This is a genomic window from Streptomyces sp. 4N124 (assembly GCF_052245395.1).
Taxonomy (GTDB): Bacteria; Actinomycetota; Actinomycetes; order Streptomycetales; family Streptomycetaceae; genus Streptomyces.
This window is the reverse complement of record NZ_JBQQBS010000043.1, coordinates 1-55,742: the sequence shown is the minus strand read 5'-3', so window position 1 is coordinate 55,742 and position 55,742 is coordinate 1. Positions and strand designations below refer to the sequence as shown.

Below are 55,742 nucleotides of genomic sequence, written 5' to 3'. Positions count from 1 at the left end.
CGGTCAACATGTCTGCCGCATCGCTGATCATCTGTCGTCCGTCCTTCGTCGTACAGTGCGGCGAAGGTACGGCTGGACCAGTGGTGCTACCCGAACTGAGAGTTCGGGTGAACGGTGAGTTCGGGATCAGATGAGCTGGAGGCGTTGAACGAGTTCGTCGACCTGGCGGCGGAAGGTGGGGCGGACCCGTTTCTGAAGGTCGAGGATCATGTCGCGGGCGAGCGGACTGTGCGCGAGGTCCTCGGAGCAACGTCTTCCAAGTCCAGCAGATGGACGAGGACGGCTGCATCCTCGCGTCGCAGGTCGTGGCACCTGGCCAGCTCGAGACCAAAGGTGAACTGCCGCTCACGGCTGGGCAGTCCTTGCGTGCTGATCTGGTCGGCGACGCGAAGCCCCTCAGAGGCTTCGCCGGCGAGCATTTCGATGCTCATGGCGTGCATCGCGACATTGGTCGGCCCGAAGACGGTCCACTGGACGTTGCCCTCTCCCACCTGTTGGGCGAGCGGAGCAGCACGCTGTTCAAGCCGATGACGCGCCTCCCACCATCGGCGGCAGCGGGCATCGGAGACCACCGCGACCAGTTCGAGGGCGCCTTCAACTGCCTTGGCTCCTTCGGTTGCTGGCGCTTGATGCAGCTGCTGGATGGCCTGGAGAGCAACCTCCTTGGCTTCCTCGACGGCGCTCGGCTCGCTGTGTGAGAGCAGCACGTGGCCGAGGTTCCACTGTGCTGCTGCCATGCGCACAGGGTCGTCGGCATCCTCAGCCGCCCGGATCGCTCGATCGGCGACCAGCAGGGAGAGGTCCAGGCGTCCGGCCCGGCGGCAGTAGGACCGCAGTAGTCCGTACAAGTCCGCTGCTACGCACAGGACTTCGCGCCGCGCTTCGATGTCGGTCCCGGCGCGGTGCACCCGCAGGGCATGCTCGACGTCTGCGATGAGATCGGGAAGGACGATGGCTACTGCCGTGAACCGATCCTTCGACGATTGCCAGGTTCGCCACGCCTGTTCCACTCGTTCCCGAAGTTCCGCGGGTGCCGCAGGGGCGGAGCTGCCCGGGCGGTCGTAGCCCATGAGAGCGCGAGCTACGCCGGGCGCGGCAGCGAGAGGGACGGCCAACTCTTCGACACCGTCTTCGACCAGCAGGGCGGCCAGTGGCACTCCCAATTCGGCGGCGATCCGAGCGAGAACATCAGCCGATGGCACCTTCTGCCCAGCCTCGATCTGCTGGAGGTAACGTTCAGTGATGCCGCACAGCCCAGCGATGGCCGCCTGGGTCCGGATACCGTTCTTGCGCCGGTAGTGCTTGACCTTCTGGCCCACGGGCAGCTTCGGTGAGATCACCGTTCCGGCCCCTTCCCCAGTCACGTCTCGTACCGTCAGCGTAGGGCGCAGAGTGCTAACGCGTGCGCGGTCAGCACACGTTCGCGCAACACGAAATACCCCAGTGATGGGTGGGTAGTTGGGAGAGGCAATGGCGCGGCTGGTCCTGTGGGACATCGACCACACACTGATCGACACACGGGGGGTGGGTCGCGAGCTGTCGGCGGCAGCCTTCCTGCAGACCACAGGGCAGGCGATGCGGGAGCAGGCCAAGATCGACGGGATCACGGAACCCGTCATCTTCCGCGAGACCGCGAAGCTGCACGGACTGACCACCGACCGTGCCGACTTCGAGCGCTTCGCCCGTGCGCTGACGGCGGAGCACCTGAAACAAGCCGCGGAACTGCGGGAGCGTGGCCACGCCCTGCCCGGTGCGGCGGCCGCCGTCGCCGCGCTCGACGCTGTCGGCATCCGGCAAACCGTGGTGTCGGGGAACATCCGCCCCGTGTCGGAGATCAAGCTCCAGGTTTTCGGGCTCGACCGGCACATCCTGTGGGAGCTCGGGGCGTACGGCGAGGACAACGACGTGCGGGCCGAGCTTGTGAAGTTGTCCCTCCGCCGTGCGGGTGCTGCACCTGAGGAGGCCGTGCTCGTCGGTGACACTCCGGCAGACGTGCAAGGAGCCCATGCGAACGGTGTGCGGGTGATCGCTGTCGCGTCAGGACGCAGCGACGAGGGTGTATTGCGAGACGTCGGTGCGGAAGTCGTCTTGTCAGATCTGCGCGACACGGAGTTGCTGGTGAAACTCGTGCGTGGTGACAGTCAGTAGGCCGGCCCCAACAACTGCGTCAAACCCCAGGCGAGTCGGACTATCGAGCACCGTGCGCCGGCGATTCGGGCATTGCAGGTCAAGATTGCGAGTCGAGCGGGACCCTTCAAGGGCCAGGCCATGGCGGGCTCACTGATCGATTTACGCGAGTGCGAACAGCCTGGACAGCCTAGTGCCGAACCCTGGACGCGGGACGGTCGCACTGAATTGCCGGGATGGTTGGTTGTGCCATCCCGGCGTCCCACGCGCTTGAGGGCGGCAACCCAGGATCCGCTTGGGTAAAGAATCGGTCAACATGCCGATCCGACCTTGGTGTTAGATCGTGTTCGCACCTTGCAGTAGGAACGAAACGCGGCGGTAAATGTGGAGCCCTGCCTGTCCAGTGCAACGCAGGTCAGCGGCGGGGTAGCACGCCCAGGAGGGTTGCGGTCAGGGCCAGCTTCAAGGAGTCCTTCAGCTCCAAATGGAAGCGGGCCAGGTCGGGCTCGGCCTGGTAGGCCGCCTGCAGGCTGGGTGGGGGTGTGCTGTACGCCGACAGCGCGCCGGCCATGACCACGGTTTGCAGGCTGAACTGTGTTGCGTTCTCGCCCAGCTCCGGCAGGTACTTCAGGATCAGGGCGGTCATGGTTGTCAGGCGGACCAGGGAGGCGCGCTTGTAGCGTGCTACGACCTCGACGGAGACGTTGTGTTCCAGGACGCTGCCCTGTGCGCCGAAGAGGTCGCACAGCACCACTCGGCCGGAGAGCGAGCGGCTGAGGATCTCGGCCACCGCTGCCGCCCGCTCGGCCATGGGTAGATTTTCGTCGATGCCGGCCGCCAACTCGCCTGCCAGTTCCGTCAGCCACTCCTGCAGGAAGCGGTCCAGCAGTTCCAGCAGCACCGCCTCGCGAGACTCGAAGTAGCGCAGCACGTTGGGCTTCGCCAGGCCTACCCGGCGGCTGAGCTCGTTCAGGGTGACCGCGGCCACAGGCATCTCGTCGAGCATCGCCGACGCCGTGTCGAGGATTGCCCGTCGGCGGATCTCCCGCTGCTCTTCGGTTCGCGCCCGCTGGAAAGTCACGATCACCAGCCTAACTTAGGTACCTGCGGTACGTTGACAGCGTACCGAAAGTACTTTAACGTCGTCGGTGCAAGATACCTTCGGTACGTTAGTTAGTGGGGAGCCTGGCATGAGCGAGAAGTGGACGACGGCGAACATTCCGGACCAGCGCGGGCGGGTGGCGGTGGTGACCGGGGCCAACACCGGACTGGGGTACGAGACCGCCAAGGCGCTCGCCGAGCGCGGGGCGTCCGTGGTGCTCGCCGTGCGCAACGTCGAGAAGGGCGAGCAGGCCGCGGCCCGCATGACCGGCGACGTGACCGTGCAGGCCCTGGACCTGACCTCGCTCGACTCCGTCCGGACCGCGGCGGCGGCGCTGCGGTCCCGGCTCGACCGGATCGACCTGCTGATCAACAACGCCGGCGTGATGTATACCCCGAAGCAGACCACCCGGGACGGCTTCGAGATGCAGTTCGGCACCAACCACCTCGGCCACTTCGCGCTCACCGGGCTGTTGCTGGACCTGATGCTGCCGGTGCCCGGCTCGCGCGTGGTGACGGTCAGCAGCACCGGCCACCGCATCCGGGCCGCGATCCACTTCGACGACCTGCAGTGGGAGCGGTCGTACAGCCGGGCCGCCGCCTATGGTCAGTCCAAGCTGGCCAACCTGATGTTCACGTACGAACTGCAGCGCCGGCTCGCCACGCACGGCACCACCGTCGCGGTGGCCGCGCACCCCGGCATGTCCAGCACCGAGCTCGCCCGCAACACGCCCGCGGCCCTCCGGCTTCCGCTCACGTGGCTCGCGCCGCTGATCACCCAGACGCCGGCGATGGGCGCGCTGCCGACCCTGCGCGCCGCCACGGACCCCGCCGCGCTCGGAGGCCAGTACTACGGTCCCGGCGGACGCAACGAGGTCAAGGGCCACCCCCGGCTGGTCACCTCCAGCCCCCAGTCGTACGAGGTAGCCGTCCAGCAGCGGCTGTGGGCCGTCTCCGAAGACCTCACCGGGGTGAAGTTCCCCGTCGTTCAGTCCAGGCAGAACCCGTTTCCCTCCGGATCGGCCATCACGATGTAGCCCGCCCTGGTAGGAGGCGCCGGCTCGTCGCGGCGCAAGCGGGTGGCGCCGAGACCGACGAGGGGCTCGCACTCCGCTTCGAGGGCGGCCATCCGCTCGTCTCCGCGCAGGCCGGGTGCGGCGCGTGCGTCCAGGTGCAGGCGGTTCGGCGGCTATTTGATCGTGGACGTGCCTTCGGACGCTGCCACCCGCACTTCAGTCATTCCGCAGGTTCCCATAGCCGTACTTACCGGTGGCTGGCGGCTCGGGGGTCGTTCTGGGGGCAGGGGTATGCGCGCGGAGGGCACGGCACACGACCAGGTCGTGGTGGGCGGGAATGTATCCGGCAGGGGCTTGGTTGTACGAAGCGGTCGCAGTTTTATGTGTGTGTTTGTCTCAGTCGCAGGCTCGCAGAGAACGATGTTGCGGGCGCGAAGCTTGCCTTCAGGTTGCTGGAGGAGCCGCGTCGTGAACCGGCCAGGGATCTCGCACAGTGCGAGTTCCCTCACCCAGCCCCTGTAAGGAGCAGCAAATGACTCAGGGAACCGTGAAGTGGTTCAACGCCGAGAAGGGCTTCGGCTTCATCGCCCAGGCCGACGGCGGTCCGGACGTCTTCGTGCACTACTCGGAGATCGACAGCTCGGGCTTCCGTAGCCTCGAGGAGAACCAGCAGGTGGAGTTCGACATCGTGCAGGGCCCCAAGGGCCCGCAGGCGTCGCGCGTCCGCCCGCTGTAATCACGCATCACCCGGCAGGCCTGACCTGCCGCAGTTGATCTCATGAAGAGGGCCGGCACCAGCAGGTGCCGGCCCTCTTCGTATCCCGCACAGCCGTCCTGGCCGCGGTCAGCCCCCGGACGCCGTGACGACGGGCTCTTCCCACGCCCGGTCGACCACCCGTACGAGCCCCCTGTCTGTCAGCTTGATCCGGGGCGACACCGGCAGGGTCATCGTGGACAGACTCATGAAGGCGTTGCGGTGCCGCCAGCCCCACGCGTGCAGTGCCTCCCGGACGTCCGCCGCGCCCGCGGCGACCTCGGACGCGGGCGCGGGGGACATCACGCCGCCCACGGGAAGCGGGAGATGGACGGCGGGCCATCCGGCCACGGCCACACAGATCCCGCCGCACGAGCCGATGACGCGGTTCGCCGCCCGGCGCAGCATGCCCGCGTCGGTGGCGACCACAGTGAGGTTGTGGCTGTCGTGCGCGTACGTGGTGGCCGCCGCGCCCTCGGCCAGGTCGAAGCCCACCACCGGGGCCATCGCTCGGCGGCCGGTGCCGTGGTGACGCTCGTACACCGCGAGCAGAGCCGTTCTGCCCTCCCAGCGCACGACGCCATTCCGTACGGGCAGAACGACCTCGGCCGGTTCGGTGTAGGTGTCCACGGGGTTGACCCGCAGGGCCCGGAAGGTGTGGTCGCCGTCGGGGAGTTCGGCGTGCCAGAGGCAGTCGTCCTCCTCGAGCGGGGCGAGGCGGACCGAGTCGGCGAAAGGATTGTCCGGCTGAGCGAAGGGGTCGTCCGGTTGTGGCTCCGGCGCCCGCGTTCGGCTCCGTGCCCCGTCCGCCGTACGGCCGTCATGCTCCGGCACGACCTCGCCCCCGCAGACCACCGTCACGGGCGTCGGGTCGTCGAGAGCGCGCAGCAGCACGAGGTCCGCCCGCTTGCCCGGGGCCACCACGCCCCGGTCGTCGAGGCCGAGCCGGCGGGCCGGATGCAGGGTCAGGGCGCGCAGGACGGTCAGCGGACTCATCCCCGCGTCCAGCGCGACGCGGGCGATGTGGTCCAGGTGCCCGTGCTCGAGTATGGCGTCGGCCGCCAGGTCGTCGGTGACGAGGCAGAAGTCGGGCAGCACGGGCAGTGCGTCGAGTCGGCGTACGAGTTCGGGGCTGAGGGACTTCTCCTGAAGCATCAGCAGCATGCCGAGCCGCGCCTTCTCGACGGCCACCTCGGGGGAGTTCTTGGTGTGGTCGGAGTCGATTCCGGCCCACAGGTACTCCCCGAGGTCGTCGCCGGACAGGCCCGGACAGTGGCCGTCGAGACGTACGCCCTTGCGCCGCGCCGCCTCGACGATCGAGCGCATGCGCGGCAGGCCGGCCACGACGGCGCGGTAGTCCATCACCTCGCCGAGTGTGGTGACGCCGTCCCAGTCGAGCATCTCGGCGATGTCCTCGGCGGTCAGCCGGCTGCCGGCCGTCTCGAAACCCTCCAGGGCGGGCACGCAGGAGGGCACCGCCCACAGCATGGTCTGCGCGGCCCCGCGGCCCTGCTCGATCATCCACGCCATGGCCGCGCGCCCCGCCACGTTGACGATCTCGTGCGGATCGGCGAGGACCGTCGTCGTACCCCGCGGGACGGTGACCCGCGCGAACTCCGCGGGGGTGAGCAGCGAGCTCTCGATGTGCATGTGCGCGTCGATGTAGCCGGGCGCGACGAGCAGCCCGTCGGCGTCCAGGACGCGGTCGGCCTCGATCCGTACGCCGGGCGTGGCGACGGCGCGGATGAGGTCACCGGTCACCACCACGTCGGCCGGCAGGAGCTCGCCGGTGTGTACCGAAACCACCTCGGCACCACGGATGAGGAGGTCGCAGCGGCTGGGCATCGGCATGGGTCTCCCGCTCATTTCCTGCGCTGGTCGGTCAGAAGGTCTGGGTCTGGGTTTCTGGGTTCGACGCGTGCCCGCCGTCCGGGTGCGCGCCGTAGCGGTCCAGAAGCCGCGTCATGAGGAACGTCCGGAACGCCTGCGCGTCCACGCCGGTCGCCACACGCGCATTGGGCGGCAGCCCGGTGCGCCCGTGCACGTCGGCGACCAGGGCGCCACGGGTGAACTCGCCCGCGCACTCCACGGTCACCCACGCGTCCGTCCACTCCAGAAGGTCCGGGCGGACGGCGGCGGCCACGGCGAGCGCGTCGTGCACGGCACAGGCACGCACCTTGTGGCGGCGGGCGTAGCGCTCGACGAGGTGGCGCAGCATCCGCCCGGCGGCCGAGGTCACCGGTGCGCCGTCCGCGATGAGCACGTCGGCGTCGGTGAGCGGGGTGAGGGCCTTGCGGGTGACGTCGAGCCCGACGATGCGAAGGGGGACGCCGGACTCGGTGACGTAGCGGGCGGCCTCCGGATCGGCGTGGAAGTTGAACTCGGCGGCGGGGGTGGCGTTGCCCGGGGCGAAGGCTGCCCCGCCCATGACCACGATCTCTTTGAGCCGCTCGCGGGTGTCGGGGTGGGTGTGCAGGAGCGCGGCGATATTGGTGAGCGGCGCGGTCGCGATGACGGTGATCTCGCCCGGACCGCTGTCGTACACCTGGTCCGCGATCCAGTCGACGGCGTGGCCGGGGTGGACGGGCCGTACGGCCTCGGGGAGTTGGACGCCTCCCAGGCCGTAGGCGCCGTGCACCGGCTCGTCGGGCTGCCGCAGCGCGCGGGCCAGCGGCCCGGCGTGACCTCGGAGCACCGGCGCGGTCGCCGCGGGCCCGCCGATCAGGTCGCACAGCCGAAGGGCGTTGTCGACGACCTGGTCGAGGCCGACGTTGCCCGCGACGGTGGTCACGCCCGCGACGTCGAGCTCCGGCGACGCGTACGCCAGGAACAGCGCGATCGCGTCGTCGATGCCCGGGTCGCAGTCGATGACGACCCGCGCGGGGGCCCGGCTCATCCGGAGACCTCGCGCTGGAAGCGGTCCACCCACTCGTCGTTGTGCTCGACGGAGTAGGCCAGGTCGGGGGAGGTGAATCCGGCGGCGGACGGATCGGTCGCGGCCTTGCCGGCCACCTCGCTGATGGTCGCGGGGACCTCGGCGTCCTGGTTGACCGGCTTGTCGTTGAAGGAGGCGGCCGCCTTCTCCTGGACGTCGGCGGAGAGCAGGTAGTCGATGAACTTCTCGGCGCCCGCCTTGTTCTTGCCGCCCTTGACGATCTGAGCGGTGTTGGCGGCGACGTAGCGGCCCTTGTCGAACGGGGCCCAGCCGATGGGCTTGCCCGCCTTGGCCGGGTCCACGGCGAACAGGTCGAGGCCGGGTGCCATCTCGACCTCGCCGCGGTCGAGGAGACTGACCAGTTCGGTGCTGCGGCTGAAGAACTTCAGGACGTTCGGCTTGAGGTCGGACAGCTTCTTGAACCCGGTGTCGGTGTCCTTGGGGCCCGAGCCGTACGTCGCGGAGGCGGCCTGGAGGAACGGGGCGCCGGCGCTGGTGGACATGTCGGGGACGGCGACCTTGCCCTTGTGCTTGGCATCCCACAGGTCCTGGAGCGTCGGCGGCTGCTCGAACTTGTCGGTGCGGTAGAGCATGCCGAGCAGCTGGTAGGTGTACGCCGGGCCGTAGCCGTCCTTGCTCCGCGCGAAGTCGTAGGTCTTCGCCATGTTCGGGACCTTGGCGGGGTCGACCTTGTCGAACAGGCCCTGCTTCTGACCCATGGCGGCGAAGAGGTCGGAGATCATCACGACGTCGACGGTGGGGTCGGTTTTGTTGACGCGCAGCTTGGTCAGCCGGTCGGCGTTCGCCCCGGTCTCCACGGTGACGTCGATGCCCGTCTTCTTCTCGAAGGGCTTGACCACCGTCTCCTCGAAACGGTCCGCTCCGAAGCCGAAGGTGCTGACCGTCAGCTTCTTCGGGTCCGCCGCGGCGGATTCGGCGCAGCCGGAGAGGGCGAAGGCGACGAGGGACGCGACGGTGACGCCGGTCGTGAGTCTGGTGGTGCGGATCATGCGGGGAGCTCCTGACGGTCGGAGTCGGAGAGATCGCGCCGAGCGTCGCCGTCGTCGCCGGGCAGGGGGATGGCCTGTGCGTGGGGCAGGTGCAGCCGTATCGGTGCGCCCGCGCGCAGGGTGTCGTCGGTGGTGACGGCGTGCAGGGTGCGGTCGCCGGCGCTGGCGGTGACCGCGACGTCCGTGCCGCGGAATCGGACCGCCGTGACGGTCGCGTCGATCACCTCGCCGCCCGCGGGCGGTTCCCGGTCGGGGCCGAGGACGCCGATGTGCTCGGGCCGGATGGTGACCGGGCCGCGCCCGGGCAGGTCGAGGAAGTTCTCGTAGCCCAGGAACTCCGCCACGAAGCGGGTGGCCGGAGTCCGGAACACCTCGCGTGGAGGCCCTTGTTGGACGATCCGCCCGCGGTCGAGGATCACCATGGAGTCGGCGAGTTCGAGCGCCTCCTCCTGGTCGTGGGTGACCAGAATGGCCGTCAGCCCGGTTTCGCGCTGGACGCGCAGCAGTTCCTGGCGCATCTGGACGCGTAGCCGGGCGTCCAGGTTGGACAGCGGTTCGTCGAGCAGCAGCACCGAAGGGCGGATGGCCACCGCGCGGGCCAGCGCGACCCGCTGCTGCTGCCCGCCGGACAACTGCCGCGGCTTGCGCCCGGCCAGGTGGGCGAGGCCGACCAGGTCGAGGACCTCTGCCACCCTGGTGCGGATCTCGGCGGCGGGCACACCGCGCATCCGCAGCCCGAAGGCGACGTTCTTCTCGACGGTCAGGTGCGGGAAGAGCGCGTACGACTGGAACACCATGCCGATGTTGCGGTGCTCGGGCGGCAGGGTGGTGGCGTCCTTGCCGTCGAGCAGGATCGTGCCGCCGGTGGGCTCCAGGAACCCGGCGATCATCCGCAGCGTGGTCGTCTTGCCGCAGCCGCTGGGGCCGAGCAGCGCGGTGAACTCGCCGCGCGGCACGGTCAGATCGATGGAGTCGACGGCCACCGTGCCCGAGAACTCCCGGGTGATGGACTGGAGTTGGACCACTGGTGTCGTCATGGTGGGGGACATCCCTACTTGCCGAAGACCTTGTTGAAGCCGACGAGCCGCTCGGTGGTCAGGGCGACCAGCACGGTGGCTGCCAGCAGCAGCGTGCTCACCGCCGCGACGACCGGGTCGAAGGAGAACTCGACGTACTGGAGCATCTGGACCGGGAGGGTGGACACGCCGGGACCGTTGAGGAGCAGCGAAAGCGGCACGTTGTTGAAGGAGGTGAGGAAGGACAGCACGGCCGCGGAGACGATTCCGGGCGTCATCACCGGCAGGGTGATGTGGAGGAAGGTCCGCAGTGGGCCCGCGCCCAGGCCCCGCCCCGCCTCCTCGAGCGCGGGATCGGCCATGGCCAGCGATGCTCCGGTCACGCGCACCGCGTACGGCAGCAGGAGCACGGTGTGCCCGATCAGCAGTGCCCCGAGCGCGGTGATGCGCAGGGTGACCATCAGCTGCTGGAACAGGGCGAAGCCGAGGACGAGTTCGGGCACGATCGCCGGGGACAGGAACATGGCTTCGGCGGCCTTCCGGCCGCGGAAGCGACGGCGCTGGATCGCCAGCGCGGCAGGGATGCCGACGAGAAGCGCCAGCAGCGTCGCTCCGGCCGCCACCAGGGCGCTGGTGGCGAGTGACTCCTGGAAGGGCTGGTACGACAGCGCCTTGGTGAACCACCTGCCCGACAGGCCCGGCGGCGGGAACTCCACCGTGTCGCCGGAGGAGAAGGCGACGGCGACGACCAGCAGGATCGGTCCGAGGAGGAAGACCAGGGCCAGCGCGGCCACGGCGGAGAGGACGGGGCGCCCGCGCATCACACCGCCCCCACTCTGGACAGGCGCCCGGAGACCCAGCTCGCGGCGAGCACCAGCGCGGTCATGATGAGGGCCACCGCACTGGCGGCGCCCCAGTCGAGCTTCACGTTCGCGTAGTCGTACAGGAGGGTGGCCAGGGTGCGGTTGCGGGTCCCGCCCAGCAGCAGTGGCGTGGTGAACGCGGTGACCGCGCCGGCGAACACCAACGTCGCGCCCACCAGCACGCCGGGCAGCGCGATCGGCAGCACCACACGCCGGAAGGCGCGCCCGGAGCTGGCCCCGAGACCGCGGGCGGCTTCCTCCAGCTTGATGTCGACGTGGGACAGCGAACTGTACGAGGTGAGGATCATGATCGGGGTGAAGAGCTGGGTGAGCCCGGCGACCAGGGCGAACTCCGTGTAGAGCAGCTGGGTGCCGTCGTCGGCCAGGCCCAGTCCGGCCACCAGGTCGCTGATCAGGCCGTTGCGGCCGAGGAGGACCAGCCAGGAGAAGGTCCGTACGACGGTGCTGAGCAGCAGCGGGAAGACGGCCAGGGCGAGCAGCAGCCCCTGGCGGCGCTTGGGCGCCCGGGAGATCAGGTATGCCACGGGGAAGCCGAGCAGCAGGCAGACCGTTGTCGTGAGGACGGCGACCCGGATGGTGCGGGCCGCGACACCCAGGACGTAAGTGTCGCCGAGCATCCCCCCGAGCTTGCCGAGGACGTCGGGGTCGTCGGCGGCGGGCGGCGCGAACAGCGTGACGCCGAAGGGATAGAGGAAGCCGAACGCGAGAAGTGCCGCGCCCGGCAGGAGCAAGAGGCCTGATGCGGCTCTGCGCGACACGATCGGGGCCTTCCTGGAGTAGTTCTGAAGCGATGTGCTGCAACCGGTTGCAGCAACCGATTGCAGCAACCGATTGCAGGCAAGCTACGCTGGAGCCCGCGAGCCGGTCAACAACTGCTCGTAAAAAGCGTGTAACCAGCACTCGATCGAGACGTGCGACCAGCACCCGATCAGAATCAGCACTGGATCAAGAGAAGGCAGGAACGGATGGCTCGGCTGGCAGACGTCGCGCGCGCCGCGGGCGTGTCCACCTCCACGGCGTCTCGGGCCCTGAGCAGGCCCGAGATGGTGGCGCCGGAAACCCGCGAGCGGGTGGCGCGGGCGGCGGCCGAGATGGGCTTCACGCTCAACGCCACGGCGCGCGCCCTGACCACCGGCCGCACCGGCCTGGTCGGCGTCATCGTCCCCACCCTCGCCAACCCGTTCTTCCCGCCGATCGTCACCGGCGTCCAGGAGGCACTGACCGAGGCGGGAGGCAACGTCCTGCTCGGCGTGTCCGACCGCTCGGAGACCCGCGAACGCGAGCTGGCGGCGCAGCTGGGCTCCCGCGTCGACGGGCTTGTCCTCGTCGCCCCGGTCAGCGCGGACGCCGCGCTGCGCGAGCTCGCCGAGCGGCTCCCGACGGTGACGGTGGACCGCACGGTCCGGGGCCTGCCCGGGGTGGTCGTCGACACTCCCGGCGGCGTACGGGAGTTGATGGCCCACCTGACCGGCCTCGGCCACCGGCGCATCGCCTACCTCGGCGGCCCGCCTGGGTCCTGGATGGACCAGCAGCGCCGGAAGGCCGCCCGAACGGCAGTGGCCGACGGGGGAGGCGAACTGATCGTGCTGGACCCGGTACCGCCCCAGGTCGACGCGGGCCTGGCCGCGGCCGAGGATCTGGTGCGCCGGGACGAGGGCGTCACCGCGGTGCTGGTCTACAGCAGCTATGTCCTGCTCGGGCTCCTGATGGGACTGCGCGCCGCCGGGCTGCGCGTGCCCGAGGACATCAGCCTCGCCGCCTCGGACGACCTGACCGTCATCGGGATGACCCAGCCGGGCAGCACCGCACTGCACGTGCCCCTGGAGGAAGCGGGCAGCGCCGCATGTCGCCTCCTCCAGGGCACTCCGCTCCCTGGCGGGCGCCCGCAGCGCGTCCGGATCCCCACACGTCTCGACGTACGCGACTCCACTGCCGCGCCGCCCCAAACGGCCGAGGTGTCCTGAAGGCAGGGGCTCGCCCGGCCCGCTGCGCAGCGCCGGCCGTCGAACGGTGGCGAGTACGCTGCTCCCGTGGGGATCACCCTCGATCTCAGGAGCGCCCAGGCGGCCGATGTCCATGTCGGGCGTTTGCCGCTCGCCGAGCTGCTGACCGTGCTGCACATCCTGGCGGAACCGGATCACCATCCCGAGGCCCAGCGCTGGACGCGCAGGCTGCTGGACGCGCACCTCGACGAGGCGCTCAGGGACGAGATGAGTGCCCTGTCGCCCCTGTGGGCGAGGCTCCGCTGCCGGCTGTTGTTCCCGCTGGCGGCACCGCTGGACGGATCCTTCGAGGATGAGCTGGGGCATCTGGAGAAACTGTCCCTGGAGGAGTTCGTGGGGCTGTGCGCCCAGGGTGCGCTCGGCTTCCTGGAGGACGTTCCGCCGGCCCGGATGCTGCTCCACGACCCGGTGGCCGCTCAGGCGTACGTCACGCAGTGCGAGCGGCGGTCGTTCCGGCGCGGGGCGCTGGCGTACGACCTGGTGACGTCGCCGGAGCGCGTGCGCGCCCGGCTGATCGGCTTCCTGCGGGAGTGCTCCGCCGCGTTCTTCGCCTCCGAGTGGCGGCTGCTGCACGACCGGCTGGAACCGGCCGTGGCGCAGCTGCGCACCGACGTCCGGCGGCGCGACCTGGCCGAGGTGCTGGCCGGTCTCAGCCCGACCGCCGTCGTCTCCAAGGACGGAGCGAAGGTCCGCTACGACAAGCTGGCGATCGCCGACATCCCCGTCGGGCCGCGCCCGCTCTTCATCGTCCCCTCGGTGCACGGCTGGCCGCACCTGACCGTGAAGGACGAGGAACCCTTCCCGATCGTGGTGCAGTTCGCCGCACTCGCGGGCCGGGCCGCCGAGCAGCTGACACTGCGTCAGCTCCATGAGCGGCTGTCCGTGCTGGCCTCCCCGGGCCGGATGGAGCTGTGCCGGCATCTGCTGGGCGAGCCCATCACCACCTCGGAGCTCGCCCAGCGGCTCGGGCTCGCCGACACTCAGGTCTCCCGCAGCATCCGGCAGTTGCGCGAGGCCGGACTGATCGAGTCCGAGCGTGAGGGCCGGTACGTCTACCACCGGCTGGCCACCAGCACCCTGCTCCGACTGGGACAGGACGCGCTCGCGACCATCATGCGCTGAGCACCCGACCGACGGTCACTGGTCGGGCCGTACCCACAGCAGAACGGCGGACGGATGCGCGGCATCCATGTGAACCCGGTTCGTCGCCACCACCTTGCGCCGGGTGAGAGCCTCCGGCTCACCGGTGTTGGAATTGACGTCGAAGCGTGGGAAGTCGCTGGAGGAGATGTCCACCCGCAGCCGGTGCCCGGCCTCGAAACGGTTCGCCGTGTCCGGCGCCGGGATCCGGATCTCGTAGACCTCTCCGGGCGACAGCGGCTCGGGATGCTCGAAGGACTTGTGGAAGCGGCACCGGAAGATGCCCTCGGTGAGGTTCATCGCGAAGCCGTGCGGATAGTCCTCGTTGGGCGGGTGCACATCGATCAGTTTCACCGTGAAGTCGGTGTCCGGAGCGCTGGAGGAGATGAACAGCCGGGCGGTGACGGGGCCGGTCACGGTGAGCGGCTCGGTCAGCGGCGGTGTGGTCAGCGAGATGACGTCCGGTCGTGAGTTGAGCGGCAAGTACGGCTCGCGCGCCCCATGGAACCGGACGTCCGGCACCTGGTCGAAAGCGCCCCCGACCATGACGGGCTCGCCCGAGGTGACCTGACCGCCCAGCGTGGGAACGGGGTCGTCCGGATCGAAGTCGTACTCCACCCACGCCTCACGCGCGTCCTGCGGCAGGGTGGTCAACTCGCCGGAGGTGTGCAGGTAGAACGCCGTCTCGCGGGCGGCCGTCGGAGGCCACTGGCTGTCGGTCCGCCACCGGCCGCCGTGTCGCATGCGCCCAGCCTCGTCGCGGCGTCCGTCCCCGCCGCCCATGAGGAAGTACCGCACCCGGGGCAGCGCGCCCGGATCACCGCCGCGGCCGAGCACCGCGTCGAACCACCGGCGCCGGAAGGCGAGATACGACGCGTCGAGGTTGTCGCTGAGCGTGGCGTCGGGGCCGAAGTCGACGTCACCGGCGTACGTGACACAGCGTTGGCCGTGCGTCCAGGGGCCCATCACGAGATAGGCGGGGGAGTCCTTGAGCCGGTCCAGGGCGGTGAAGTTCTCGATGGTGGAGCGCACGTACGGGTCGTACCAGCTCGCCATGTGCAGGCTCGGGACGTCGGGGAAGCGGGCGTAGGAGCCGCGTCCGTAGATCGCGGGCTGCCGCCAATACGCCCCGAAGGCGTCTTGGCGCCACTGCTCCAGCAGGTACTCCTCGTAGTCGGCGACCTGCCGCAGCGGGGACGTGCCCGCCCGCCACGGCATCGCGCTGAACCAGTCCCGCAGGTCGGTGCGGGCGAACGCGGCGCGGATCAGCGGGTCGCGCTCGGCCTCGGGGCTCTCCTCGCCGTGCCGGAAGGCCCAGGTGACCTGCTTCAGCTCGAAGGCGCCGCCCATCCGCATACCGGCGTCGTAGGCGCTGGAGAACCCTCCGGAGTCCAGGAACATCGCGGCCAGGTGCCCGGGGGCCTCCGCGGCGGCCGCGGTCTGGGCGTGCGCCGAGTAGGACACCCCCATCATCGCCACCTGTCCGTCGCACCAGGGCTGGGCGGCGATCCATTCGACGGTGTCCGCGCCGTCGGGCCCTTCGTTGAGGTACTTCACGAAAGTGCCCTGCGAGTCACCCCGCCCCCGGCAGTCCTGCCGTACGACGTGGTATCCGGCCCGCACGAAGTAGGCGGACGTCTGCTCCGGGCTCGGCACCGGCTCGTCGTGCCGGCTCTGGTCGGATTCGCGGGGCGCGCGGCGGCCGTAGGGAGTGCGTTCCAGGATGACCGGGCGCGGGGACGGGTCGGCCCCCTCCGCGTACAGATCGGCGGCGAGGAGGATCCCGTCGCGCACGGGGATGTGCAGTACCTGCCGCCAGACCTGCTGGTCGGCGATGTGCTCGGGGGACTCGACCGGTGGTGCCTGTGTCATGGAGCCGGTCACCCGCTCTGGGACTGCCGGGAGCCGTTGACCGTGATCTTTTCTTTCTCCACGGTGGACAGGGGGAGGTCCCACTTGTCGAAGAGCTTGTTGTAGGTGCCGTTGTCGTACAGCTTTTGCAGGGCCTCGGCGAGGACCGGCGCGAGGCCCGAGTCCTTCTTCGACACGATGCCGTAGATCGCCGTGGCGGCGGGCAGATCGAGCATGTCCTTGATCTCGACGGTCTTGAAGCGGCCGCCCGAGGTCTCGCTAGCGGCCGTGTTGGAGGCGCTGGGTGCGGCCACGGCGTCGATCCGGCTGCTCTGCAGGGCCAGGGCCGCCGACGGCAGATCGTTGAACACCTGGTCCTGCACGGCGGACTTGCCGTCCTTCTCGCACCGCTCGGTCAGCGCCGCGATGACGTTCTGCGTGCCCGCGCCCTTCTCGACGCCGACCTTGCGACCGCACAGGTCGCTGCCCGCCTTGGGGAGGAAGGACTTCTGGCTGTTCACCATCACGGTCACGTTGCTCTGCGCGAAGTCGGTCAGGTCGACCTCCGTCTGGCGCTCCACGAAGTCCCCGACGGGCGCGCTGAGATCGATGCGGCCGGACTTGATGCCGGGGATGGTGGCGTCGAAGGTCGTCTTCCGCTCGGTGATCTTCAGCCCGAGCATCGAGGAGAGCTGCTTGTCGAGATCGGGGACGAGACCGGTGATGTCGCCGCCGGAGCCGAACGTGACGTAGGGCGCGTACTCGCTGATGCCCATCACCACCTCCTTGCCGGCGTACTGCTTCGGCACCTTCGCCTGCAGGGCGGCATCGGGCGACGCCAGGGCGATGGCGGCGGACGCGCCCGGCTTCGGCTTTCTGCTGCTGTCGGACGCGGCGCCCACGGAGGAGTCGTCGACCGAACAGGCCGCGAGAGCGAGCGGCAGGATCAGGGCGCAGGTGCCGGTGACGGCGGTGCGGATCGGTTTGCGCATGACAGGGTCCAATTGCAGGAGGGGAGGGGGGCGGGCCAGGAGTGGGGCGGTGTCAGCGGTCCCAGACGGCGGCGGCCACACGCCGTACGTTTCCGCCTGCGAGCTTGGCCACCTCCTCGTCGGAGTAGCCGTGCTCGAAGAGCCAGCGGATCATGTTGCCCACGGACTCCGCGGGGTTCTCGCAGCCGTGCACGTACGCGACCTCGTCATGGGGAGGAAGTACGCCCGGCTCCGCGTCGTCCTTGCCGAACAGGCCGGCGAAGACGCGGTGCCAGGCCGTGTGGTCGCCGAAGTTGGTGTCGGGGCCGAAGGCGACATGGTCCGGGCCGACCAGGTCCAGACAGTGCTCGACGTGCTCCATCACCGAGTCCAGGCAGTGCCGGGGGTGCTTGGCGGTGATCGTCGTGTGCGGCGCCGCCTCGATGCCGATGAAGCCGCCCGACTCGGCGCAGGCCCGGATGACGTCGTCCGGCTTCATCCGCGGAGTGGGCCACAGGCCGCGGGCTCCGGCATGGGTGATGACGACGGGGGACGAGGAGTGGCGGACGGCGTCGAGGGCCGTGGCGTCACCGGTGTGCGAGACGTCCACGATGATGCCGAGGTCGTTCATCCTGCGCAGCGCCCGGCGGCCGAGCACGGTCAGCCCCGCGTCGCCGGTGTCCGCGAGACCGGAGCCGAGTTGGTTGCTCTCGCTGTAGACCAGGCCCAGGAGCCGTACGCCGAGTCCGTAGAGCAGATCCAGGCGGTCGACGTCGTTGCCGATGGGGGTGGCCGACTCCAGGGTGAGCACCACGCCGACCTTGTGCTCCGCGCGGGCCCGTTGGGCATCCTCGAGTGTGCGTACGGGGGCGACGAGCGACTGGTGTGCCCAGTCCGCCTGGCGCATGGCCAGATCGCTGACCGCGTCGTCCCAGTCCCACGATGTATGGGCGCGGATCATGCTGACGGCGGCCGGTCCGCCGTCGAAGAACAGGTCGACGCCGGAGTGCGCGATGCCCTCGTACGGGGTGAACTCCCGCCCCTGGCGCCGGTACTCGGAGAAGCGGTGCGGGTCGGCCGGGCGCAGCGAGAGGTGGTCGTGCGCGGAGACGACGAGGTGCCGTTCCTCGAAGTCCCGGGCGCGTTCCTCTACGGCGTCGCTCCACTCGATGGCGCTGCCGGGCACACGTCCGACGGCCGGTACGACGTCGAAGGCGTCGTAGTCCTGCCCGGCCTCCAGGTACTGGTAGGAGCGGTACGCGTCCCAGAGCGCGAGCCGCTTGCGGGTCTTGTCGGGCAGGGAGGGCAGGGAGGACACGGGGTCTGGGATGCTCATGAGACGACTTTCGACAGGAAGGCGCGGGTACGGTCGTGGGTGGGCCGGGTCGTGATCTGCTCGGCGGAGCCCTGCTCGACGATGCGTCCCCCGTCCATGAACACGATCCGGTCGGCGACGTCGGCGGCGAACCTCATCTCGTGGGTGACGACGACCAGGGTCATGCCCTCGTCGGCGAGGTCACGGATGACGCTCAGCACCTCCTGGACCATCTCCGGGTCCAGGGCCGAGGTCGGTTCGTCGAAGAGCATGACCTTGGGCTGCATGGCGAGCGCGCGGGCGATGGCGACGCGCTGCTGCTGGCCGCCCGACAGCTCCTCCGGATAGCTGTCGAGCTTCTCGGCGAGACCCACGCGGGACATGAGCCGTTCGGCGCGGGCGTCCGCCTCCGCCTTCGACAACTTCTGTACGAGGCGGGGAGCGTGCACGATGTTCTCGCGGGCGGTCAGGTGGGGGAAGAGGTTGAAACTCTGGAACACCATGCCCATGACCGCTCGTTGCGCGGCCAGTTCCCGGCTGCCGAGCTCGACCAGGACGTCGCCGTTCTGCCGGTAGCCGATGACGTTTCCGTCGACCAGGACCAACCCGCCGTCGGGCACTTCGAGATGGTTGATGCAGCGCAGCAGGGTGCTCTTCCCGGATCCCGACGGCCCGATGAGGCAGACGGTCTCACCGCGTCGCACGTCGAGCGATATCCCGTGCAGAACTTCCGTCTCACCGAAGGACTTGCGAATCTCGTGCAGCGAAATGATGGCCTGCGATTCCGATTCTTTCTCCGTTGCCGTCTCCGACTCCGATGCTCCGATCACAGTGAATTCTCGATCCTCTTGGGAGACGCGCTCTTCTGCGTCCGGGCCAGGGTGTGCCGCGAAAGCCGTCGTTCCAGGCGCTGTTGACCGATCGTCAGGACTCCCGTGATGACCATGTACCAGATGGCCGCCACGATGAGCAGCGGGACGGTCTGGAAGTTCTTCGCGTAGATGAGCTGCACCGAATACAGCAGGTCCGCAAGGGAGATGACGCTGACCAGCGAGGTGGCCTTGAGGAGCGAGATCAGTTCATTGCCCATGGGCGGCACGATGATGCGCAGCGCCTGCGGCAGGCTGACCCGGAAGAAGGTCTGGGCGGGCGTCAGCCCGAGCGCGGCGGCGGCCTGCCGCTGACCGTCCGGCACGGAGAGCAGTCCGGACCGTATCAACTCCGCGATGTACGCCGTCTCGTGCAGGGTGAGCCCGACGATGGCGGCGGTCAGCGGGCCGATGAGGGAGTTGGAGTCGAAGGTGGCGAACTGCGGTCCCCACGGAATGCCGATCGACAGGGTGGGGAAGAGCGCCGCCAGGTTGTACCAGAACAGGAGCTGCACCAGCATCGGAATGCTGCGGAACACCCAGATGAAACCCGCGGCCGCGGCGGACATCAGGCGTGCCTGCCCCATGCGCATGAGGGCCACAACCGTGCCCAGGACGAGCGAGAGCAGCATCGTCACCGCCGTCATGCCGAGACTGACGCCGATGCCCTGGAGAATGCGTATCTCGAAGAAATAGCGGGACACCGTTCCCCATTCGAAGCGGGGATTGGTGAGGACCGTCGTCGCCATCATCGCCACGAACAACACGACGGCGGCGTTGGCCACCCATATCGCCGGGCGCCGGCGCTTGATTCGCTTGAACATCAGCGCATCGGGCGGTGCGTCGAGATTCAGGACTCTGGTCATATGGGCCTCGGATGGGTGGCGGAACGGCACGGCCGATGACGGCACCCTAAATTCCCCGCCAACAGCATCCGCCGACGGTTGACACACATGTGTTCATCGTTAACGCCATGCGCGTGCCGCGGATCTACTGTCGGCCGGGCACGCGCCAGAAGAAGCCAGGCGAGCGGAGTGACGCATGAAGCTGATCGCGGTGGGAGACGTGGTGGTCGCCCGGAGGCCCGCCCTGCCACTGGACGGCGACCTCGGTCCCGGCACCACGGCCCTGCCTCTCCTGCGGGACGCCGACCTGGTGATCGGCAACCTCGAGGCCCCGCTGGTCGATTCGGGGTACCCGGCCGAGAAACCCGTCGCGTTCCGTGTCGGAACGGCCGCCGCGGCGGAGGTGGCCCGGCTCGGCTTCGACGCCTGCTCGCTCGCCACGAACCAGGCCCTCGACTACGGCATCGACGGCCTGCGGAGCACCATGAAGGCCCTCGACGGGGTCGCGGTCGCGCACGCCGGCGCGGGAGAGGACCTCGACGAGGCCCTGCGCGAGACCCGTCTGACGGGCCGGAACAACGCCGAGATCGCCTTCCTCAGCCTGTGCAGCGCGCTGCCCCCGGGCTTCAACGCGACATCGCACCGGCCGGGGATCGCGCCGGTACGGATCGAGCAGAGCTACGAGTTCGACGGCGTACTGCTGGAAGAGCAGCCGGGCACGGTGCCCTACGTGTGCACACGGGCGCGGGAGGCCGACCTGGCGCGGGCACACCAGGCGGTCCGGCGGGCCAAGGAGCGGTTCGGAACGGTGGTCGTGGCCGTGCACTGGGGCGTTCCGTGGTGTTATCTGCCCGACAACCAGGGCCCCTTGGCCGAGTACCAGCAACCGCTCGGCCGGAGCCTCATCGACGCCGGCGCGGACCTGGTGATCGGCCACCACCCGCACTGCCTGCACCCGGTCGAGAGGTACCGCGATGGACTCATCCTGTACTCGACCGGCAACTTCCTCTTCCACTCCTGCGAGGAGGTGGGCGAGCCGGACCGGCGGCCACCCGCCCGCTACAAGCAACGGATGTCCGACCGGCCCTGGTTCGAAAGCGCGGTGTTCGAGATCGACCTCGGGGAGGGTCCGCCCGAGCTGCGCCTCCACCCGGTGGAACTCGACGCCGACGGCGAACCCACCGTTCCCTCGCCCGCGACGGGTCACGCGATCCTGCGTCGCGTCGAGGAACTTTCCCGGGACCTGAACCCCTCGACCCGCGTGGGCGCCGACGGGCGAGTTCGTTTCGGCTGAGCCCAAAAGCGCAGGCCTGGCTGTGTTTCAGTGGCGCAAGCCGGACAGGAGATCCGGGCCGAGGCGCCGGATGGCGTCCACGTTGAGCCGGTAGTACACGACGGCCCCGTGCCGGTGCGTGGACACCAGACCGGCTTCGCGGAGCTGCCGCAGATGCCGTGAGATCTGCGGCGACGTCATCCCGAGCCGGGCCGCCAGCTCCGCCGTGGCCGCGGGATGACGCAGGATGTCGCGGCAGATCAGCAGCCGTGTCGGATCCTGCAGCGCGGCGAGTCGCCTGCGCATCTCCTCGACCGGGACAGCCTCCACGGCGGGCACCACGGGATACTGCACGACGATGGCGTAACCGGGGACGTGCTTGACCACCAGATGCGAATCCCCGTGCGCGCTGGGCACGAGCACGCACGGCATGCGCGCGTCCAGCCGCACCGTCGCGTGGTAGAGCTTGTCGAAGACCACCCTCGGCGGGTCGTCCGCCACGGCACCGATCCCGTCGAAGGCCCCGGTGACGCCGCGCAGCCGCAGCTGCCGCAGCCGGGTCTGCACATCGGGATCCACCGCCGCCCGCACCCGCCGCCACTCCTCGTCGAAGGCCGCGGCGGCGAAGGCGGCGAGGAAGTCCAGCAACTCGCCCCGGAACCGGGCCGGATCCTCGATCAGCCGCAGGCCCAGGTCGTAGCGCCCCAACGAAATGAGCCGCAGCCGCGGCAGCACACCCGCCGGGTCCGGCGGCGGTTCCCCCGAGGTGGGGTTCTTGCCGATCAGAGCCTGCACGGTCAGAGCGGTGAAGGCGTCGACCGGCAGGCGCGCGATGCCGTCGAGCTCGGCGCCGAGCGAGCGCTCCGCACCGGCCGTGAGGGGGAGCAGATAGCGCGCCCGGAAGGCGCCCCACAGCGGCGCCCACACCGTCGCGCGGGTGAGCAGGTCCCCGGTGACGCCGCTGTGCACGGCGGACACCCACGACTGGCTCGCCGGGTGGTGTCCCGGCTCGTCCAGGGCGTGCAGCGCGGCGCACAACTCCGCGAGCGGCGAGGGCCGGACGGTGATCCACTCCGGTCTCGCCGCGTCAATGTGCAGGGTCACGGCCATCCCCCAGTGTTACCGCCTTGGCGACAATCTTGTTGTCCGGCCCCCGGCAAGTTCGCAGACTCATCCCTCGAATCCCTGTTGACCTGCGGTTTGGAGGACAAGTGGCCGGTTACGTACGGCCCTCGGAGCGGGGCGGGCCCGCGCATCCGAGTCAGTACTACTCGGGGGGCGCGACCACGATCTTCGCCTCGCGCTTCGATCAGCGCTTCTCGTTCTGTGCCTATGTGCCGAGCGCACACGACCCGGACGGCGCCCCGCTGCCGCTCGCGGTGCTCCAGCACGGTACGGGCCGACGCGGCCCCCAGTACCGCGACAACTTCGCCGAGTGGGGCGAGCGGCACGGCTGTCTGGTGCTGTGCCCGCTGTTCCCCGCGGGCATCGGCGACCCGGACGACCTCCACAACTTCAAGTTCCTCGAGTACGGCGACATCCGCTACGACCAGGTCCTGCTGGAGATCGTCGCGGAGGCCGGTGCCCGCTGGAACACGGACACCTCCCGGTTCCTGCTGCACGGCTTCTCCGGCGGCGGGCAGTTCGTCCACCGCTTCGCCTATCTGCACCCGGACCGGCTGAGCGGCCTCTCCATCGGTGCCCCGGGGCGGATCACCCACCTCGACGCCGAGCGGCCCTGGTGGGTCGGGCTCAAGGGCTTCGAGGAGAAGTTCGGTCGGCCGCCACGGCTCGCGGAGCTGCGGGACGTGCCGGTGCAGATGGTCGTCGGCTCCGAGGACACCGAGACCTGGGAGATCAACAACGTCGGCGACTCGAACTGGATGGACGGTGCCGATGCCCATGGCCGGACCCGGCTGGAGCGGCTGAAGGCACTGAGCGCGGACTTCGAGCGGCACGGGATACCGGTGCGCTTCGACGTCGTGCCGGGCGTGGGCCACGAGGCGATGTACGTCCTCGAACCCGTCAAGGATTTCTTCACGTCGATTCTGGAAGATCTGGAAGAAGGCAGCGGCAGATGAAGAGCACGAGCACGTACTACCGCACGGCTGCCGCTCTGGTGACCGCGGGCCTGGTCGGCGGCTGTGCCGTGGGCGCGGCGGACGAGGGCGACGGCGGTGGTGACAAGACCGTCGCCTACCCCACCGAGGGCATCTCCGTGCTCGCCCCCGGCAGCCCCGGCGGCGGCTGGGACACCCGGGCCCGTGGCATGTCGCAGGCCCTCACCAAGTGCGATGTCATCGACCAGAAGGTCACCGTCACGAACAAACCGGGCGCGGGCGGCACCATAGGCCTGGCCGAGTTCATCGAGCACAAGGGCGACATGCACCAGTTCATGGTGATGGACACGGTGACGATGCTCGGCGGCATCGCCGTCAACAAGTCCCCGGTCGACATGAAGTCGCTCACCCCGGTGGCCGGCCTCACCAGCTCGCCCAGTGTCCTCGTGGTCCCGAAGAAGTCCCCGTACGACGACCTGAAGAGCCTGCTCGCGGACCTGCAGAAGAAGCCGAAGTCCATCAAGTGGACCGGCGGTTCGCTCGGCGGCGCCGACCACATCCAGGCGGCGCTGCTCGGCAAGAGCAAGGGCGTCTCGCCGGACAGGATCAACTACGTGCCGACCGGCGGTGGCGGCGAGACCGTCAGCCAGCTGCTGAGCGGGGCCGCGACCGTGGGGATGGCCACGGTGACCGAGCTCCGCGGCCAGATCGAGGCCGGCGAGCTGAAGGTCCTGGCCCTCGCCGAGAAGCCCGAGGGCCAGGAGATCGAGGGCATCGACGCCCCGTCGCTCGCCGAACTGGGCCTGGAGGAGGCCGCCGTCTCCAGCGTCGGCGGCGTGCTGGCCCCGTCCGGGCTCTCCGACGCCTCGCAGCAGGCCGTGGTGGACACGGTGCGGAAGATGCGCGATTCCAGCTGCTGGAAGGACGTACTGAAACGCAATGACTGGACGGACGCCTGGACACCGGGCGACGAGTTCGGCGACCTGATCGGCAAGCAGGAAGGCCAGATCAATGACGTACTCAAGGAACTGGGACTGGTGAAGTGACGGTTCCCCAGACTGCCCGGCCGCGGCAGCGTCAACAGCAACAGCAACAGCAAGGGCCGGACAAACAGCAGCAGTTCGGCTCCCGCGTGATGGCGCTCTTCGTCCTCGCCGTGGGCCTCACGGTGCTGATCGGGGCGTTCCTCATCCCGGAGGGCGGCGGCTACCAAGCTGTGGGCCCGCGGCCCTTCCCGATGCTCATCGGGGCCGCGGGGACCCTGGTCGGCGCGATCGGCGTCGTCCAGGCGTTCCTGGGGCTGCGGCGGCCGGCAGTGAAGGCCCGGCGGGCACAGTCGGAGGCCCCGGCTGCGATGCGGGAGGCGGAGCCCGTCGGCCCGACCCCAGCACGGCGGCGGGCGACGTTCATGCTGCTGGCCGCCCTGATCGCGTACGCGCTGCTCATGCCGACGGCCGGCTACTGGCAGGCGACCACCGTCTTCTACGCGGGCGCCGCCCGCATCCAGGGCAGCCGCAAGCTGGTGCGCGACGTCCTGATCGGACTGGTGATCGGCCTGGCCACCTATTTCGTGTTCGACCGGCTGTTCGGCATCGATCTGCCGCCCGGCTACCTGCGATTGGCCATCTGACATGGAAGTCCTCGGCAATCTCGGCGACGGTTTCGCCAGCGCCCTCAGCCTGCAGAACCTGCTGCTGGCCTTGGCAGGCGTGACCCTGGGCACGCTGGTCGGCGTGCTGCCCGGCCTCGGCCCGGCGACGACGGTGGCACTGCTGCTGCCGCTCACGTTCGTCTTCGACCCGGTCGGTGCCTTCGTACTGTTCGCGGGCATCTACTACGGCGGCATGTACGGCGGGTCCACGACCGCCATCCTGCTCAACGTCCCCGGCGAGACCGCCTCGGTGCCGACCACCCTCGAAGGCCATCCCATGGCCAGGGCGGGACGCGCGGGCCCGGCCCTGGCCACTGCCGCGATCGGCTCCTTCGTCGCGGGCACCATCTCGACGGTCGTGATCACCTTCCTCGCACCCGGCATGTCCGCCGTGGCGAAGCTGGTCCAGCCGGCCGAGTACTTCGCCATCATCGTGCTGGCGTTCGTGACCGTGACCTCGCTGATCGGCGACTCCCTGATCCGCGGTCTGTCCAGTCTCTTCCTCGGCCTCGCGATCGGGCTCGTCGGCATCGACGCCCTGACCGGCCAGGCGCGCTACTCCTTCGGCGTGCCCCAGTTGTACGACGGCATCTCCGTGGTGGCCCTGGCGGTCGGCCTCTTCGCCATCGCCGAGGTGCTGTACACGACCTTGACGCCCGACGGATCCGAGCAGGTCGCCTCGCTCCGCGGCCCGGTCGGCATGACCCGCGACGACTGGCGCCGCTCCTGGCGGCCGTGGCTGCGCGGCACCGCCCTCGGCGTGCCCTTCGGCGCGATGCCGGCGGGCGGTGCGGAGATCCCGACGTTCCTCAGCTACAACATCGAGCGCCGGCTGGCCAAGCGCGGACAGGAACGAGGGAAGCGGAAGGACGAGTTCGGCAACGGCGCCATCGAGGGCGTGGCAGGCCCCGAGGCCGCCAACAACGCGGCCTTCTCCGGCGTACTGATGCCGCTCCTCACCCTCGGCATCCCCACCTCCGCCACGGCGGGCGTGCTGCTCATCGCCTTCCAGATCTACAACATCCAGCCCGGACCGCAGCTGTTCGACCAGCAGACCCCCCTGGTGTGGACGCTGATCGCGAGCCTCTACATCGGCAATGTCATGCTGCTCGTGCTCAACCTCCCCATGATCCGGATCTGGGTCAAGCTGCTGCGTCTCCCGGCGCCCGTGCTCAGCGCCGGCATCCTGTGCTTCGCCCTCCTCGGCGTGTACGCCATCTCGCAGAGCACCTTCGAGGTGATGCTCGCCATCGGCGTCGCCGTCCTCGGCCTCTTCATGCGGCGCACCGGCTACCCCGTCGCGCCACTGATCCTCGGCGCGGTACTGGGGCCGCTGATGGAGGCCCAGTTCCGCCGTGCCCTGGCCTTCAGCGAGGGTGACCCGACGGTCTTCCTCACCCGGCCCGCGTCGGCGGCCATCCTCGCGCTGGCGCTGACCGCGCTGGTGGCACCGGTGCTGCTGCGGCGACGCACGCGCGTCCGCCTCCCCGAACCGGAGTGACCGGGCCCGGCCCCGGATGCCATGCGACCAGGGCTGGGCCCTCGCTCGCCGCCGTGCGTCGGACCGGCCGACGGGGGAGGGCTGCGGCCACGGGCACGGACATCCGGTACCCCAGTGCCATCGGCAAGCAGCCCAGAGGCATGCGGACACTGCTGGGGCGCTATGTGAATCGCCTGATGCTGACGGCGACCGGACGTCCGCTGGTCGCCAAGGAGGTCCTCGGCGTCGTCACACAGTCCCAGCCGACCACCGCCCTGCTCAAGCCCGAGATCGTCCCCGCGGTGTTGCGCGGGCCGCGCTGACCGAGCCGCGCCTGAGACCGGGCCGCGCGGCATCACGTCGCGCTGCGTTCGCTCGCCTCTCTCATGTCCCGCTCCACGGCCCGGTTCTGCGCGGTGTCCGGCTGTCCCGCCGCGCTGCCCGGACGTCCGGCGCGGAGCAGTCCGCTCCAGTTCTCCCGGCTCCAGTCGGCCGGGCCTGTGGTACTCGTGAACTCCTCGACGAGGGAGAGGAACCGCGCGGGGTCGGTGTGGAACGGGAAGTGCCCGGCCCCCTCGAAGATCTCCAGGCGGCTGCCGGGCATCGCCTCGTGCGCCCCGTACGCGTGCCGTACGGGCACCACGCTGTCCCGGTCGCCCCATATCAGCATCGTGGGCATGCCCTCGGTGAGGTAGCAGCGGTCGAGCATGGTCACCACCTGGCCGCGCCAGTCGACCACGGCGCGCAGGGTACGGATGAAGGCGCTGCGCGAGGTCGCGTCGGGAAGCGCGTCCACGAGGGTGAGCAACTCCGGTGCGTCCTGGCCCAGATCGGTGTCGAGGAGTCGCATCAGGTGGGCGAACAGGCGTGCTTGCACACCCATGCCGGGCAGGCGCAGCGCGGAGAGCATCAGATGGGCGCCGGGCAGCGACACCGCCCGCAGGACCGGATTCACCTCGCGGCCCACGCCACCCGCACTGACCAGGATCAGCCGCTCCGTGCGCTCCGGGAACTGGTACGCGAACTGCATGGCGACGCCGCCGCCGAGCGAGTGCCCGACCAGCGTGGCCTGTTCGATGTCGAGCGTGGACAGCAGGTCGCGCACCCCGTTCGCGTACGCGGCGACCGAGTAGTCGGCCCGGGGCTTGTCCGAGGCGCCGTGGCCGAGCAGGTCGGGGGCGATCACCGTGTGGGTGCGGGCGAGGTCGGGGATGAGCTCGGCCCAGGTCGCCGAGGAGTCGCCGATGCCGTGGATCAGGACGAGCACCGGGCCCTGGCCGGCCATGCGGTAGGCACGGCGGTAGCCGTGCACGACGCGGTGGTGCATCCGTAGTTCTCCGTCGCCCACCGGGCGCAGCCGCTTGATGCTCCGCGGGCGCTGTCGTGGGTCGTCGACCACCGGCTCACCTCCCGTTCCGGGCCGCAGAAAATGCGGCTCCAAGCGCTCGGTTCCAGCGTAGGACGCTTGTCCCACAAGGGATTTCCGTGAGGTTTCGCCTCCGCTAACCGGGCGAACGGACACGTACGGAAAGGGCATTGTCAGTGGTGGACGGCAAGCTGGATCCAGCGCCACCGCTGTGCGGCGGCGTGGAACCGCTGACCCTTGTGGCGCTGTAGCGCCGCAGCCGAGCCGAAACGGGAGAGCTGTCCGATGCCGACCGCGGCAGGGCTCTCCGGCAACATCAAGGGCCTGGGCAAGCTCCGCTACGTTGTCGAGCACCTCGCCCTGCTGCACCGCTCCCCGTGGGCATCGGTGATGTCGATGACCACGCTGGTCCACTCCTCGGCGGGCTGTTCGGGGACGAGTCCCAGCTCGTACGTAGCGTTCTGCAGGAGGGATTCGGTGACGCGCTTGCCGGTGAGTCTCTCGGCCAGAGCGAGGAACCGCCGCCTTCCGGTCGACCTCCGGGGCGCTCTCGTCGTGCTCTCCCCGGGAGGTCAGAGGGAAGCCGACTTCCTCTGAGCCCCGAGTAACGCCGGGGCGGCCGAGCACATGCGTGGCTCCGGCGCTGTTGGTGGCGTTTATGTTCCATCGGACGGCAGTGAGATTCAAGCTCGTGCTGTGCCTGCCTTCATAGACTGCGGAACAGGGACACTCCGGGCCGTTGCAGGAACTGAAGTGCACAAGGCGGTTGAGAAACGTGTGAACCAAGAGCACTTCAGCCATGTGTCATACGTGGTCGAGGGCTTTGCATCGAACCCGGCCACCGTGTCCCGTGCAGATGTCCGCACCAACGGAGGCGAACCCGCGGGTGTCTCGAGACCACCACCGACACCGCAGATGCACGTTGCGATATCCATGCTTTCTCTGAAGCGAGAGAAGCGATCTCTGTCCCTGTGAGGTGCTGTCATGCCCGCGTTATCTCCACTTGCCCAGCCTCCACGCGACGACGTGTTCCTCGGGCAGGACTGGCGCCATCGTTATGACCGCATCCGCATCACGCGCGGTAGCGACGGGGCAGCCGTGGAGTTGAGGTGTTCGTCCGCGTTGACCTCGCTGGTCGACTTCAATCCGCGGTGGTGGGTCGACCAGATCGTACGGACCAAGGGTGCGTCGCTGTTCTTTGTCTTCATGGACAGCAACAATGCCTGCACCGACGCCTGTCCGTCCTGCTTCACCATGAAGAAGCGCACTCTGGAGGGCTTCGGCCACCGTATGGACACGGCCGTCGCGCTCAAGCGCCTCGGCGAACTGAAACAGCGCTATCCCGACACCTTCCAGCAGATCCTGCTGTGCGGCAGCGGTGAAGGGCTGATGCCCGGCGTGGAGCGCCTCATCAACGGTGCTCACGAGCTTGGCCTCGCCGTCCACACGTACACCGCGGGCAAACACCTGGGCCGCAGGACCATCCGCGAACCGCTGGTGCGCGCCGCCACGCAGATCCGCTTCAGCATTGACGCCGTCAACGAGGCCACCTACCGGATGACGCACGCTGTACGCGGCTTTGAGGAGCGCATGGACAACCTGCGCCTGGTCATCGGCGACCGCAACGCCACCGGCAGCCGTGCCGTGATCGGGATGAGCATGGTCATCCAGGAGGCGAACTTCGACCAGATCGTGCCCTTCGCCGAACTGGCCCGCGCGACCGGCTGCGACTTCGCCGCCATCCACCAGGAGAGTTACGGCACGGTGACCAGCCGCTTCACCGACGACCAGGCCCGCGCCATCATGGCGGACCTGCACAAGGTCGAGGCCATGGCCGACGAAACCTTCTCCCTCAACCTCCCACAGCACGCCCAGCGGCACACCGTCTTCGTCCGCAAGGCCGGCGTGACGGCGAGTGTCAAACTGATGGACCGCTGCTTCACCAGTCGGCAGCGCCCCACGTTCGGCTCGTCCACCGACTATGCCGCCTGCTGCGTTGCCGGGGGCCACGCCGACTACAAGCAGCACTCCGCGGTCGGCAGCCTCCGCGACGACCCCACCATGAACACCTTGCACACGGTGATCGACCGGGGCGTCGGCACTGCGCTGGGCCGCCCCGCGAAGCTGAACTGCGCGGCCTGCGAGCTGAATCCGTTCAACGACTTCGTCAACGGCGTCCTGGGCCACCTGTCCGGTGAAACCGGCTGGGACGTCGAACTCCTGCCGTACGAGCCCCGCCACAACGACGGCTACAGCCTCGTCCTGGGCAGTACCCGCCCCGGCGAAGCCCTCACAACCGACCGCGACGGCCACACCGGACACCGCACGCAACTTTCCATCGTGAGCGTACGGTGACGGCCTTCCGCGCCCGGCCCCTGCGCCACCTGGCCGCGATCCTCGACGGCAACCGGCGCTGGGCCGCCGAACGCGGACTACCACCCGAGGACGGCTATCGTGCCGGAGCCGACAGAGTGGTGGAGTTCCTTCCATGGTGTACCGACGCCGGCATCGAGGTCGTCACCCTCATGGCGGCCTCGGCCGACAACCTGGTCCACCGTGACCCGCATGTCATGGCCGACGCGCTGGAGACCATCGTCACCACTCTCGGCAAACTCGCCGCCACCGGCCGCTACCGGCTCCGCCCGATCGGCCGCCTCTCCCGCCTCGGCCCGGACATCGAACACGCCCTCAACCAGGTGCGCGAACGTACCGACCAGGTGGCCGGAACCACCGTCAACATCGCCATCGGCTACGGCGGCAGAGAAGAGATCACCGACGCCGTACGCTCCCTGCTCACCACCCACCTGGCCCACGGCACCCTGCACTCACTGCCCCAGACCCTGACGCCCCAGGACATCGCCGCCCAGCTCTTCACCGCCGACCAACCCGACCCCGACCTCATCATCCGCACCTCGGGAGAGCAGCGCCTGTCGACCCTCATGCCCTGGCAGTCCGTCTACTCCGAATTGTTCTTCCTCCGCGTCAACTGGCCCGACATCACCCTCCACGACTTCCGCACCGCGCTCACCACCTACCACGACCGACAGCGCCGCTTCGGCGCGTGATCCCGTCACGCGGGACTGTCCAATCAATGGCCCTGCTCAGGATCCGTGGCCGGCTTGGTGCGTCTGGGGCGTCCTGCTCGCTCACGGCAGCCATGGTGAGCCAGCTGGATCTGGAGTGGAGCCCGGAACAGATCGCTTCGCACCTCCGGACTCGCCGGCCACCTCGCCGAGAGGCGGGGAGAGGCTCAGTCACAGCTGCGAGTGGTCGCAGCAGTAGCAGCCTGACCCGCCTCCACCCCGCTACTCGCTGCTGGGGACCGGCGTCCGTCCACCGTGCGACACGGCGGGCGGCCGCGCCCGGCAGTTCCCGGAGAGATGTGACTGCCACCCGGGGCCGTGCATCAGACACGCTCCGATTGGGCCCGCGGTTCGTCAGTCCGAGGCCAGTGGGTCGCGATGATCCGCCTCGTCCCGTTTCCAGTAGCCCTTGGCGTAGGCGTGGCGACGATCCAGGCCGATGCCTTCCAGGAAGTGGCGGCGGATGTCCCGGACGGCTCCGGACTCTCCGGCCGCCCACGCCGCGACACGCTCGTACGGCGGGACGGGGGCATTGAGGACTGCGTCCCGGAGGGCTTCTCCCTTCGGGACGCCCGCGGTGCGGTGTACCCACACAAGGTCCAGGTCGGCCTGCCATGACATGTCGGCTTCGGCTTCAGGTCCCTCCACTTCCAGGTACACGGCGCCCCGCATGCCGCGCGGCAGGCTCTCGGCGATGGTGAGGACCGCGGGCTGGGCGCTCTCATCACCGGCCAGGAGATAGAACTCGGCATCGGGGTCGGGGCGGAAGGCGCCCTTGGGGCCGCCGAAAGAGACCTCTTGACCCGGCGTGGCGGCTTCCGCCCAGCGTGCCGCTGGGCCGTTGCCATGCAGGACGAAGTCGATGTCGATGGTCGGTTGTGCCGAGGAGCTGTGGCGCACCGTGTAGGCGCGGCCTGCGGGCTGTCCATCGAGCGGATCGGTCACGAACAGCTTCACCCACTGGGTGGGCTCGTCGCAGTGGAAGGCCGACATGCCGGGTCCTCCCAAGGTGATGCGTGCCATGCGCGGGGCGATCCGGGAGACCGACTCCACCGTGGCGGCGTAGCGGGTCCGGCGTGCGCGGAACATGAGAGGTGGCCTTTCCGCGGGATGTCAGTGGGATGGGCGAGGTACAGGGCGGGCAATCGGCGTACGGCGAGCTGGACCCGTCGGCGAGGGCGGCAGCGAAGGCGTCGGCCGGCCGTGCGCGGTCGTTCTGCGCCCGGCACGCCGGCACCCGACCACGTGGTGCCGGGACGGTCGCCAGGTCCTGCGGGGCGTGGCCGGCGAGGGCGAACAACCCATGTGCCGTGGTCCGGTCTTGGAGTGCCGCTTCGGGAGTTCGGCGTCCGACCGGGGTGCGCTGTGCTGCTCGTCCATGGCGTGACCTCCTCGCTGCGATGGCGCAGTCGGCCTCGGGAAGGACGGGGGTGGCGTTCCCGAGGCCGACTGGAAGAAAGACTAGACGCAACGGTGCGTCTGGTCAAAGGGAGCCTGGACATTCTGGGCTGCCGGACCGCAGCCGGATCAGGAGCGGGCGGTTTGGGCTCCGGACGCAGTGCCGACGGCCTGCGCGCAGCCGAACAGCAGCCGTGTGCGCATCCGGTACACCGGTTCGTCGCGCTCGTTGACCGCCTCGACGAGGAAGCGAACCGTCCCTGTGCCCGGCCGCCCGGGGTGGAGCGAGGCGTCCTCCACCGTCGCCTTTCCACGCAGTTCGTCCCCCGGCCGCACGGGGCTCAGGAAGCGCACCTCGTCCATGCCGTAGGAGCCCTGGCAGGCGGAGTCCGCGAGCAGGGCGCGCACGAACTGGCCCATGACCACGGCTCCGGTGTGCCAGCCGCTGGCCACGAGCCCCCCGAAGGGGGAGCGACGGGCGGCCTCGGGATCCAGATGGAAGGGCATGGGGTCGAAAGAGCGCGCGTACGTGATGATGTCGTCGGTCGTGAGCCGGGTGGCCCCCAACTCGTAGGTGCTGCCGGGCGGAAAGTGCTCGAAGTGCCGCACGGTTGTTGATCTCCTCTGTGGAAGGGCTCCTTGAGATGTCCTGGGCGGGCGGTGCTCAGGTGAGGGACGGCACGTAGTCCGTGTGGGCGGGCACGGCCTCCGGATGGTGGATGGCGGGTTGCGGGCGGGGCGGGGTGAGGCGGCGCTTCTCGGCGCTGTACCACTCGGCGACCCGGAACGCGAGATCCATTGACTGGCCGCGGTTGAGACGTGGATCGCAGGCGGTCTCGTAGCGCAGATGCAGATGGTCGGAGCGGACTTCGCTGCCGCCGCCCACGCACTCGGTGACGTCCTCGCCCGTCAACTCCACGTGCACGCCACCGGGGTGAGTGCCCAGCGCCCTGTGCACCTCGAAGAATCCGGTGATCTCGTCGAGGATGTCGTCGAAGCGCCGGGTCTTGTGCCCGCTCGGGGCCGTGAAGGTGTTCCCGTGCATGGGGTCGCACGCCCACACCACCTCCGCGCCGGTCCCGCGCACGGTCTCGACGAGGCCGTGCAGCCGGTCGCGTACCCGGCCTCGACCCATCCGCGAGATGAACGTCAGCCGGCCGGGCGTGCGGTGCGGATCCAGCAGGTCGATCAGCGCCCGTACGTCGTCCGGGTCGGCGCCCGGCCCCAGCTTGACGCCGATGGGGTTGCTCACCTCGGAGGCGAACGCGACGTGTGCACCGTCCAGTTGACGGGTTCGCTCGCCGATCCACAGCATGTGACCCGACAGGGCGTACCGACGTCCCGTGTCGGGGTCCGTACGCACGAGCGCGGACTCGTAGTCAAGGAGCAGCGCTTCGTGGCTTGCGAACACCTCGGCGGTGCGCAGGGTGGAAGTGTTCATGCCACAGGCGCGAATGAAGCCGAGCGCCCGGTCGATCTCGTCCGCGAGCCGTTCGTAGCGGCGGCATGCCGGGGACAGCGCCACGAAGTCGCGGTTCCACTCGTGTACGTGGTCCAGGTCGGCGTGCCCTCCGGCGGCCAGCGCCCGCAGCAGATTGAGGGTCGCGGCGGACGCGTGGTAGACGCGCTGGAGCCGGGCCGGGTCGGGGGTGCGCGAACTGGGGGTGAAATCAAGCCCGTTGACGGCATCGCCGCGGTATGAGGGCAGGGTGACCCCGTCCCGGGTCTCGGTGGGCTGGGAGCGGGGTTTGGCGTACTGGCCGGCGAGACGGCCGACCTTGACCACCGGGACGGCCGCCGCGTAGGTGAGCACGGCGGCCATCTGGAGCAGGACCTCCAGCTTGTTGCGGACGGATTCCGCGCTCACCGAGTCCAGGGTCTCGGCGCAGTCACCGCCCTGCAGCAGGAAGGCCTTGCCGCGTGCCACCTCGCCGAGGCGGTCCAGGAGCGTGTCGCACTCCCGCGCGAACACCAGGGGCGGCGCGGCCGACAGGGCCGACACCGTCGAGCGTAGCGCCGCGCGATCGGGCCAGTCCGGCTGCTGTGCTGCGGGCAGCGCCCGCCATGATTCGCGATTCGAATGTTCCACGGAGAAAACCTCAACGCCTTCTGTTCCGAGGGCGGGCACCGGGTTGCAGTTGACCGTGCGGCGCAGCCTGGCACGGGAGGACAAGGCGCGGGCAGTGGGTCGTTGAGGCTAGAAGGGCGGATCTAATACGCGGGTACTAGCCCCAGCGGCCGACTGTCGAGGGCGGTCCGCCTCCTGAAGGATTTCGGTGGGCGCAAGGAACCACACACGAAGCCCGGCGCCCTGCCGCCAGCCAGACGACCGGCCTCGAAAGGTGATCCCCGTATGAGCAGCACCGCCAACCCGCCCGGGACCGTGACCCGCCCGCAGACCGGGGACGAATATCTGCAGAGCCTGCGCGACGGCCGCGAAGTGCGGATCTACGGTGAGCGGGTGGAGGACGTGACCACGCATCCCGCGTTCCGGAACAACGCGCGCATGGTGGCCCGGCTCTACGACGCGCTGCATGACCCCGAGCGCAACAGCAAGCTGGTCGTTCCCACGGACACCGGCAACGGAGGGTTCACCCACCCCTACTTCAAGGCGCCCTATACCTCCGGGGACTTGAGGGCGTCCGCGCGCGCCATGGAGGAGTGGGCGCGCATGACCTACGGCTGGCTCGGCCGGACTCCGGACTTCAAGGCCGCGTTCCTTTCCACGCTGGGATCCAACAAGGAGCACTACGCGCCGTTCGAGGACAACGCATCCGCCTGGTACCGCAAGGCGCAGGAAAACGTCCTGTTCATCGGGCACGGCATCGTCAACCCGCCGATCGACCGTAACCGGGGGCTCACCGAGCTCAAGGACGTGATGCTGACGGTGGACCGCGAGACGGACGCAGGCCTGGTCGTCTCCGGGGCCAAGGTGGTCGGCACGGGCGCGGCGCTCACCCAGCACATCTTCATCGGGAGCTACGGGCGCATCCCCGACGGAGCCAAGGACTTCTCCGCGTACTTCATCGTGCCGACCAACAGCCCGGGCCTGAAAATCATCTCCCGCCCGTCGTACGAGTTCTCCGCGGCCACTGTCAGCAGCCCCTTCGACCAACCGCTCAGCAGCCGCTTCGACGAGAACGACGGGATCCTGGTGTTCGACCAGGTGCTCATTCCGTGGGAGAACGTCTTCTGCTTCGACGTGGACAAGGCGAACAACTTCTTCTACGGCTCCGGGTTCTTCTACCGGGCCATGTTCCACGCCTGCGTCCGATTCGCCGTGAAGATGGACTTCATGACCGGGCTCCTCGCCAAGGGCCTTGAGACGACGGGCACTTCGGAGTTCCGTGGCGTGCAGAGCCGGCTCGGCGAGATCCTCGCCTACCGCAACATGTTCTGGGCCCTGGTGGACTCCATGGCCGAGAATCCGACCCGGTGGCCCGACGGAACCGTCACTCCGAACGGTGAGACGGCTCTTGCCTTCCGCGTCCTGTCCTCCTCCATCTTCCCCAAGGTCCGCGAGATCTTCCTGCGGGACCTGGGCAGTGCCCTGATCTACAACAACTCCCACGCCAGCGACTGGGCGAACCCCGAGGTCCGGCCCTACCTGGACAAGTACGTCCGTGGTCTCGGCGTCGAGGCGATCGACCGTGTCAAGCTCATGAAGCTGGCGTGGGACGCCGTCGGTACCGAGTTCGGTGCCCGATGGGAGCTGTACGAGATGAACTACGCGGGCAACCACGAGCAGATCCGCTTCGAGGCGCTCCATGCCCAGCAGGCGTCGGGGCGGTTCGACCAGTACAAGCAACTCGTCGACCAGTGCTTGTCGGAGTACGACGAGAACGGCTGGAAGGTCCCGGACCTCATCAACCCCGGGGACACCACCGTGATAGGCGGCGGCACGCCGGCCCCGGTCTCGTTGGGCGCGGCCGAGGCCACGCGGTGAGGATGCCCGCGACGCCTGCCGGACCGACCGCGCCGTCCGTGGGTGCCGATGCTCTGGACGAGCGTCAACTGAGGTACATCCTGGGGCAGTTCGTGACCGGTGTGTGCGCGGTGTCGACACGCTTCGAGAGCTCGTCCGGGCCCCGCCACGACGCCATCGCGGTGAACTCGTTCACCTCGGTGTCCCTCGATCCGCCCCTCGTGTCGATGTGTCTGCGGGACGACTCCACCTTCCTGGAGCGGGTGCGTACGACGGGCCAGTGGGCCGTCTCGTTCCTGGGGAACCAGTCGCGTGCCCTGGTCGGCGTACTCACGGCGCCGGCCACGCAGCGCCCTCCGGTCGAGGAGGCCGCACAGTGGGCCGTCGGACCGCACACCGGATGCCTGGTTCTCCCCGAGGGCCCCGGAACCCTCGAATGCGCCCTGCACCTGACCCAGCGCCTCGGCGACCACGTGCTCGTGGTCGGGCGGGTGCTCGGTGCCGCGTCCCGCGACGATGCGCCTCTGGTCTTCCACCGCGGCACGTTCACCGAAGTCGCACCACCGCATTGACCACGCACATCCCCATCAGCGAGCACGGAGAGGAGAGATCATGGCGGGGAGGCGCCCGTACGTGGCGGTCGTGGGCGGCGGTATCGGCGGTCTGGCCGCTGCCATCGGACTGCGGCGGCGGGGTATCGAGGTGATGGTCCATGAGCAGTCGAGAGAGGTGGCGCACCAAGGGGCCGGTATCGCGGTCGGCGCCAACGGACACAGGGTGCTGCGGGAGTTGGGGGTCGCCCAGCGTCTGAAGGGATCGGCGGTCGAGCCGGTACGCGCCGACTTCCGGCATTGGCGATCGGGCCGGTGCATGGTGTGGCATCCGCTGACCGGCGCGTACGAGGAAAGGTTCAAGGCCCCTTTCTGGACCGTGGAGAGGGCCAGGGTCCAAGAGGCTCTCCTGGCCGAGCTGGGCGCCGAGCACGTGCACCTGGGAGCGCGCTGCACCGAGGTCGAGAGAACGGAACGCGGTGCCGTGATCCGTTTCGAGGACGGCACCGAGGACGAGGCCGACGCGGTGATCGGGGCCGACGGGATCCATTCGGTGGTGCGCCACAGCCTCTTCGGCCCCGAGGATGCCGTGTTCTCGGGCACCAGCGGATACCGGGCCCTGATCCCCATGGAACGGCTGGGGCATGTCCCTCAGCTCGCCGAGCAGGTGCTGTGGCTCTGGCTCGGTCCCGGCAGGCACTTCATCGCCTATCCCGTGGCGGGTGGCAGCGCCCTGAACTTCCTGGCCGTGGTCCCCGACCGTGACTGGACGATCGAGTCGTGGTCCACGCAGGGCGAGACGGCCGAACTGCTGGCGGCCTTCGAGGGCTGGCATCCCTTCGTCACCGAGATCCTGGCCGCCTGCGAGCGACCGGGACGCTGGGCACTGTACGACCGGGAACCTCAGCGCACCTGGAGTTCGGGCGCGGTGACGCTGCTCGGTGACGCCGCCCACGCGATGCTGCCGCACCACGGCCAGGGCGCGAACCAGGCGCTGGAGGACGCGGTGGTCCTCGCACACATCCTCGGCGACGTGGACGCCGACGGGGCCGAGGCGGCGCTGCGCGCGTACGAGCGGGTGCGCCGGCCGCGCACCCGGCTGCTGCAGGCCGGTTCCCGCAAGAACGCCGACTGCTTCCAGCTACCCGACGGGCCCGAGGCCCAGGCGCGCAATGTCCGGCTGGCCACCCTGCCCGACGACCTTGCCTGGATCCACGGGCACGACGCCGTCGGCCGGCTGGGGTCCGCCCCGGCTCCTGCCTGACAGCCGACGACGAACGGTGAGAGGAACCATGGCAAGGATCTATTCCTTCGAAGGAAACGTACCCGTCGTGCACCCCACGGCCTTCGTCCATCCGGAGGCCGTCCTGATCGGCTCCGTCGACATCGGGCCGGGTTGCTACGTCGGTCCCCTCGCCAGCCTGCGGGGCGACTTCGGGCACATCGAACTGAGAGAGGGCTCCAACGTGCAGGACGGCTGCGTTCTGCACTGCTTCCCCGGTGCGGACACGGTCGTCGAGGAGGACGGCCATGTCGGACACGGCAGCGTCCTGCACGGATGCCGAGTGGGCCGAGACAGCCTGATCGGCATCAAGTCGGTGCTGATGGACGGTGTGGTGGTGGGGCGACAGGCATTCGTCGGTGCCGGCAGCTTCGTCAAGAGCGGTTTCCACATACCGGAACGGCACCTCGCCCTGGGAAGCCCGGCCAAGGTGGCCCGGGAGCTCACAGCGGACGAGGTCGCCTGGAAGCGCAACGGCACAGCGCAGTACCAGAAGCTGGCGCAACGCTGCCTGACGGGACTTCACCCGGCGGCGGCGATGACCGAGCGCGCGGCTGCCGACACCACGGCGGTTGCCGAGCCCGAGCACGTCACCCTGCACGAATTCCGGGCCCGCTGAGGGCTGGGCGGCACATCGCCCTCGACTTCGATTCCCGAGGAGCACCGTTGAGCAGGTTGCGCTGGCTGACCGCGGGGGAGTCGCACGGACCCGCACTGGTGGCGACGCTGGAAGGGGTGCCCGCGGGGATCCCGGTGACGACGGAGATGGTGACGGACCACCTGGCGCGGCGGCGCCTGGGCCATGGCCGCGGGGCGCGGATGAAGTTCGAGCGGGACGAGGTCACGTTCCTGGGCGGCGTCCGGCACGGGCTGACGCTGGGCTCGCCGGTCGCGGTGATGGTGGGCAACACGGAGTGGCCGCAGTGGGAGCAGGTCATGGCAGCTGATCCCGTCCACCCGGACGTGCTGAAGGACCTGGCGCGCGCTGCGCCGTTGACCAGGCCGCGGCCCGGCCATGCGGATCTGGCGGGGATGCAGAAGTACGGATTCGACGAGGCGCGGCCGATTCTGGAGCGGGCGAGCGCGCGGGAGACGGCGGCGCGGGTGGCGCTGGGCGCGATCGCGCGGTCGTATCTGAAGGAGACGGCGGGGATCGAGATCGTCTCGCACGTGGTGGAGCTGGCGGCGGCGAAGGCGCCGTACGGCGTGTACCCCACGCCTGGTGATGTGGAGAAGCTGGACGCGGACCCGGTGCGCTGCCTGGATGCGGATGCGTCGAAGGCGATGGTTGCCGGGATCGATCAGGCGCACAAGGACGGCGACACTCTGGGTGGCGTGGTGGAAGTGCTGGCCTACCGGGTACCGGTCGGGCTCGGTTCGCATGTCCACTGGGACCGGCGCCTGGACGCTCGCCTCGCGGCGGCGCTGATGGGCATTCAGGCGATCAAGGGTGTCGAGGTCGGTGACGGCTTCGACCTGGCCCGTGTACCCGGCTCGCAGGCGCACGACGAGATCCTCTCCACCGAAGATGGTGTCACGCGGGCCTCCGGCCGCTCGGGCGGTACCGAGGGTGGGCTGACGACGGGTGAACTGCTGCGCGTGCGGGCGGCGATGAAGCCGATCGCGACCGTGCCGCGGGCGCTGGCGACGATCGATGTGGCCACGGGGGAGGCGGCCAAGGCGCATCACCAGCGTTCGGATGTCTGCGCGGTGCCGGCGGCCGGGATCGTCGCCGAGGCCATGGTGGCGCTGGTCCTCGCGGACGCGGTGGCGGAGAAGTTCGGCGGCGACAGCGTGCCCGAGACCCGCCGCAACGTGCGGTCCTACCTCGACAACCTCCAGATCCGGTGAGCCGGACAGGCCGCAGGGCCGCGGTCCTGGGATCGCCCATCGCCCACTCGCTGTCGCCGGTGCTGCACCGCGCCGCATACGCGGAGCTGGGACTCACCGACTGGTCGTACGACTCGTTCGACGTGGATACGGCGGCTCTGCCCCGCTTCATCGAGCGGCTCGGTCCGGAGTGGGCAGGGCTTTCGCTGACCATGCCCCTCAAGCGTGCGGTGATCCCGCTGCTCGACGAGATGAGCGCGACGGCACAATCCGTGCAGGCCGTCAATACCGTGGTGTTCACCGAAGACGGCAGGCGTCTGGGCGGCAACACCGACATTCCGGGGATGGTCGCCGCGCTGCGCGAACGCGGCATCGAGCGAGTCGACTCGGCCGCGATCCTCGGGGCCGGCGCCACCGCGGCCTCGGCACTGGCCGCACTTGCGCGCACCGGCGTCGGCGAGGTTGTCACCTACGTACGGCACGAGTCCCGCGCCGCCGAGATGCGGGAGTTGGGTGAGCGGCTCGGCGTCGATGTGCGTACGGCGGACTGGACCGACGCGGCGAAGGCGCTGCGCTTCCCCCTGGCGATCGCGACCACTCCGGCAGGTGCGACGGATGCCCTTCTGTCCGCCGTACCGGAGCAGCCCCGCACTCTCTTCGATGTGCTCTACGCCCCGTGGCCAACCGCTCTTGCCGCCTGCTGGACCGCCCGAGGCGGGACCCTCGTCAGTGGACTCGACCTGCTGGTGCACCAGGCGGTGCTGCAGGTGGAACAGATGACGGGCCATGCCCCGGCCCCGCTGGAGGTGATGCGGAAGGCCGGTCGAACGGCGCTGAACAACACAGGTGCCGGACCGAAAGTCGTCCTCGTCGGTCCGATGGGGGTCGGCAAGTCGACCGTGGGCGTATTGCTGGCCGAGCTGCTCGGCTGCGCGTACCGAGACACGGACGGTGACATCGAGGCTGAGCAGGGCCGCTCCGTCGCGGACATCTTCGCCGTTGCAGGCGAGGCGTATTTCCGGGAGTTGGAGCGCCGGGCGGTGAGTCTGGCGCTCGCTGAGCACGACGGGGTGCTCGCGCTCGGTGGCGGCGCGGTGCTCGACGCGGCGACGCGGGCGCTGCTGGCCGCCCACGCGGTGGTGTACCTGACGGTGAACGAAGACGAGGCGTTGCTGCGGGTCGGCCCGGCCGCCGAGCGACCGTTGCTGGCCGTCAACCCCCGTAAGCAGTGGCGGCAGGTGATGGAGACGCGCCGTCATCTGTACACCGACGTCGCCCGGGTGGTCGTGGCCACCGACGGCCGTAGTCCCGACGAGGTCGCCCAAGCCGTCCTTGACGCACTGGGGCACACGCTCGCGCACGCCATCGAGAAGAACCACCGTTGTCACAGCAGCCGGAGCAGGGAGACAGGCCGCTCGATCAGGTCCGCGACGTAGCGGAGGAACCCCCCGGCCGCCCCGCCGTCGCAGACGCGATGGTCGAACGTGAAGGACAGCTGACACACCTGCCGGATCGCCAGCTCACCGTCGATGACCCAGGGGCGGGCCAGGATACGACCGACGCCGAGCATCGCCGCTTCGGGGTGATTGATGATCGGCGTGGATCCGTCGACACCGAAGACCCCGTAGTTGTTCAGGGTGAAGGTTCCTCCGGTCAGATCCGCAGGGGCGAGCGTCCCCTCGCGTGCGCTGGTGGTCAGGCGGGTGATCTCGGCGGACAGCGCCGGCAGTCTCATCTTCTGCGCGTCCCTGACGACGGGCACGACGAGGCCGCGTTCCGTCTGTGCGGCGAACCCCAGGTGGATCGAGGGGAGTTGAACGATCTCCTGGTTGACGCTGTCCACGGTCGCGTTGAGCTCCGGATACCGGGTGAGTCCGGCGACGCAGATGCGAGCGAGGAGGGCGAAGAGAGAGACCTTGTTGTCGTCGCCCGACGCTGACAGCTGCTCTTTGGTGTCCAAGAGTCGTGTGGCGTCCACATCGACCCATGTCGTCGCGTCGGGGATCTCCTGACGGCTCCTTGACAGTTTGTCGGCGATGGTGCGCCGGACCCCCCGCAAGGGGACGCGCACAGCCTCCGGTGCCTGGCTGCGCTGCTCGACGTCCTTGCGGAGGATCAGCCCTCCGGGGCCACTGCCGTGCAGCGTGCGAAGGTCGAGGCCGTGCTGTTTGGCGAGCTTCCGCACCAGGGGCGAGATCACGCGGACCGGTTCGGTGGTCGGCGCCTTCGTGTCGGCCAAGGCTGCCACCGCCGTACGGGGAGAGGGAACGGGGACCCGGCGCCGGCGCGCCACGGGCGCGGACGTGCCGTAGCCGACCAGTACGTTGCCCGAGTCCTCCGAGGCCGCAGCCGAAGGGTCGGGTGTCCCGGGCGGCGGATCCTGCCTGCCGCCGACGGACAGGAGCGGCTGCCCGACGTCCACGCTCTCGCCTTCCCGCCCCCACAGGCGCGTGACGACTCCGGCATAGGGGCAGGGCACTTCGACCACGGCCTTTGCCGTTTCCACCTCCACCACGGGCTGGTCGACGCGGACGGAGTCACCGACGTGGACCAGCCACCGTACGATCTCCGCCTCGGTGAGCCCCTCGCCCAGGTCGGGGAGGACGAACTCCCTGACGTCGCTGCTCATATGCCCTCCCCCTGAGTGGTGTCCTCCCACTGCAGCCGCGCGACGGCGTCCAGAATGCGGTCGACGTCGGGCAGGTGGTAGCGCTCCAGCATCGGCGGGGGATAGGGGATGTCGAATCCGGTGACCCGCAGTACGGGAGCTGCCAGGTGGTGGAAGCAGCGTTCGGAGACCCGGGCGGCGATCTCGGCGCCGAAACCCGAGAACCCCTGGGCTTCGTGGACGACGACAGCCCGTCCTGTGCGCCTGACGCTCGCGCACACCGCCGCGTCGTCGAACGGCACCAGGCTGCGCAGATCCACGACTTCGAGGTCCCATCCCTCGGCCTGCGCCGCCGCGGCGGCCTCCAGACACACCGGGAGGGAAGGGCCGTAGGTGATGAGGGTGGCCGACGACCCGGCGCGTCGTACGGCCGCCTCGCCCAGGGCGGGCAGCGCGGCCGAGCGGTCGATCTCTCCCTTGGACCAGTACAGCCGCTTGGGCTCCAGGAAGATGACGGGATCATCCGAGGCGATGGCAGCGCGCAGCAGACCGTACGCGTCGGCGACCGTGGCGGGAGTGACCACGTGGAGGCCGGGTGTGTGCGTGTAGTACGCCTCCGATGCGTCGCTGTGATGCTCCACACCGCCGATGCCGCCGCCGTAAGGGATGCGGATGGTCAGCGGCATCGGCAGCGCGCCGCGCGTCCGGTTACGCATCTTCGCGACGTGGCTGACGAGTTGCTCGAATGCGGGATAGGCGAAGGCATCGAACTGCATCTCCACGACGGGCCGCAGTCCGTACATGGCCATGCCGACTGCCGTCCCCAGGATGCCTGCCTCCGCGAGGGGGGTATCGGCCACCCGACGGTCGCCGAATGCCGCCGCGAGGCCATCGGTGACGCGGAACACGCCGCCGAGCGTGCCGATGTCCTCTCCCAGCAGATGGACCCGGTCGTCGTCGGTCAGGGCGTCGTGCAACGCCCCATTGAGCGCCTTGGACATCGTCACCTGCTCGACGGCCGGCGCGTTGCCTGCGGCCCGAGCGACGGTCAGATCCACTGTGGCGGTCACTGGCCCGCCTCCAACTCCTGTGCCAGCAGGGCACGTTGCTCTTCGAGCTGAGGGGTTCGCCGGGCGTAGACGTGGTCGAACAGGTCCAGTGGGGCAGGGGACGGATCCGTGGCGAACCGACGGCGCAGGTCCTCCGCCATGTCTTCGGCTTCCTGCCGGATCCGGTCCACCCCGGCGTCGTCCAGAAGTCCGCGCTCGCGCAGGTGCCGTTCCATGCGGGTGACCGGGTCCCTACGGTTCCAGAACTCGACTTCGGCCGCGTCGCGGTAACGGGTGGCGTCATCGGCGTTCGTGTGTGCGTCGATGCGATACGTCACCGCTTCGACCAGGGTCGGCCCGCCGCCTTCACGAGCGTGCTCAGCGGCCCGTCGCACCTCGCGGTACACGACCGCCGCGTCGTTCCCGTCGACCAGGACGCCCGGCATGCCGTAACCGATCGCTTTGTGAGCAAGGCTGGGCGCGGCACTCTGTTTGCTGAGCGGTACGGAGATCGCGTAGCCGTTGTTCTGGACGAAGAAGACCACGGGAGCTTTGTAGACCGCGGCGAAGTTCAGCGCCTCGTGGAAGTCGCCCTCACTGGTGCCACCGTCCCCGACCATCGCCAGCACGACGAGGCCGTCCCCGTGCAGAGCTGCGGCGTGCGCAAGGCCTACCGCGTGCGGGGTCTGCGTAGCCAGTGGGGTGCTCAAGGGGGCTATGCGATGGGCGCGCGGATCGTAGCCGCTGTGCCAGTCGCCCCGCAGAAGCGTCAGTACGTCCACGGGGTCGACGCCCCGGACCAGCAGGGCCAGCGTGTCCCGGTAGGTGGGGAAGATCCAGTCCTGCCGGTCCAGAGCCAGGACAGCGCCCGCCTCGCAGGCTTCCTGCCCGGTCGTCGACGGGTAGACCGCCAGCCGGCCCTGCTTGGTCAGTGCCGTCGCCTGGAGGTTGTAGCGGCGGCCCCGGACCAGTTGCCGGTACAGGTCGAGCAGGACGGCGGCATCGAGGGACTCCGTGCCGGACACGTCGTCGATGAGGCTCAGAGGCTCCGCGGAAGGCAGCATCGCCGCCACGCCGACCTCGTCGACACCTGGCGGATCAAGAACTGTCATGTGGATGAGGCTCCTTCGGCCGGGTCAGTGGGGCGCCGGTGTTCCCGTACCAGCATTCGCGGCGGACAGAAGCCGCGGCAGTCGGCCGATACGGCTAGTACCTCGGCTCTAGCCTCCGGTCCCCAGAAAGCCGCTTAGAACTCCGGGACTAGACAGGTGGTTCTACTGCCAACTGGCGACTACCGGTGCGATGGCGCGGACTCCACGCTGAACGGACCCGTCCGCGACTGCGCAGAGTCGCGGCTCTCCCAGCCAGGAGGATGTCCATGAGCAGTGCAGTCACCTCCCGACTCGTCGTCGGCGACCGCTTCCGCGACTTCGCCGAGGCCGTCGGCGCCGAGACCCTCTCCGGCCTGACCCGTTCACTCGACGCGGGCGACCTGGACACGCTCGAGGGGCCGGTGCACGTGGTCACCGGGCAGGGCATCGGGGAGTTCGAACTCTCCTACCTCCGCGACGCGATCACGCGCCGGCAGTTGGACGACCGCGTCGTGCTGGTGCACTCCACAGCGGTACCCGCACGCCGGCAGGAACTGCACAAGTCCCGCGAGGACAACGTCCTGGTCGCCGGTCTCACGCAGGCCGACGACCGTACGTACGAGGCTCAGCTGCGGCTGCACGACCACAACGAGCTCCTCGTCGACGTGCAGGACCGGGTGCACGTACAGGGCATGGTGGCGATCGAAGCAGCCCGCCAGATGTTCCTCGCGGTCATCGAGCACTACTTCACCGCACGCTGGCCGCAGCAGCGGTACTACATCGTGCTCAACTCCATGAACACCACGTTCTCGAACTTCCTCTTCCCCGTGGGCGCCACGCTGCGGCTGACGGTGGACGAGTCCGACCTGTCGGAGCCCAGCCGACTGACCGTACGTACGACGGTGGTACTGGAGCAGGCGGGGCGTGCCGCCGCCGCGGTGACCATCGACGCGGCGGCCTTCGCCCCCGGTCTGCTGGAGGAGAAGGAGCTGCGGCGGGCCAAGGGCGCCGTGGCGAGCGCGGTGGACACGGCTCTCGCGACCGCGACCGTCTGACGTGAAACTGCCGGTACAGGACACGAAGGCACCCCTGACAGAGGCACAGCTCTGCGACAGCGAGCGGAGGTTCGCCTACTTGGGGCCGGAAGGAACCTTCACCGAGCAGGCCCTGCGATCGCTTCCGGAGGCCGGCGGGTCCTCGCTGCTGCCGGCCGCGACGGCCGCCCAGGCCCTGGAGTATGTGTGCCGTGGAGCCGCCGACGCCGCCATGCTGCCGGTGCACAACACGGTGGCCGGACCGGTCCCGGACACTTTGCGCGCGCTGGTGGAGTCACCGTCACCGGTCGTGGTGAGGGAAGTCGTGCTCGAGGTCGAGTTCGCGCTGCTGGTGCGCCCGGGGACGCCGCTGTCGCGGGTCCGTACGGTCAGTGGGCACCCCCACGCGGGAACGCAGGTGCGTCGCTGGCTCAGCAGCCATGTGCCGCACGCGCGGTGGATCGCGGCGCCGTCCAACGCCGAGGGCGCACGCCGGGTCAAGGACAGCGAGTGCGACGCCGCGGTGGCCGGGCTCCACGCCGCGGCGCGCTATGGCCTGGAGGCCGCCGGCACCGAGATACAGGACAGCTCCGGTGCCGCGACGCGCTTCCTGCTCTGTGCGCACCGCGGCGCCGCGCGGGTCCCGGCTCCCGGCCGCGCCCACCGGACGTCCCTGATCGGCCGCTTCCCCAGCCGGTCGGGTCAATTCGCTGTGCACCTACGGGAATTGAAGAAGCACCCTGTCCTGCAAGAGGTTTCCCTGAACGTCGTCCACGACGGCCCGGACAGCCGCTTGCTCCTCGCCGACTGCCCGGGCCGCATGGACCGGCCGGAGACCGCGCGCGCCGTCGGTCTCCTGCAGCTGAGCCTGCCGGGGCTCCGATCCCTGGGGTCGTACGCCTCGGCACATCCCGTGAAGTCCCCGTCCGAACGGAGCAGGATCATGACCGCCAAGGCCACCACCGCGGAAGCCGACCTGTCCGTGGAACCCGCACCCGGGGACGTCGCCCGGCTGAGGGAACAGATCGACGCCCTGGACCAATCGCTCATCGGCGCACTCCAGCAGCGGTTGGCGGCGTCCAAGGAGATCCAGCGTCTACGCATGAGCGGTGGCGGCGCACGGATCGACTCCGGGCGTGAGCACGCGATACGCGACCGGTACACGCAGACCCTCGGGGCCGGCGGGAGTGCGGTCGCGGACGCCGTACTCGAGATGTGCCGGGGGCTGGCCCCGAGGTGAGCCGGCCACCGAGGACGGCACAGCAGCCGTCGGGTCTCCGTCGCGGTCGTGAGGGTGTCCTCGCGGCCGCGACGTCCTTGTTCCTCACTCGAGGCTACGACGCCACGAGCATGGGCGATATAGCCGAACACGTCGGAGTGACCAAGGCCGCCCTGTATCGCCACGTCAGCGGCAAAGCGGAGTTGCTGGATGCCGTCACCAGGCCGATGCGGGAGGCTGTGCTCGCGCTGCTGGGCAGTTGTGCGCAGGTCCGGGGCCAGGGCTTCGACACGCTCGCCGGACTCCTGCGCGGGCTGGCCGACGTGGCGGCGGACGACCCGGCCGGGCATGCCCTGCTGTGGGCCGCGCGCGGCACATCAGCGGGTTTCGACCAGGACTCGGCCTGCCGCGAAGCGGTGTTCCGGCGGCTGGTCGACCTGCTGGAGCAGGCCGTTGCGGAGGGCGACGTACGCGACGACATCGCGCTCCCGCTCATCGCCCGGCTGCTCCTGGGCGCTGTGGCGGGGGCGAACTGTCTCCCGGACGAGCCGGTGTCGCCCTCGCATTCTGCGGTCGCTGCCCTGCTCGGTGGTCTGCGGCCGGCGTCAGTGGCCGGCTGAGGCCGGCGGGAGCGCGGACCGTATGGCCTGCCTGAGCCAGACATGCACCGGTTCGGTCTCGTGCCGGGGGTGCCACGCCTGACAGATGCTGATGGGGTCGGTCTCGACCGGAAGGTTGAACACCTCGATACTCACGGACTTCTGCGCGCTGACCGCGAGGGACCGGGGCATCGCGGTGACGAAGTCGGTCAAGGGGAGCATCAAAAGGGCCTCACCGTAGTCCGGCACGGAGGCGATGACGTCCCGGCGCAGCCCGAGTTCGCGCAGGCCGACATCGATGGGTCCGGTCATACGGCCTTTGCGCGACACACTGACATGCCGTGCCGCGGCGAACGTCCTGGCGGTCACCTCGCCGGACAGGAGGGGATGACCGGTTCGGGCCACGCCCACGAACTCGTCCCGGAAGAGCGGCTCGATGCACAGCTCCGGAGAGGGCTCGTCGATGATGCCGATTTCGATGTCCACCGCGCCCTCCCGCAGTGGTGCGTTGCCATGGCTGCTCTCGGCGGTGAACGTGAAGCGGGCCAGGGGCACCTCCTGGATCGCCCGGCGCAGCAGGGCCGGTGAGAGAACAGCCGCGTAGGCCTCGTCCGCGACGATGGTGAGGGTCCGGCTGACCTGGGTGAGGTCCTCCTGCTGGTGCGGGGTGAGGATGTCCTCGGCCGCGCGCATCAGAGCGCGGACCTTCGGCTGAAGCTCGAGTGCTCTGGGCGTGGGGACCAGACCACGGCCGGCCCGGACCAGTACGGGATCGCCGAGAGCTCGCCGGATCTTGGACAACGCCCGGCTCATGGCGGGCGGCGAGAGCGCCAGCCGCTCGGCCGCACCGGTGACGCTGCCCTCCTGCAGCAAGGCGTCCAGAGCCGGCAGCAGCCGTATGTCCACCTGCCGTGCCAGCAGGGTGGACATCTCCTCGCTCCAGTCACTGTGCGCGGGGCGGTCGGCATCGGTCGCAGTCACTGCTTCTCCCGGGAAGTGTTCTGGTCGCTGACGGGCCGGCGCAGCCACAGCGCGACCAGGAGCGAGGCGAGCAACAGAATGACCCCGACCACGCGCAACGACTCGGCCATGCCCGCGGTGAAGGCCTCGCGGATCTGCGCGGAGAGACGATCCGCCGAGGCGGCGCCGGAACGTTCGACACCGCTCAGTGCGGAGCCCAGCGCCTGCCCGCCCGCGGCATCGTCCTGAAACCGTCGAAGTACGGCAGGAAGCGCGTCGGCGAACCGGGCGTTGAGCAGCGTACCGAAGACGGCGAAGCCCAGAGCCCCGCCGATCTCACGACTGAAGCTGTTGATGCCCGAGCCGACGCCGGCCTGGTGCGCGGGCAGGGAAGTGATGACGGCCTGGGACAGTGGCGGGTTGGACAGTCCCGACCCGACGCCGACCACGATGATGCACCCCGCGTACAGGACGTAGGGCGTCGAAGGGCCGCACAAGGAGAAGAGCCCGAGTCCCGCGACCACGACGAGGAGCCCGCAGGCGACGACCGGACGTGAGCCGTAGCGGTCGGCCAGCCGCGCGGACCGCGGCGAGACCAGGAAGATCACCACGGCCAGCGGCGCGGTACCGAGCCCTGCCAGAGCTGCTGGATAACCCTTCACATTCATCAGGTACTGGCCGTTGAGATAGAAGACCGAGTACATCGCGATGAAGGACACGACGATGCCGAGCGTCCCGGCTCGCATTCCAGGATGACGGAACACCCTTGGGTCGAGGAGCGGTTGTTCCCGGCGTATCTCGTATCCGACGAAGAAGGCCAGAAAGCACAGGCCCGCAATGAATGCCAGCAGAACGGCCGGGGAAGTCCAGCCGAGTTCGGTTCCCTCGATGATGCCGAAGAGCAGCGCGAAGACCGAGACGACGAGGATGAGCACTCCGTGCACGTCGACGGAATGGTGGTGCCGGTCGACACGGGGCAGGAATTTCGCGGCTACGAAGAGGCCGAGGGCGGCAAGAGGGGCGGCAACAGCGAACAGGGCCTGCCAGTCGAAGAATTGCAGAACGACGCCGCCCACCATGTTGCCGGCCACCCCGCCGGCTCCGCTCAACGCCGTCCACAGCGCCACGGCATGACCGCGCCGGTTCTGCGGATAGCAACTCATGAGCAGCGGAAGACTGTTGGGCAGGACGAGTGCGGCGCCCGCTCCGGTCAGTGCCCGTGCCCCGAGCAGGAGGGCGACGGACGGGGCGACCGCGGACCCGACGGATCCCACGATCATCAGCATCAGCCCGCACAGGAGCGCCCCTTTGCGCCCGAAGCGGTCGCCGATGGCGCCACTGGGGATCAGCAGACAGCCGAAGACGATCAGGTAGCTGTCCACGATCCACAGCACCTGTGTCGCGGTCGGCTGCAGCGCGCTCGTGGCCAGTCGGCCGACGGCCAGGTTCACACTGGCACCCAGACCGAACACCAGCATGACGCACATGCCGATGCCGGCGATGGCCGCTCGTGAGCCGCGCTGGGGGTCGCCCGGCGCGGCCCTGTCCGGCTGCGCAGCGCGGGTGGGGCCGGGAACACTCATGAGATGGCCCGCGTACGGGTGTCCACGAAGGTGGAGAGTTCCAGCCCCTGCCCATCGGTGATGCCGACGGAGACGTAACCGTTGGCGGAGTCGCGGACGTGATCGAGGTACGGACGGGCAGCGGCCGCGAACTTCTCGGTGTCGTCCGCATGCACCAGGGAACCCGGACGAAGCCGGGGTTCCGCCGCCTTGATCACATCGTGATAGAAATCGGCCCACCCGTCCAGATAGAGAAAATCGATCTGCTCCGGGAAAGTGGAGAGCACGTCCACGGCTTCGCCCTCGATCACGTCAGCCTGCTCGGCGACCCCGGCAGATTTCAGATGCTCCCGTGCGGCCGCGCACTTCTCTTGGTGAAGGTCCACCGTGTACAGCTTTCCGTACCCGTTGTCCCGTAGAGCTGCCGCAATGTGAATCGCGGTGAATCCGTAGGAGGTTCCGAACTCGAACACCGTTTGCGGACGCATGGCGCGCACGCAGGTGTACAGCATGCGGCCGATGCTTTCCGGCGCCGCATAGTATCCGCTGGAGCATGCTTCCACCAGGTCTTCCGGTGTCCAGGGGGATACCCGGCTGCGGATCTTTTCGAGGAGTTTCGGCTGTTCCGTCTCGTCCACTCGCCGCTGTTCCTTCAGGATGCTTTCGAGGACGTTCCGAGTCTGGGGGGAGAAAAGGGTGGACGTCATGGTCATGCGTTCCTCTCCTTGAGGTCAGCGGGTTGTTTCTGCCAATGTCCCGGACAGCCCGGAATTCGGCATCCGGAGCACTCCGGAATTCACTTTGATAAAGGGCTGGATCAGGAGGTCAACTCCTACGAGGAAACAGACCGTGCCCATTCCGATGGGGCCGCCCATGATGAGTCCCGATGTCATCAGACCGGCTTCGATGAGCCCTTTCGCAGCCCAGAAGGGCCAGCGCCATCGAGCGTTCATGGTGATGGCGAGCAGATCGATGGCACGGATGCCGAACCCGCTCATGATGATGAGGGCCGAGCCGTACGCGCACAGGAGTACGGCCAGGGCGAGGACCCCGGCCGAGGTGATGTGCAGGCCGCGCGCGGGCTCTGACCAGCGGAGCAGGTCGATGATGCTGCCGCAGAAGAAGAAAGTGAAAAGCGGTGAGAGCAGCGGCCTTTCCCGCGTCCAGGCTGCCACGATCACAAGGCAGATGACAGCCACCGCAGTCTGCGATATCCCCACCGTGACAGGAACGTGCTTCATCAGGCCGAGCGCGAAGACATCGAGCGGATCGGTTCCCATACCCGAGTGAATGAAAAGATAGGCGCCGGCCGAGAAAATCAGGCAGCCGACTAAGTAGATCCAGTACTTGCTGCGCCGTTCTCGATCGAAGAGCATCAGCTTACCTCCCCTTTGGCTTCCGTCACCCACTCTAGGACGCCGGGATCGGGTTAATCCAGTGCTTTCCGTGCAACATACACCTTCAGTAACTGGAATCGGGGATTCACTGGCGTTCGGTTTAGCTTGCAACTATTCCCTGTGATGTAACCCACGTTTCAACGGATTGCTTGAGTCCGGCCTATATGATGATGTCGTAAGGCGTAATCGTTGACGAGGCGACAGTGCGGGCAACGGCGCTCACGCATGTGCGCTCGGTGAGCAACGGTCTTTGCGTGACAGGGGGATACATGTCTCTGAATAGGTCTCTGATACCTCGTCCGACTTCCGAGGGAGTTTCTACTGCTGCACCTGTTCTCACCCCCAGGGAGCGACAGGTGCTGGACGGGATCAAGGAAGGCTATTCAAACAGGATGGTCGGCAGGTTACTCGGCATTTCTGAGCGCACTGTAAAAGTCCACCTGCATTCGATTTTCATCAAACTGGGAGCCAATTCACGCACGGAGGCCGTCATCGCGGGGATCCGGAACGGCTCCATCAGCCTGCACTGACGGTTGCATGCGAGTGGCCCCCGACGTATCTGTCGGGGGCCACTCGCATGCAACCGTCAAAGTTCAGTGGCGGCGGACTCGTGCGCGAGCGTGAGGACGAGCCGGGCCGTGGTGTTCACGAGTTCCTTGTCGATCGGCTCGCCGAACACCAGAACCCGGTAGTACAGCGGCCCGAGCAGCAGATCCACGAGGTGGTCGACAAGCCGGTCGTCGACGGTGGCGGGGGCAAGGGCACGCGCGAGGAGCGCGCCCAGTCCGGCGATGTCGCGCTCGCGCTGCTCCCGCAGGAAACCGCCACGCAGCGAGGCGGCGGTCTCCGTGTCCAGCTGGGCATGCCCGAGCAGAGCCTGCATCACCTGGCCGGCCGGTTCTGCGAAGAAGTCGGCCACGCGCTGAAGGTGGTCCGTGAGGTCGTCCTCGGGGCTGCCTTGCCCGGTACGCCACTCCAGCGCCTCGCGGGCATCGTCGATGAGTGTGTCGAGGAGGATGTCGACCTTCGACTTCCACCAGCGGTAGATCGTCTGCTTGGCCACGCCGGCGCGCTGGGCGATGCCTTCGATGGTCAGGGCGGCGAATCCTCGCTCGACCAGGAGGTCGTCCGCGGCGTGGAGCACCGCGAGCCGGACGCTCTCGCTGCGTCGAGGGCCGGTTCGGCTGATGACAGGGCGCTGGTCGCAGGCCGGTTGGGGTTTCCGCGTGGCGCTAATGGTTCTTTCGCCTTTCGGGCTTTCGAATCGCATGGGGTCCGTCCCCCAATTCTGGCAGGGCCGGGTTCACCGAGATGTGATGCGTGCGAACCGGCTCATGCGGCCTTCTTGGTGGGACGTACCAGGCTGAGCAGTACGCCGAGTGCGAGCGCGGCCACCACGGCGCTGAACGTCTCGCCTGCGGGGCGCAGACTGGTCTGGCGGATCAGGACGCCGACGCCGATGGCGGGCACCGCGAGCATCGAGTACAGGATGGCGAAGAAGGTGGAGACGGATGCGCCCCTGTGCTGTGGCGCGCTGCGCGTGGTGATGCTGCCGATGCCGTGGCCGACCGCGATACCCGTCGCGAGGCCGTTCACAGCGGCGCCGGCGAGCAAAGGAGCCAGGGTGCTGGTGGCCATGGCCGCGGCGATCAGGGCGGCGGCGGCGATCAGGCCCAGGCATGCCACGGGCAGCGCGGTGCTGGGCCGGAGCATACGGACCAGGAGCTGACCGAAGGCCGTGCAGGCGAAGGCGATGAAGACCACGAGCCCGGTCAGAGAGTGGCTGGACTCGTTCAACACGGTCCCCAGGAACAGCCCCGTCACGGCGGTCAGTACCCCGAGTACGGCGAATCCGGCACCGCCGGCCATGGCCGAACGCAGGAAGTCCGAGCGGATCTCGGCGGGAACGTGCAGGGGCTGGAACTGAAACGAGAAGCCGGAACGGTGCTCTGAACTCTCACCGTGCAGCAGGACGCCGAGCGCGCCGATTGCGGCGAGGACGAGCATGACGACCCAGGGTGTACGCAGCGGGGACGGTGCGAGATCGGCCAGGATTCCCGCCAGGAGGGTGCCGCATGCGAGGCCGCCCATGTTCGCGAACAGAGCGAGGGTGGCGGGCTTGACCCGGCTGTTCTGGCCGAGCCGTTCCGCGAGGGAGGCGGTGGCCGCACCGGTGACGAGGGCTGCTGAGAAGCCTGAGACAACACGCGCGATGAGCATCGCCGCGACGTTCTGCGCCAGTATGAAAGCGACCGCGGCGCATACGGACAACAAGGTTGCGGCGATCAGTACCGGACGCCGTCCCACCTGGTCGGAGAGCCGCCCGAAGGCGAGCAGGCCGACCACGACGCCGAGGGCGTAGACGGCGAAGACCACGGTGACGGTGAACGGGGTGAAACCGAAGGCGTCTCCGTAGAGCGGGTAGAGCGGTGTGGGTGCCGTGGTGCCCGCCATGGTGATCCAGAAGGCGAAGGCCACGCTGAATACGGCGAGACCGCTGCCGCGAGCCCTTGTCGAGGAGCCTGCCGGGCTGACGGCGCGGACGGTCGAGTTCCCCACAGATGTGGCCTCTCGTGAGTGTGGATGTGGAGCGAGCAACGGGAGGGAAGCGCAGACAAGACTTACCGTTGCGTCTACTCAGGAAGATTAGACGAGTCGTCGCGTCTATTCAAGGCGTCCATGTCTGGGTGCGACTTGCCGGTGAGAGGGCGGGTCCCCGCGGTTCGCAGGCTCTTCGTCCGATGGTCCGGTTCGGCACAAAAATTCCACGACACCGCTGACGGCGGGGAGGCGCATCTTCTTCGACGGCTACGGCTACGGCATGCACTGCTACAGCGACAGTTGCGACGCTTTCGCCACCTGGTCCGCCCCGGCCGGACTCCCCGGTGATCGGTGGCCGACTCGGCTTCGCCGAGGGGTCTCCAGGAGACCCGGTTCCGGTGTCAGGGGCACGGCGTGTTGCGGGGGCTCGAGCTGGCCTCGGCGGGTCCCCGCCATGCCCAAGGCCGCACGGCCGTCACGGTGAACCGGGACGGGCCCACCCCGGCTCCACCGACAAGGGACTCGCCAGCCGTAGCGGCAGGACGATGCCGGGGGGCCAGTCGCGAGGCAGCGGTTTACGACGAACTCCGCGATGTCCTTGCCGACGGCATCCTGGAACGGTCGCGATGGCGGGCGGACCGCTGCAGCCGGGCGCCGTTAAATGAACCGCATCCCGTGCGGGATTTCCTCGACGTGATCGTCGATCAGCAGACTTCGGCCTCGGTGCGAGCGTCGTGTTCAGCCGACCGCATACTGCTGCGGGGGCGGGGTTGCCGTCGCTCGACCGCGCGAGCCGATTCCGCTGCGCCGGCCGCCCCGTGCGTGATCGGTACGGTGGTACCGGGACGACGAGAGGGGCGGCGCGGCCGTGGGTGAGGAAGTGCAGATCAGGACGGCGAAGGAGGCCGCTGACCACGAGCTCATCCTGGCGTTCGGGCGGTTGCAGGGGGCGGCGAACCGGCTGGAGTACATCCTCGGCCGGGCGCTCGAGGTGGAGTGCGGCATCAGCCATCTGGTCTTCGAGGTGCTGCTGATCCTCGGGCGGGCCGGCGAGCCGGGGCTTTCCATGCGGGCCATCGCGCAGGAGCAGGTCCTGACCACTGGCGGCGCCACCCGGCTGGTGGACCGGATGGAGACGGCGGGGCTCGTGACGCGCGCGGAGTCCCCCGGCGACCGGCGCGGGAAGCTGGTGCGGCTGACCCCGCTGGGCGAGGAGACAGTCGTAGGCGCTGCCCGGGTGCACCTGGAGAACATCAAGCGGTATTTCGTGGAGCCCCTGCCCGCGGCGGATCGCGAGAGGTTCGCGGAGGATCTCCGGATCCTCAGTCACGCGGCCCGGGACGTGCTGCCCCGGCTTCCCTGACCTGCGGAGCGGCGGCAGTGCACGTCTAATGGCGTTGGCCGCGCTCGTGTGTCTCAGTTCACACAGGTCAAGAAATATCTGACGAGTCAGCTACTGTTTGGTCAGATGAATCGCTTGCAACCGGCGAGCGCCCCATCCCTGCCGAGGTCTTCGATGAAGCTCGTCTACGTCTTCGACGCCTACTGCGGCTGGTCGCACGGTTTCTCCGGCACCCTGCACGAGATCACCTCGCGCCACCCCGACCTGCCGGTCGAGTTGGTCTCCGGCGGTCTGTTCACCGGGCCGCGCCGGGTGCCGATCCGCGAGTTCGGCCACGTCCAGGGCGCGAACGCCAAGATCGCCGAGCTGACCGGCGCCGTGTTCGGCCAGGCGTACGAGGAGTTGGTCGCCGACGGTTCGTTCGTGATGGACTCCGAGGCCGCCGCCCGTGGCGTCGCGGCCCTGCGCCAGGTGGCCCCGGACCGCACGGCGGAGCTGGCCGCGGCCCTACAAGACGCCTTCTACGTCGACGGACTGAGCCTGTCCGAGGCGACCGTCCGGTAGGTGGTCGCCTCGGAGAGGCTCAGTCCGTCGACGTAGAAGG

General features: G+C 69.0%; 52 protein-coding genes and 4 pseudogenes (1 of these 56 running past the window's edge). 26 read left to right on the top strand and 30 right to left on the bottom strand.

The window, feature by feature from the left end:
• Positions 1-31, bottom strand: the 5' end (the start) of a protein-coding gene (locus ACTWQO_RS33665; protein WP_443241159.1) for a hypothetical protein. Its footprint begins 332 nt before the window's first position; 31 of the gene's 363 nt are visible here — the first part of the coding sequence; the start codon lies at positions 29-31; its stop codon lies beyond the left edge, outside the window.
• A 175-nt stretch (positions 32-206) separates the two neighbouring features.
• Positions 207-1,340, bottom strand: a complete 1,134-nt coding sequence (locus ACTWQO_RS33660; protein ID WP_443241158.1) for a helix-turn-helix domain-containing protein — start codon at positions 1,338-1,340, stop codon at positions 207-209.
• 130 nt (positions 1,341-1,470) lie between these two features.
• Here ACTWQO_RS33660 and ACTWQO_RS33655 point away from each other — a divergent pair, with 130 nt between their 5' ends.
• Complete coding sequence (locus ACTWQO_RS33655) at positions 1,471-2,148, top strand: HAD family hydrolase (protein ID WP_443241157.1); 678 nt, start codon at positions 1,471-1,473, stop codon at positions 2,146-2,148.
• A gap of 394 nt (positions 2,149-2,542) precedes the next feature.
• Here ACTWQO_RS33655 and ACTWQO_RS33650 read toward each other — a convergent pair whose 3' ends face one another.
• Positions 2,543-3,208 carry a TetR/AcrR family transcriptional regulator gene (locus ACTWQO_RS33650; protein ID WP_443241188.1) on the bottom strand — a complete coding sequence of 222 codons (666 nt, stop codon included), beginning with the start codon at positions 3,206-3,208 and terminating at the stop codon, positions 2,543-2,545.
• A gap of 109 nt (positions 3,209-3,317) precedes the next feature.
• On the opposite strand from ACTWQO_RS33650, the gene ACTWQO_RS33645 reads away from it, so the two are divergent.
• The gene (locus ACTWQO_RS33645; RefSeq protein ID WP_443241156.1) at positions 3,318-4,265 is read left to right on the top strand and encodes an SDR family NAD(P)-dependent oxidoreductase; all 948 of its coding nucleotides are present in this window, start codon (positions 3,318-3,320) and stop codon (positions 4,263-4,265) included.
• Here ACTWQO_RS33645 and ACTWQO_RS33640 read toward each other — a convergent pair.
• Positions 4,217-4,411, bottom strand: a pseudogene (locus ACTWQO_RS33640) (VOC family protein); the annotation flags it as partial. The gene ACTWQO_RS33645 and the pseudogene ACTWQO_RS33640 overlap by 49 nt on opposite strands.
• A gap of 365 nt (positions 4,412-4,776) precedes the next feature.
• On the opposite strand from ACTWQO_RS33640, the gene ACTWQO_RS33635 reads away from it, so the two are divergent.
• Positions 4,777-4,980 carry a cold-shock protein gene (locus ACTWQO_RS33635; RefSeq protein WP_073491490.1) on the top strand — a complete coding sequence of 68 codons (204 nt, stop codon included), beginning with the start codon at positions 4,777-4,779 and terminating at the stop codon, positions 4,978-4,980.
• A 108-nt stretch (positions 4,981-5,088) separates the two neighbouring features.
• Here the strand turns inward: ACTWQO_RS33635 and ACTWQO_RS33630 are convergent, their stop codons facing one another.
• The 6 genes from ACTWQO_RS33630 to ACTWQO_RS33605 are packed head-to-tail and all read right to left on the bottom strand — an operon-like array spanning position 5,089 to position 11,601.
• On the bottom strand, positions 5,089-6,849 hold the full coding sequence (locus ACTWQO_RS33630) for an adenine deaminase (protein WP_443241155.1): 1,761 nt from the start codon (positions 6,847-6,849) through the stop codon (positions 5,089-5,091).
• A 31-nt stretch (positions 6,850-6,880) separates the two neighbouring features.
• Complete coding sequence (locus ACTWQO_RS33625) at positions 6,881-7,894, bottom strand: nucleoside hydrolase (RefSeq protein WP_443241154.1); 1,014 nt, start codon at positions 7,892-7,894, stop codon at positions 6,881-6,883.
• Positions 7,891-8,943, bottom strand: coding sequence for an ABC transporter substrate-binding protein (locus ACTWQO_RS33620; RefSeq protein WP_443241153.1), 1,053 nt, complete (start codon positions 8,941-8,943; stop codon positions 7,891-7,893). Before ACTWQO_RS33620 ends, ACTWQO_RS33625 begins: the two co-directional genes overlap by 4 nt.
• Positions 8,940-9,980: an ABC transporter ATP-binding protein gene (locus tag ACTWQO_RS33615; protein ID WP_443241152.1), complete on the bottom strand. Its 1,041-nt coding sequence runs from the start codon at positions 9,978-9,980 to the stop codon at positions 8,940-8,942. The genes ACTWQO_RS33620 and ACTWQO_RS33615 overlap by 4 nt, the downstream gene beginning before the upstream one ends.
• Before the next feature lie 14 nt (positions 9,981-9,994).
• Positions 9,995-10,780: an ABC transporter permease gene (locus ACTWQO_RS33610; protein WP_443241151.1), complete on the bottom strand. Its 786-nt coding sequence runs from the start codon at positions 10,778-10,780 to the stop codon at positions 9,995-9,997.
• Positions 10,780-11,601, bottom strand: a complete 822-nt coding sequence (locus tag ACTWQO_RS33605; protein WP_443241150.1) for an ABC transporter permease — start codon at positions 11,599-11,601, stop codon at positions 10,780-10,782. The genes ACTWQO_RS33610 and ACTWQO_RS33605 overlap by 1 nt, the downstream gene beginning before the upstream one ends.
• Positions 11,602-11,808: 207 nt before the next feature.
• On the opposite strand from ACTWQO_RS33605, the gene ACTWQO_RS33600 reads away from it, so the two are divergent.
• Together ACTWQO_RS33600 and ACTWQO_RS33595 are read left to right on the top strand one after the other, a co-directional pair.
• Positions 11,809-12,807, top strand: a complete 999-nt coding sequence (locus tag ACTWQO_RS33600; RefSeq protein WP_443241149.1) for a LacI family DNA-binding transcriptional regulator — start codon at positions 11,809-11,811, stop codon at positions 12,805-12,807.
• Between the two features lie 66 nt (positions 12,808-12,873).
• Entirely contained in the window at positions 12,874-13,968 is a 1,095-nt protein-coding gene (locus ACTWQO_RS33595) for a DUF5937 family protein (protein WP_443241148.1), read from the top strand.
• A gap of 15 nt (positions 13,969-13,983) precedes the next feature.
• Here ACTWQO_RS33595 and ACTWQO_RS33590 read toward each other — a convergent pair whose 3' ends face one another.
• From ACTWQO_RS33590 to ACTWQO_RS33570, 5 genes are read right to left on the bottom strand one after another with little or no spacing between them, the layout of a single operon-like run.
• Positions 13,984-15,858 carry a CocE/NonD family hydrolase gene (locus tag ACTWQO_RS33590; RefSeq protein WP_443241147.1) on the bottom strand — a complete coding sequence of 625 codons (1,875 nt, stop codon included), beginning with the start codon at positions 15,856-15,858 and terminating at the stop codon, positions 13,984-13,986.
• 8 nt (positions 15,859-15,866) lie between these two features.
• The gene (locus ACTWQO_RS33585) at positions 15,867-16,829 is read right to left on the bottom strand and encodes a transporter substrate-binding domain-containing protein (protein ID WP_443241146.1); all 963 of its coding nucleotides are present in this window, start codon (positions 16,827-16,829) and stop codon (positions 15,867-15,869) included.
• A gap of 52 nt (positions 16,830-16,881) precedes the next feature.
• The gene (locus ACTWQO_RS33580) at positions 16,882-18,144 is read right to left on the bottom strand and encodes a dipeptidase (RefSeq protein WP_443241145.1); all 1,263 of its coding nucleotides are present in this window, start codon (positions 18,142-18,144) and stop codon (positions 16,882-16,884) included.
• A complete protein-coding gene (locus ACTWQO_RS33575; RefSeq protein WP_443241187.1) occupies positions 18,141-18,950 on the bottom strand; it encodes an amino acid ABC transporter ATP-binding protein in 810 nt (269 codons plus the stop codon). Before ACTWQO_RS33575 ends, ACTWQO_RS33580 begins: the two co-directional genes overlap by 4 nt.
• The gene (locus tag ACTWQO_RS33570; protein ID WP_443241144.1) at positions 18,950-19,858 is read right to left on the bottom strand and encodes an amino acid ABC transporter permease; all 909 of its coding nucleotides are present in this window, start codon (positions 19,856-19,858) and stop codon (positions 18,950-18,952) included. Before ACTWQO_RS33570 ends, ACTWQO_RS33575 begins: the two co-directional genes overlap by 1 nt.
• A 175-nt stretch (positions 19,859-20,033) precedes the next feature.
• Between ACTWQO_RS33570 and ACTWQO_RS33565 the strand changes: the two genes are divergently transcribed.
• On the top strand, positions 20,034-21,131 hold the full coding sequence (locus tag ACTWQO_RS33565) for a CapA family protein (RefSeq protein WP_443241143.1): 1,098 nt from the start codon (positions 20,034-20,036) through the stop codon (positions 21,129-21,131).
• 27 nt (positions 21,132-21,158) lie between these two features.
• Here ACTWQO_RS33565 and ACTWQO_RS33560 read toward each other — a convergent pair whose 3' ends face one another.
• The gene (locus ACTWQO_RS33560; RefSeq protein WP_443241142.1) at positions 21,159-22,220 is read right to left on the bottom strand and encodes a DUF5937 family protein; all 1,062 of its coding nucleotides are present in this window, start codon (positions 22,218-22,220) and stop codon (positions 21,159-21,161) included.
• Positions 22,221-22,321: 101 nt separating this feature from the next.
• Here ACTWQO_RS33560 and ACTWQO_RS33555 point away from each other — a divergent pair, with 101 nt between their 5' ends.
• The 5 genes from ACTWQO_RS33555 (at position 22,322) to ACTWQO_RS33535 (ending at position 26,624) form a co-directional block, all read left to right on the top strand.
• On the top strand, positions 22,322-23,191 hold the full coding sequence (locus ACTWQO_RS33555) for an alpha/beta hydrolase (RefSeq protein WP_443241141.1): 870 nt from the start codon (positions 22,322-22,324) through the stop codon (positions 23,189-23,191).
• A complete protein-coding gene (locus ACTWQO_RS33550; protein ID WP_443241140.1) occupies positions 23,188-24,216 on the top strand; it encodes a Bug family tripartite tricarboxylate transporter substrate binding protein in 1,029 nt (342 codons plus the stop codon). The genes ACTWQO_RS33555 and ACTWQO_RS33550 overlap by 4 nt, the downstream gene beginning before the upstream one ends.
• The gene (locus ACTWQO_RS33545; protein ID WP_443241139.1) at positions 24,213-24,800 is read left to right on the top strand and encodes a tripartite tricarboxylate transporter TctB family protein; all 588 of its coding nucleotides are present in this window, start codon (positions 24,213-24,215) and stop codon (positions 24,798-24,800) included. Before ACTWQO_RS33550 ends, ACTWQO_RS33545 begins: the two co-directional genes overlap by 4 nt.
• Position 24,801: 1 nt before the next feature.
• On the top strand, positions 24,802-26,322 hold the full coding sequence (locus ACTWQO_RS33540) for a tripartite tricarboxylate transporter permease (RefSeq protein ID WP_443241138.1): 1,521 nt from the start codon (positions 24,802-24,804) through the stop codon (positions 26,320-26,322).
• A gap of 140 nt (positions 26,323-26,462) precedes the next feature.
• Entirely contained in the window at positions 26,463-26,624 is a 162-nt protein-coding gene (locus tag ACTWQO_RS33535; RefSeq protein ID WP_443241137.1) for a hypothetical protein, read from the top strand.
• Positions 26,625-26,656: 32 nt separating this feature from the next.
• Here the strand turns inward: ACTWQO_RS33535 and ACTWQO_RS33530 are convergent, their stop codons facing one another.
• Together ACTWQO_RS33530 and ACTWQO_RS33525 are read right to left on the bottom strand one after the other, a co-directional pair.
• Positions 26,657-27,700, bottom strand: a complete 1,044-nt coding sequence (locus ACTWQO_RS33530; protein ID WP_443241136.1) for an alpha/beta fold hydrolase — start codon at positions 27,698-27,700, stop codon at positions 26,657-26,659.
• A 305-nt stretch (positions 27,701-28,005) separates the two neighbouring features.
• A pseudogene (locus ACTWQO_RS33525) lies at positions 28,006-28,258 on the bottom strand (DUF6461 domain-containing protein); the annotation flags it as partial.
• A gap of 393 nt (positions 28,259-28,651) precedes the next feature.
• Between ACTWQO_RS33525 and ACTWQO_RS33520 the strand changes: the two are divergent.
• A complete protein-coding gene (locus tag ACTWQO_RS33520) occupies positions 28,652-30,022 on the top strand; it encodes a hypothetical protein (RefSeq protein WP_443241135.1) in 1,371 nt (456 codons plus the stop codon).
• Positions 30,019-30,732 (top strand): polyprenyl diphosphate synthase, encoded by a 714-nt coding sequence (gene uppS / locus ACTWQO_RS33515; RefSeq protein ID WP_443241134.1) that lies wholly within the window; start codon positions 30,019-30,021, stop codon positions 30,730-30,732. Before ACTWQO_RS33520 ends, uppS begins: the two co-directional genes overlap by 4 nt.
• A gap of 372 nt (positions 30,733-31,104) precedes the next feature.
• On the opposite strand, the gene ACTWQO_RS33510 is transcribed toward uppS, so the two are convergent.
• From ACTWQO_RS33510 to ACTWQO_RS33500, 3 genes are all read right to left on the bottom strand, one after another.
• Complete coding sequence (locus tag ACTWQO_RS33510; protein ID WP_443241133.1) at positions 31,105-31,839, bottom strand: siderophore-interacting protein; 735 nt, start codon at positions 31,837-31,839, stop codon at positions 31,105-31,107.
• A gap of 438 nt (positions 31,840-32,277) precedes the next feature.
• On the bottom strand, positions 32,278-32,757 hold the full coding sequence (locus tag ACTWQO_RS33505; protein ID WP_443241132.1) for a MaoC family dehydratase: 480 nt from the start codon (positions 32,755-32,757) through the stop codon (positions 32,278-32,280).
• Positions 32,758-32,812: 55 nt separating this feature from the next.
• Positions 32,813-34,237 carry a class II 3-deoxy-7-phosphoheptulonate synthase gene (locus ACTWQO_RS33500; RefSeq protein WP_443241131.1) on the bottom strand — a complete coding sequence of 475 codons (1,425 nt, stop codon included), beginning with the start codon at positions 34,235-34,237 and terminating at the stop codon, positions 32,813-32,815.
• A 264-nt stretch (positions 34,238-34,501) separates the two neighbouring features.
• Between ACTWQO_RS33500 and ACTWQO_RS33495 the strand changes: the two genes are divergently transcribed.
• The 7 genes and pseudogenes from ACTWQO_RS33495 (at position 34,502) to ACTWQO_RS33465 (ending at position 41,172) form a co-directional block, all read left to right on the top strand.
• A complete protein-coding gene (locus tag ACTWQO_RS33495) occupies positions 34,502-36,094 on the top strand; it encodes a 4-hydroxyphenylacetate 3-hydroxylase family protein (RefSeq protein ID WP_443241130.1) in 1,593 nt (530 codons plus the stop codon).
• A 2-nt stretch (positions 36,095-36,096) separates the two neighbouring features.
• On the top strand, positions 36,097-36,645 hold the full coding sequence (locus ACTWQO_RS33490) for a flavin reductase family protein (protein ID WP_443241129.1): 549 nt from the start codon (positions 36,097-36,099) through the stop codon (positions 36,643-36,645).
• 40 nt (positions 36,646-36,685) lie between these two features.
• Positions 36,686-37,888: an FAD-dependent monooxygenase gene (locus ACTWQO_RS33485; RefSeq protein ID WP_443241128.1), complete on the top strand. Its 1,203-nt coding sequence runs from the start codon at positions 36,686-36,688 to the stop codon at positions 37,886-37,888.
• Between the two features lie 28 nt (positions 37,889-37,916).
• Positions 37,917-38,525 (top strand): acyltransferase, encoded by a 609-nt coding sequence (locus tag ACTWQO_RS33480; RefSeq protein ID WP_443241127.1) that lies wholly within the window; start codon positions 37,917-37,919, stop codon positions 38,523-38,525.
• 47 nt (positions 38,526-38,572) lie between these two features.
• Positions 38,573-39,757 carry a chorismate synthase gene (aroC, locus tag ACTWQO_RS33475; protein ID WP_443241126.1) on the top strand — a complete coding sequence of 395 codons (1,185 nt, stop codon included), beginning with the start codon at positions 38,573-38,575 and terminating at the stop codon, positions 39,755-39,757.
• A pseudogene (locus tag ACTWQO_RS33470) lies at positions 39,754-40,572 on the top strand (shikimate dehydrogenase); the annotation flags it as partial. The gene aroC and the pseudogene ACTWQO_RS33470, both read left to right, overlap by 4 nt.
• Positions 40,546-41,172: a shikimate kinase gene (locus tag ACTWQO_RS33465; protein ID WP_443241186.1), complete on the top strand. Its 627-nt coding sequence runs from the start codon at positions 40,546-40,548 to the stop codon at positions 41,170-41,172. The pseudogene ACTWQO_RS33470 and the gene ACTWQO_RS33465, both read left to right, overlap by 27 nt.
• Here ACTWQO_RS33465 and ACTWQO_RS33460 read toward each other — a convergent pair.
• From ACTWQO_RS33460 to pdhA, 3 genes are all read right to left on the bottom strand, one after another.
• Positions 41,121-42,365: a dihydrolipoamide acetyltransferase family protein gene (locus ACTWQO_RS33460; RefSeq protein WP_443241125.1), complete on the bottom strand. Its 1,245-nt coding sequence runs from the start codon at positions 42,363-42,365 to the stop codon at positions 41,121-41,123. The two genes, ACTWQO_RS33465 and ACTWQO_RS33460, sit on opposite strands and share 52 nt — an antisense overlap.
• Positions 42,362-43,345 (bottom strand): alpha-ketoacid dehydrogenase subunit beta, encoded by a 984-nt coding sequence (locus ACTWQO_RS33455; RefSeq protein WP_443241185.1) that lies wholly within the window; start codon positions 43,343-43,345, stop codon positions 42,362-42,364. The genes ACTWQO_RS33460 and ACTWQO_RS33455 overlap by 4 nt, the downstream gene beginning before the upstream one ends.
• Positions 43,346-43,410: 65 nt before the next feature.
• Positions 43,411-44,505, bottom strand: coding sequence for a pyruvate dehydrogenase (acetyl-transferring) E1 component subunit alpha (pdhA, locus tag ACTWQO_RS33450; protein ID WP_443241124.1), 1,095 nt, complete (start codon positions 44,503-44,505; stop codon positions 43,411-43,413).
• 266 nt (positions 44,506-44,771) lie between these two features.
• Between pdhA and ACTWQO_RS33445 the strand changes: the two genes are divergently transcribed.
• The 3 genes from ACTWQO_RS33445 to ACTWQO_RS33435 are packed head-to-tail and all read left to right on the top strand — an operon-like array spanning position 44,772 to position 47,357.
• Positions 44,772-45,539: an AfsA-related hotdog domain-containing protein gene (locus ACTWQO_RS33445; protein WP_443241123.1), complete on the top strand. Its 768-nt coding sequence runs from the start codon at positions 44,772-44,774 to the stop codon at positions 45,537-45,539.
• A 1-nt stretch (position 45,540) separates the two neighbouring features.
• Complete coding sequence (locus ACTWQO_RS33440; RefSeq protein ID WP_443241122.1) at positions 45,541-46,758, top strand: chorismate mutase; 1,218 nt, start codon at positions 45,541-45,543, stop codon at positions 46,756-46,758.
• On the top strand, positions 46,734-47,357 hold the full coding sequence (locus ACTWQO_RS33435) for a TetR/AcrR family transcriptional regulator (protein ID WP_443241121.1): 624 nt from the start codon (positions 46,734-46,736) through the stop codon (positions 47,355-47,357). The genes ACTWQO_RS33440 and ACTWQO_RS33435 overlap by 25 nt, the downstream gene beginning before the upstream one ends.
• Here ACTWQO_RS33435 and ACTWQO_RS33430 read toward each other — a convergent pair.
• Genes ACTWQO_RS33430 through ACTWQO_RS33415 form a run of 4 tightly spaced genes read right to left on the bottom strand, consistent with a single transcriptional unit; the run spans position 47,343 to position 51,234 of the window.
• Positions 47,343-48,317, bottom strand: coding sequence for a LysR family transcriptional regulator (locus ACTWQO_RS33430; RefSeq protein ID WP_443241120.1), 975 nt, complete (start codon positions 48,315-48,317; stop codon positions 47,343-47,345). The genes ACTWQO_RS33435 and ACTWQO_RS33430 overlap by 15 nt on opposite strands.
• Entirely contained in the window at positions 48,314-49,879 is a 1,566-nt protein-coding gene (locus tag ACTWQO_RS33425; RefSeq protein WP_443241119.1) for an MFS transporter, read from the bottom strand. Before ACTWQO_RS33425 ends, ACTWQO_RS33430 begins: the two co-directional genes overlap by 4 nt.
• A complete protein-coding gene (locus ACTWQO_RS33420) occupies positions 49,876-50,571 on the bottom strand; it encodes an O-methyltransferase (protein WP_443241118.1) in 696 nt (231 codons plus the stop codon). Before ACTWQO_RS33420 ends, ACTWQO_RS33425 begins: the two co-directional genes overlap by 4 nt.
• A gap of 18 nt (positions 50,572-50,589) precedes the next feature.
• Positions 50,590-51,234, bottom strand: coding sequence for a YczE/YyaS/YitT family protein (locus ACTWQO_RS33415; protein ID WP_443241117.1), 645 nt, complete (start codon positions 51,232-51,234; stop codon positions 50,590-50,592).
• Between the two features lie 290 nt (positions 51,235-51,524).
• Between ACTWQO_RS33415 and ACTWQO_RS33410 the strand changes: the two genes are divergently transcribed.
• Positions 51,525-51,785 carry a response regulator transcription factor gene (locus ACTWQO_RS33410; RefSeq protein ID WP_443241116.1) on the top strand — a complete coding sequence of 87 codons (261 nt, stop codon included), beginning with the start codon at positions 51,525-51,527 and terminating at the stop codon, positions 51,783-51,785.
• 56 nt (positions 51,786-51,841) lie between these two features.
• On the opposite strand, the gene ACTWQO_RS33405 is transcribed toward ACTWQO_RS33410, so the two are convergent.
• Together ACTWQO_RS33405 and ACTWQO_RS33400 are read right to left on the bottom strand one after the other, a co-directional pair.
• Positions 51,842-52,399, bottom strand: a complete 558-nt coding sequence (locus ACTWQO_RS33405; protein WP_443241115.1) for a TetR/AcrR family transcriptional regulator — start codon at positions 52,397-52,399, stop codon at positions 51,842-51,844.
• A 188-nt stretch (positions 52,400-52,587) separates the two neighbouring features.
• Positions 52,588-53,814: an MFS transporter gene (locus ACTWQO_RS33400; RefSeq protein ID WP_443241114.1), complete on the bottom strand. Its 1,227-nt coding sequence runs from the start codon at positions 53,812-53,814 to the stop codon at positions 52,588-52,590.
• Positions 53,815-54,664: 850 nt separating this feature from the next.
• Here ACTWQO_RS33400 and ACTWQO_RS33395 point away from each other — a divergent pair.
• Positions 54,665-55,159: a MarR family winged helix-turn-helix transcriptional regulator gene (locus ACTWQO_RS33395; RefSeq protein WP_443241113.1), complete on the top strand. Its 495-nt coding sequence runs from the start codon at positions 54,665-54,667 to the stop codon at positions 55,157-55,159.
• Between the two features lie 153 nt (positions 55,160-55,312).
• Positions 55,313-55,690 (top strand): annotated as a pseudogene (locus ACTWQO_RS33390) (DsbA family protein); the annotation flags it as partial.
• Between the last annotated feature and the right edge of the window lie 52 nt (positions 55,691-55,742).

Bases quoted from the DNA above. Each gene is read 5' to 3' on its own strand.
- ACTWQO_RS33655 (WP_443241157.1), top strand. From the start codon at position 1,471: ATGGCGCGGCTGGTCCTGTGGGACATCGACCACACACTGATCGACACA.
- ACTWQO_RS33645 (WP_443241156.1), top strand. From the start codon at position 3,318: ATGAGCGAGAAGTGGACGACGGCGAACATTCCGGACCAGCGCGGGCGG.
- ACTWQO_RS33635 (WP_073491490.1), top strand. From the start codon at position 4,777: ATGACTCAGGGAACCGTGAAGTGGTTCAACGCCGAGAAGGGCTTCGGC.
- ACTWQO_RS33630 (WP_443241155.1), bottom strand. From the start codon at position 6,849: ATGCCGATGCCCAGCCGCTGCGACCTCCTCATCCGTGGTGCCGAGGTG.
- ACTWQO_RS33625 (WP_443241154.1), bottom strand. From the start codon at position 7,894: ATGAGCCGGGCCCCCGCGCGGGTCGTCATCGACTGCGACCCGGGCATC.
- ACTWQO_RS33620 (WP_443241153.1), bottom strand. From the start codon at position 8,943: ATGATCCGCACCACCAGACTCACGACCGGCGTCACCGTCGCGTCCCTC.
- ACTWQO_RS33615 (WP_443241152.1), bottom strand. From the start codon at position 9,980: ATGACGACACCAGTGGTCCAACTCCAGTCCATCACCCGGGAGTTCTCG.
- ACTWQO_RS33610 (WP_443241151.1), bottom strand. From the start codon at position 10,780: ATGCGCGGGCGCCCCGTCCTCTCCGCCGTGGCCGCGCTGGCCCTGGTC.
- ACTWQO_RS33600 (WP_443241149.1), top strand. From the start codon at position 11,809: ATGGCTCGGCTGGCAGACGTCGCGCGCGCCGCGGGCGTGTCCACCTCC.
- ACTWQO_RS33590 (WP_443241147.1), bottom strand. From the start codon at position 15,858: ATGACACAGGCACCACCGGTCGAGTCCCCCGAGCACATCGCCGACCAG.
- ACTWQO_RS33585 (WP_443241146.1), bottom strand. From the start codon at position 16,829: ATGCGCAAACCGATCCGCACCGCCGTCACCGGCACCTGCGCCCTGATC.
- ACTWQO_RS33580 (WP_443241145.1), bottom strand. From the start codon at position 18,144: ATGAGCATCCCAGACCCCGTGTCCTCCCTGCCCTCCCTGCCCGACAAG.
- ACTWQO_RS33570 (WP_443241144.1), bottom strand. From the start codon at position 19,858: ATGACCAGAGTCCTGAATCTCGACGCACCGCCCGATGCGCTGATGTTC.
- ACTWQO_RS33565 (WP_443241143.1), top strand. From the start codon at position 20,034: ATGAAGCTGATCGCGGTGGGAGACGTGGTGGTCGCCCGGAGGCCCGCC.
- ACTWQO_RS33560 (WP_443241142.1), bottom strand. From the start codon at position 22,220: ATGGCCGTGACCCTGCACATTGACGCGGCGAGACCGGAGTGGATCACC.
- ACTWQO_RS33550 (WP_443241140.1), top strand. From the start codon at position 23,188: ATGAAGAGCACGAGCACGTACTACCGCACGGCTGCCGCTCTGGTGACC.
- ACTWQO_RS33540 (WP_443241138.1), top strand. From the start codon at position 24,802: ATGGAAGTCCTCGGCAATCTCGGCGACGGTTTCGCCAGCGCCCTCAGC.
- ACTWQO_RS33535 (WP_443241137.1), top strand. From the start codon at position 26,463: ATGCGGACACTGCTGGGGCGCTATGTGAATCGCCTGATGCTGACGGCG.
- ACTWQO_RS33520 (WP_443241135.1), top strand. From the start codon at position 28,652: ATGCCCGCGTTATCTCCACTTGCCCAGCCTCCACGCGACGACGTGTTC.
- ACTWQO_RS33510 (WP_443241133.1), bottom strand. From the start codon at position 31,839: ATGTTCCGCGCACGCCGGACCCGCTACGCCGCCACGGTGGAGTCGGTC.
- ACTWQO_RS33495 (WP_443241130.1), top strand. From the start codon at position 34,502: ATGAGCAGCACCGCCAACCCGCCCGGGACCGTGACCCGCCCGCAGACC.
- ACTWQO_RS33490 (WP_443241129.1), top strand. From the start codon at position 36,097: ATGCCCGCGACGCCTGCCGGACCGACCGCGCCGTCCGTGGGTGCCGAT.
- ACTWQO_RS33485 (WP_443241128.1), top strand. From the start codon at position 36,686: ATGGCGGGGAGGCGCCCGTACGTGGCGGTCGTGGGCGGCGGTATCGGC.
- ACTWQO_RS33480 (WP_443241127.1), top strand. From the start codon at position 37,917: ATGGCAAGGATCTATTCCTTCGAAGGAAACGTACCCGTCGTGCACCCC.
- ACTWQO_RS33465 (WP_443241186.1), top strand. From the start codon at position 40,546: ATGCGGAAGGCCGGTCGAACGGCGCTGAACAACACAGGTGCCGGACCG.
- ACTWQO_RS33460 (WP_443241125.1), bottom strand. From the start codon at position 42,365: ATGAGCAGCGACGTCAGGGAGTTCGTCCTCCCCGACCTGGGCGAGGGG.
- ACTWQO_RS33455 (WP_443241185.1), bottom strand. From the start codon at position 43,345: ATGTCCAAGGCGCTCAATGGGGCGTTGCACGACGCCCTGACCGACGAC.
- pdhA (WP_443241124.1), bottom strand. From the start codon at position 44,505: ATGACAGTTCTTGATCCGCCAGGTGTCGACGAGGTCGGCGTGGCGGCG.
- ACTWQO_RS33445 (WP_443241123.1), top strand. From the start codon at position 44,772: ATGAGCAGTGCAGTCACCTCCCGACTCGTCGTCGGCGACCGCTTCCGC.
- ACTWQO_RS33425 (WP_443241119.1), bottom strand. From the start codon at position 49,879: ATGAGTGTTCCCGGCCCCACCCGCGCTGCGCAGCCGGACAGGGCCGCG.
- ACTWQO_RS33420 (WP_443241118.1), bottom strand. From the start codon at position 50,571: ATGACCATGACGTCCACCCTTTTCTCCCCCCAGACTCGGAACGTCCTC.
- ACTWQO_RS33415 (WP_443241117.1), bottom strand. From the start codon at position 51,234: ATGCTCTTCGATCGAGAACGGCGCAGCAAGTACTGGATCTACTTAGTC.
- ACTWQO_RS33410 (WP_443241116.1), top strand. From the start codon at position 51,525: ATGTCTCTGAATAGGTCTCTGATACCTCGTCCGACTTCCGAGGGAGTT.